At 64.3% G+C, this 57,671-nt stretch carries 46 protein-coding genes (2 of these 46 cut by a window edge); 29 read left to right on the forward strand and 17 right to left on the reverse strand.

From position 1 onward, the window contains the following. The 9 genes from UC32_RS03155 to UC32_RS03195 all read left to right on the forward strand — a co-directional run. A protein-coding gene (locus UC32_RS03155; protein WP_045729747.1) for a hypothetical protein crosses the window boundary here: on the forward strand, positions 1-650 show its 3' portion. The gene continues 52 nt to the left of window position 1, outside the view; only the last 650 of its 702 coding nucleotides appear in the window; its start codon lies off the left edge, out of view; the stop codon is at positions 648-650. 135 nt (positions 651-785) lie between these two features. Continuing rightward, the gene (locus tag UC32_RS03160; RefSeq protein WP_045729748.1) at positions 786-2,009 is read left to right on the forward strand and encodes a cysteine desulfurase family protein; all 1,224 of its coding nucleotides are present in this window, start codon (positions 786-788) and stop codon (positions 2,007-2,009) included. Positions 2,010-2,151: 142 nt separating this feature from the next. Further along, positions 2,152-3,288, forward strand: a complete 1,137-nt coding sequence (gene mnmA, locus UC32_RS03165; RefSeq protein WP_152642534.1) for a tRNA 2-thiouridine(34) synthase MnmA — start codon at positions 2,152-2,154, stop codon at positions 3,286-3,288. 268 nt (positions 3,289-3,556) lie between these two features. After that, complete coding sequence (locus UC32_RS03170; RefSeq protein ID WP_045729749.1) at positions 3,557-5,188, forward strand: ABC transporter substrate-binding protein; 1,632 nt, start codon at positions 3,557-3,559, stop codon at positions 5,186-5,188. Positions 5,189-5,311: 123 nt separating this feature from the next. Continuing rightward, positions 5,312-6,403 (forward strand): ABC transporter permease, encoded by a 1,092-nt coding sequence (locus UC32_RS03175; RefSeq protein WP_045729750.1) that lies wholly within the window; start codon positions 5,312-5,314, stop codon positions 6,401-6,403. 2 nt (positions 6,404-6,405) lie between these two features. Next, on the forward strand, positions 6,406-7,431 hold the full coding sequence (locus UC32_RS03180) for an ABC transporter permease (RefSeq protein ID WP_045729751.1): 1,026 nt from the start codon (positions 6,406-6,408) through the stop codon (positions 7,429-7,431). Next, the gene (locus tag UC32_RS03185; RefSeq protein ID WP_200896299.1) at positions 7,428-9,143 is read left to right on the forward strand and encodes an ABC transporter ATP-binding protein; all 1,716 of its coding nucleotides are present in this window, start codon (positions 7,428-7,430) and stop codon (positions 9,141-9,143) included. The genes UC32_RS03180 and UC32_RS03185 overlap by 4 nt, the downstream gene beginning before the upstream one ends. Positions 9,144-9,235: 92 nt before the next feature. After that, the gene (locus tag UC32_RS03190; protein ID WP_015937628.1) at positions 9,236-9,643 is read left to right on the forward strand and encodes a chorismate mutase; all 408 of its coding nucleotides are present in this window, start codon (positions 9,236-9,238) and stop codon (positions 9,641-9,643) included. Further along, positions 9,640-10,704, forward strand: coding sequence for a uroporphyrinogen decarboxylase/cobalamine-independent methonine synthase family protein (locus UC32_RS03195; protein WP_235423568.1), 1,065 nt, complete (start codon positions 9,640-9,642; stop codon positions 10,702-10,704). The genes UC32_RS03190 and UC32_RS03195 overlap by 4 nt, the downstream gene beginning before the upstream one ends. 15 nt (positions 10,705-10,719) lie before the next feature. Here the strand turns inward: UC32_RS03195 and UC32_RS03200 are convergent, their stop codons facing one another. From UC32_RS03200 to UC32_RS03225, 6 genes are read right to left on the reverse strand one after another with little or no spacing between them, the layout of a single operon-like run. Continuing rightward, positions 10,720-11,451, reverse strand: coding sequence for a DUF4166 domain-containing protein (locus tag UC32_RS03200; protein ID WP_045729753.1), 732 nt, complete (start codon positions 11,449-11,451; stop codon positions 10,720-10,722). Positions 11,452-11,482: 31 nt separating this feature from the next. Continuing rightward, entirely contained in the window at positions 11,483-12,775 is a 1,293-nt protein-coding gene (locus UC32_RS03205) for a DUF58 domain-containing protein (protein WP_045729754.1), read from the reverse strand. After that, positions 12,775-13,770 (reverse strand): AAA family ATPase, encoded by a 996-nt coding sequence (locus tag UC32_RS03210; RefSeq protein WP_045729755.1) that lies wholly within the window; start codon positions 13,768-13,770, stop codon positions 12,775-12,777. Before UC32_RS03210 ends, UC32_RS03205 begins: the two co-directional genes overlap by 1 nt. Beyond that, on the reverse strand, positions 13,767-14,957 hold the full coding sequence (locus tag UC32_RS03215; RefSeq protein ID WP_045729756.1) for a DUF4350 domain-containing protein: 1,191 nt from the start codon (positions 14,955-14,957) through the stop codon (positions 13,767-13,769). Before UC32_RS03215 ends, UC32_RS03210 begins: the two co-directional genes overlap by 4 nt. Then, positions 14,954-15,601, reverse strand: a complete 648-nt coding sequence (locus UC32_RS03220; protein ID WP_045729757.1) for a DUF4129 domain-containing protein — start codon at positions 15,599-15,601, stop codon at positions 14,954-14,956. The genes UC32_RS03215 and UC32_RS03220 overlap by 4 nt, the downstream gene beginning before the upstream one ends. Then, positions 15,591-16,601 (reverse strand): DUF7847 domain-containing protein, encoded by a 1,011-nt coding sequence (locus tag UC32_RS03225; protein ID WP_045729758.1) that lies wholly within the window; start codon positions 16,599-16,601, stop codon positions 15,591-15,593. The genes UC32_RS03220 and UC32_RS03225 overlap by 11 nt, the downstream gene beginning before the upstream one ends. 621 nt (positions 16,602-17,222) lie before the next feature. Here UC32_RS03225 and mtrA point away from each other — a divergent pair. The 7 genes from mtrA (at position 17,223) to secA (ending at position 27,579) form a co-directional block, all read left to right on the forward strand. Beyond that, positions 17,223-17,897, forward strand: coding sequence for an MtrAB system response regulator MtrA (gene mtrA / locus UC32_RS03230; protein ID WP_015937620.1), 675 nt, complete (start codon positions 17,223-17,225; stop codon positions 17,895-17,897). 226 nt (positions 17,898-18,123) lie between these two features. Next, the gene (mtrB, locus tag UC32_RS03235) at positions 18,124-19,884 is read left to right on the forward strand and encodes an MtrAB system histidine kinase MtrB (protein WP_235423569.1); all 1,761 of its coding nucleotides are present in this window, start codon (positions 18,124-18,126) and stop codon (positions 19,882-19,884) included. Next, positions 19,881-21,596 carry an LpqB family beta-propeller domain-containing protein gene (locus UC32_RS03240; protein ID WP_045729759.1) on the forward strand — a complete coding sequence of 572 codons (1,716 nt, stop codon included), beginning with the start codon at positions 19,881-19,883 and terminating at the stop codon, positions 21,594-21,596. Before mtrB ends, UC32_RS03240 begins: the two co-directional genes overlap by 4 nt. 102 nt (positions 21,597-21,698) lie before the next feature. Then, a complete protein-coding gene (locus UC32_RS03245) occupies positions 21,699-22,547 on the forward strand; it encodes a ComF family protein (RefSeq protein ID WP_045729760.1) in 849 nt (282 codons plus the stop codon). A 199-nt stretch (positions 22,548-22,746) separates the two neighbouring features. After that, on the forward strand, positions 22,747-23,472 hold the full coding sequence (hpf, locus tag UC32_RS03250; RefSeq protein WP_015937616.1) for a ribosome hibernation-promoting factor, HPF/YfiA family: 726 nt from the start codon (positions 22,747-22,749) through the stop codon (positions 23,470-23,472). A 32-nt stretch (positions 23,473-23,504) separates the two neighbouring features. Beyond that, entirely contained in the window at positions 23,505-24,746 is a 1,242-nt protein-coding gene (locus UC32_RS03255) for a winged helix-turn-helix domain-containing protein (RefSeq protein ID WP_045729761.1), read from the forward strand. An 82-nt stretch (positions 24,747-24,828) separates the two neighbouring features. Continuing rightward, positions 24,829-27,579, forward strand: a complete 2,751-nt coding sequence (secA, locus tag UC32_RS03260) for a preprotein translocase subunit SecA (RefSeq protein ID WP_045729762.1) — start codon at positions 24,829-24,831, stop codon at positions 27,577-27,579. Between the two features lie 91 nt (positions 27,580-27,670). On the opposite strand, the gene UC32_RS21050 is transcribed toward secA, so the two are convergent. Then, entirely contained in the window at positions 27,671-28,243 is a 573-nt protein-coding gene (locus tag UC32_RS21050; RefSeq protein ID WP_327077612.1) for an Rv3235 family protein, read from the reverse strand. 12 nt (positions 28,244-28,255) lie between these two features. Further along, entirely contained in the window at positions 28,256-29,188 is a 933-nt protein-coding gene (locus UC32_RS03270) for a LysM peptidoglycan-binding domain-containing protein (protein ID WP_045729763.1), read from the reverse strand. 141 nt (positions 29,189-29,329) lie between these two features. Between UC32_RS03270 and UC32_RS03275 the strand changes: the two genes are divergently transcribed. Next, complete coding sequence (locus UC32_RS03275) at positions 29,330-29,899, forward strand: hypothetical protein (RefSeq protein ID WP_045729764.1); 570 nt, start codon at positions 29,330-29,332, stop codon at positions 29,897-29,899. Between the two features lie 48 nt (positions 29,900-29,947). On the opposite strand, the gene UC32_RS03280 is transcribed toward UC32_RS03275, so the two are convergent. Then, positions 29,948-30,163 carry a helix-turn-helix domain-containing protein gene (locus UC32_RS03280; protein WP_045729765.1) on the reverse strand — a complete coding sequence of 72 codons (216 nt, stop codon included), beginning with the start codon at positions 30,161-30,163 and terminating at the stop codon, positions 29,948-29,950. Positions 30,164-30,316: 153 nt separating this feature from the next. On the opposite strand from UC32_RS03280, the gene UC32_RS03285 reads away from it, so the two are divergent. The 4 genes from UC32_RS03285 to UC32_RS03300 are packed head-to-tail and all read left to right on the forward strand — an operon-like array spanning position 30,317 to position 38,674. After that, the gene (locus UC32_RS03285; RefSeq protein ID WP_045729766.1) at positions 30,317-30,958 is read left to right on the forward strand and encodes a hypothetical protein; all 642 of its coding nucleotides are present in this window, start codon (positions 30,317-30,319) and stop codon (positions 30,956-30,958) included. After that, positions 30,955-32,262: an AAA family ATPase gene (locus UC32_RS03290; protein WP_045729767.1), complete on the forward strand. Its 1,308-nt coding sequence runs from the start codon at positions 30,955-30,957 to the stop codon at positions 32,260-32,262. The genes UC32_RS03285 and UC32_RS03290 overlap by 4 nt, the downstream gene beginning before the upstream one ends. A 57-nt stretch (positions 32,263-32,319) precedes the next feature. Beyond that, positions 32,320-37,173 carry an NAD-glutamate dehydrogenase gene (locus UC32_RS03295; protein WP_045729768.1) on the forward strand — a complete coding sequence of 1,618 codons (4,854 nt, stop codon included), beginning with the start codon at positions 32,320-32,322 and terminating at the stop codon, positions 37,171-37,173. A gap of 28 nt (positions 37,174-37,201) precedes the next feature. Beyond that, complete coding sequence (locus UC32_RS03300; RefSeq protein ID WP_045729769.1) at positions 37,202-38,674, forward strand: sensor histidine kinase; 1,473 nt, start codon at positions 37,202-37,204, stop codon at positions 38,672-38,674. 114 nt (positions 38,675-38,788) lie between these two features. Here UC32_RS03300 and UC32_RS03305 read toward each other — a convergent pair whose 3' ends face one another. After that, positions 38,789-39,037, reverse strand: a complete 249-nt coding sequence (locus tag UC32_RS03305; protein ID WP_015937605.1) for a WhiB family transcriptional regulator — start codon at positions 39,035-39,037, stop codon at positions 38,789-38,791. Positions 39,038-39,385: 348 nt separating this feature from the next. Between UC32_RS03305 and UC32_RS03310 the strand changes: the two genes are divergently transcribed. Further along, positions 39,386-39,757 (forward strand): hypothetical protein, encoded by a 372-nt coding sequence (locus UC32_RS03310; RefSeq protein WP_139187616.1) that lies wholly within the window; start codon positions 39,386-39,388, stop codon positions 39,755-39,757. Here the strand turns inward: UC32_RS03310 and UC32_RS03315 are convergent. Then, positions 39,718-43,791: an FtsK/SpoIIIE domain-containing protein gene (locus UC32_RS03315; RefSeq protein WP_045729771.1), complete on the reverse strand. Its 4,074-nt coding sequence runs from the start codon at positions 43,789-43,791 to the stop codon at positions 39,718-39,720. The genes UC32_RS03310 and UC32_RS03315 overlap by 40 nt on opposite strands. A gap of 182 nt (positions 43,792-43,973) precedes the next feature. Here UC32_RS03315 and UC32_RS03320 point away from each other — a divergent pair, with 182 nt between their 5' ends. The 6 genes from UC32_RS03320 (at position 43,974) to UC32_RS03345 (ending at position 51,621) form a co-directional block, all read left to right on the forward strand. Next, on the forward strand, positions 43,974-44,558 hold the full coding sequence (locus UC32_RS03320; RefSeq protein WP_082071882.1) for an acyltransferase: 585 nt from the start codon (positions 43,974-43,976) through the stop codon (positions 44,556-44,558). Positions 44,559-44,679: 121 nt separating this feature from the next. Then, positions 44,680-45,867 (forward strand): UDP-galactopyranose mutase, encoded by a 1,188-nt coding sequence (gene glf / locus UC32_RS03325; RefSeq protein WP_043794670.1) that lies wholly within the window; start codon positions 44,680-44,682, stop codon positions 45,865-45,867. Beyond that, a complete protein-coding gene (locus UC32_RS03330) occupies positions 45,864-47,888 on the forward strand; it encodes a glycosyltransferase (RefSeq protein WP_045729773.1) in 2,025 nt (674 codons plus the stop codon). The genes glf and UC32_RS03330 overlap by 4 nt, the downstream gene beginning before the upstream one ends. Further along, positions 47,885-48,766 (forward strand): ABC transporter permease, encoded by an 882-nt coding sequence (locus tag UC32_RS03335; RefSeq protein ID WP_045729774.1) that lies wholly within the window; start codon positions 47,885-47,887, stop codon positions 48,764-48,766. Before UC32_RS03330 ends, UC32_RS03335 begins: the two co-directional genes overlap by 4 nt. Beyond that, entirely contained in the window at positions 48,767-49,492 is a 726-nt protein-coding gene (locus UC32_RS03340) for an ABC transporter ATP-binding protein (RefSeq protein ID WP_045729775.1), read from the forward strand. Between the two features lie 113 nt (positions 49,493-49,605). Next, on the forward strand, positions 49,606-51,621 hold the full coding sequence (locus UC32_RS03345) for a DUF6541 family protein (protein ID WP_045729776.1): 2,016 nt from the start codon (positions 49,606-49,608) through the stop codon (positions 51,619-51,621). 40 nt (positions 51,622-51,661) lie between these two features. Here the strand turns inward: UC32_RS03345 and UC32_RS03350 are convergent, their stop codons facing one another. The 4 genes from UC32_RS03350 to UC32_RS03365 form a co-directional block, all read right to left on the reverse strand. After that, the gene (locus tag UC32_RS03350; protein ID WP_045729777.1) at positions 51,662-52,873 is read right to left on the reverse strand and encodes a lipopolysaccharide biosynthesis protein; all 1,212 of its coding nucleotides are present in this window, start codon (positions 52,871-52,873) and stop codon (positions 51,662-51,664) included. 142 nt (positions 52,874-53,015) lie between these two features. Continuing rightward, entirely contained in the window at positions 53,016-54,080 is a 1,065-nt protein-coding gene (locus UC32_RS03355; protein ID WP_045729778.1) for a glycosyltransferase, read from the reverse strand. Next, on the reverse strand, positions 54,077-54,820 hold the full coding sequence (locus tag UC32_RS03360; RefSeq protein ID WP_045729779.1) for a glycosyltransferase: 744 nt from the start codon (positions 54,818-54,820) through the stop codon (positions 54,077-54,079). The genes UC32_RS03355 and UC32_RS03360 overlap by 4 nt, the downstream gene beginning before the upstream one ends. After that, the gene (locus UC32_RS03365; RefSeq protein WP_045729780.1) at positions 54,817-55,746 is read right to left on the reverse strand and encodes a glycosyltransferase; all 930 of its coding nucleotides are present in this window, start codon (positions 55,744-55,746) and stop codon (positions 54,817-54,819) included. The genes UC32_RS03360 and UC32_RS03365 overlap by 4 nt, the downstream gene beginning before the upstream one ends. A gap of 240 nt (positions 55,747-55,986) precedes the next feature. Between UC32_RS03365 and UC32_RS03370 the strand changes: the two genes are divergently transcribed. After that, positions 55,987-56,868, forward strand: a complete 882-nt coding sequence (locus UC32_RS03370) for a glycosyltransferase family 2 protein (RefSeq protein ID WP_045729781.1) — start codon at positions 55,987-55,989, stop codon at positions 56,866-56,868. Between the two features lie 57 nt (positions 56,869-56,925). Here UC32_RS03370 and UC32_RS03375 read toward each other — a convergent pair whose 3' ends face one another. Next, complete coding sequence (locus UC32_RS03375) at positions 56,926-57,336, reverse strand: DUF2304 domain-containing protein (RefSeq protein ID WP_045729782.1); 411 nt, start codon at positions 57,334-57,336, stop codon at positions 56,926-56,928. Positions 57,337-57,344: 8 nt separating this feature from the next. Next, positions 57,345-57,671 carry the 3' end of a glycosyltransferase family 2 protein gene (locus UC32_RS03380; protein ID WP_045729783.1) on the reverse strand. The gene runs 405 nt beyond the window's last position, so only the last 327 of its 732 coding nucleotides appear in the window; the start codon falls outside the window, past its right edge — the gene reads right to left on this strand; it ends in the stop codon at positions 57,345-57,347.

Raw genomic sequence — 57,671 nt, forward strand, 5'->3', positions numbered from 1 at the left:
AGGCGCTCGCCGTCGGAGCCGCAGTGGTCGGCACCTTGCTGGTCGGGTGCAGCGTGGATGTCCGCGATCCCTCCGTTCCCGAACCTGTGCAGAGCCCGTCGACGCTTGCCACTCCTACCATCACTCCTGGCCATGATGCTGCAGCCGTGGCTGCGCAGGACCTTCCCTTCAGCGCCGGTGGCATCCTGGCGCGCGGTGTTCCGGTAGGGCTGGCGGACGGCCTGAAAGAAGCCCCGGGGTGGAAGCAGGTCAAGGACAACGTCGCCGGTGAAAGCCAATACCTTAAGGCAGACGGCTGCCTGGTGGCGGCGAAAGTCAGGGGTAACCAGTCGGCGTTGGCCAAGGGCGACGACCGTGAATCCACCGTGGCACTCTTCAAGTACCTGGATCCCACCATCCTGCCGGAGTACCTGAAGACGGAGAAGTTGCGGTGGGGCGGCGATCCTGACGCGCCCGCCCGTACTGTCGAGGTGCTGGCGCTGGAGCCTGCCGTTCCGCAAGGCGGCCGGGCCACGGCAATCCTGGCCCGGCTCTTTGCTACAGCAGGTTCTTCGGTCTACGTCAGTGTGTCCTGCCCTGATGCCGCGTCCTTGGGGTCGGCACGTGGCGACGTCGCGAAGTTCCTGCCGGTCCTGCCGCCATCCAACTAGCTGGTTCGTGGCGCTGCGTCCTGCTGCCGGGACGCTCAGTTCTGCTGTGCCCTGTTGCTCCAGCATCAATGCGGATACACCTGTGGGTACACAACAGCCGGGAGCGGCGACTCCCCCGGGGGATAGACTTGCAGCGTGTCCGCCTATCTCGACCACGCCGCCACCACCCCACTTTCCGCCGAAGCGCTGGCCACCCTAACGCGCGAGTTGGCCCGTACCGGAAACCCGTCGTCGCTGCACGGCTCAGGGCGGCGGGCGCGCCGCACTGTCGAGGATGCCCGGGAAATGGTGGCCGCCGCAGCGGGCGCACACCCCTCCGAAGTCATCTTCACCTCCGGCGGCACTGAGGCCGACAACCTCGCCGTCAAAGGCCTGTTCTGGTCCCGGGGGGCAGAGGATTCCGCGCGGCGGAGAATCCTCTGTTCCGCCGTCGAACACCACGCAGTGCTGGACACCGTGGAATGGCTGGAGCGGCACGAACACGCCGACGTTACGTGGCTGCCGGTAGACAGCAACGGCGTCGTGGACTTGGACGTCCTTGGCGCAGAGCTTGCGCGTGACCCCGGATCCATTGCCCTGGTCACCGTGATGTGGGCCAACAATGAGGTGGGGACCATCCAGCCCGTTTCGCGGATTGTCGAGATGGCCCACGCGGCTGGCGTTCCCGTCCATTCGGATGCCGTCCAGGCCTTTGGCTCGCTGGAGGTGGACTTCAAGGCCTCTGGACTGGACGCCATGTCCGTATCGGCCCACAAGATCGGCGGGCCGGTGGGCGTGGGTGCGCTGCTCTTGGGCCGGGCAGTCAAGCTGACCCCGGTCCAGCACGGAGGGGGCCAGGAGCGCGATGTCCGCTCGGGAACCCTGGATACCGCGTCCATCGCCGCTTTTGCCGCTGCTGCCCAGGGGGCCACATCGGCACTGGCCTCGGAATCCAGCAGGATCGCCGCCCTTCGGGACCGATTGATCGACGGCGTCCGGGAACGGGTGCCCGAAGCGGTCCTTCGCGGTGCGCCCGGCGATGGCCGGCTGCCCGGCAATGCCCACTTCACCTTCCCCGGGTGTGAAGGCGATTCGCTGTTGTTCCTCCTGGACCTGGCCGGGGTGGAGTCCTCAACCGGCTCTGCTTGCACCGCCGGGGTGCCGCGCCCCTCCCACGTACTCCTGGCCATGGGGCTTGATGAGGAAACCGCGCGTGGTGCGCAGCGCTTTACCCTTGGGCACGCGTCCACGGAAGCGGACGTGGAGGCACTGCTGGCAGCTCTCCCGGATGCCTGTGCCCGTGCGCGGCAGGCTGGGATGGCCGGGCATGAATCCTCCATCCAGACGGCCGCAACGGTGGCCCGCCGAGGCATGCGCTGACCTGCCGCCTTTACCGTCCGCGTGCGGACACGGGAGTCGATTTGCCGCCGGCCGTAGAATAGATAGGCGAGGATCGTTTTCCGGCACGAGCCGGCGGTCCGTCCAGGGCCAAGAGCCGAATACCTCCCACCAGAAAGCCAGCATGCGAGTTCTAGCAGCCATGAGCGGCGGCGTTGATTCCGCCGTTGCAGCCGCCCGCGCCGTCGAGGCGGGCCACGACGTCGTCGGCGTCCACCTGGCGCTGTCCCGGATGCCTGGCACACTCCGGACCGGCAGCCGGGGCTGCTGCACCATTGAAGACTCGCGGGACGCATGGCGTGCTTGCGACGTACTCGGCATTCCCTATTACGTGTGGGATTTCTCGGAACGCTTCAAGGAAGATGTGGTCCAGGACTTCATCGACGAATACGCCGCGGGCCGAACGCCCAACCCCTGCATGCGCTGCAACGAACGGATCAAGTTTGCGGCGCTTCTCGAAAAGGCCATCGCCCTGGGCTTCGACGCGGTCTGCACCGGCCACTACGCCAAGGTCATCGAAGACTCCCAGGGGAACCGCGAGCTCCACCGTGCCGCGGACTGGGCCAAGGACCAGAGCTATGTGCTGGGCGTCCTGACCCACGAGCAGCTCAAGCACTCCATGTTCCCCCTTGCAGACACGCCGTCCAAGGCCGAGGTCCGGGCGGAAGCTGAACGCCGGGGTTTGTCGGTGGCCAACAAACCCGACAGCCACGACATCTGCTTCATCCCCGACGGCGACACTGCCGGATGGCTTGCCGAAAAGATCGACATGTCCACCGGGGACATCGTGGACGAAACCGGTGCCAAGGTTGGCGAGCACCCCGGGGCCAACGCCTTCACGGTGGGCCAGCGCCGCGGCTTGAAGCTTGGACGACCGGCCGCCGACGGCAAGCCCCGTTTCGTGCTGGAGATCCGGCCCAAGGAAAACAAAGTGGTCGTCGGCCCTGAAGCGCTGCTGGCCATCGACGAAATCCAGGGCATCAAAGTCTCCTGGGCCGGAATGCCCATCGAGGAAGTGGAAACCGGCGCGGAATTCGACTGCTATGCGCAGGTCAGGGCCCATGGGGACCCCGTGCCGGCGCGTGCCCGGATGTACGCTGATCCCGGCACCGCGGACGCCCCGGCCCGGCTTGTGGTCACGCTGACCGACCCGCTGCGTGGCGTGGCTCCCGGACAGACGGTTGTCCTGTACCAGGGCAGCCGGGTGCTTGGCCAGGCCACCATCGACGCCGCCCGTTCGCTTCAGCGCGCAGCGCTCTAGGACATTTCCCCAGGCCGGGCAGCTGCCCGCCCCCACGACGCCGCCCGGCGCAGTCCGGGTGGCGTCTTTGCCGTGCCTCCCCTTGACCGGCAGTGCGAAGAAAACATCTGTTGCCCTAGGTAAATTTTGTGTCTCAACTCACAGGATTGGCGCTCCTGGGTGCTGACTCTCTGATTGAATCTACCCATCAGCACTGCGCGCCGCTGCCCGGGCTCATGCGCCTTTTCGTGGCCGGCGCGCAGGTACTCATCGGACAGAAAGTTCAGAGATGACCAAGAGCAACAAAGCACTGCACAGCGCCATCGCGCTGGCAGGCATCTCCGCACTCGCACTGACGGCCTGCACGGGCCCGTCGGGCGGAGGCGGAACCTCCACGAACGGCAGCGGAGGCAGCACGATTACCCTCGGGACGACTGACAAAGTGGTCACGCTCGACCCCGCAGGTTCCTATGACGCCGGTTCCTTCCTGGTGATGAACCAGGTCTACCCCTTCCTGCTGAACGCCAAGCCCGGAAGTGCGGACGCTTCGCCCGACATCGCTGAATCAGCGTCCTTCACCGCCCCTACCGAGTACACGGTCAAGCTGAAATCCGGCCTGAAGTTCGCCAACGGCCATGCGCTCACTTCGTCTGATGTGAAGTTCTCCATCGACCGCGTGGTGAAGATCGCGGACCCCAACGGCCCGGCGTCGCTGCTGAGCAACCTGGAATCCGTTGAGGCGACCGACGACACCACCGTCGTGTTCAAGCTCAAGGCCGCAAACGACCAGGTCTTCCCGGGCGTCCTGGCCTCAAACTCGGGACCCATCATCGACGAGGAAGTCTTCCCGGCGGACAAGGTCATGGGTGACGACGACATCGTCAAGGCCAAGCCTTTCGCTGGCCCCTACAGCATCGACAGCTACAAGAAGAACGAGCTCATCAGCCTGAGCGTCAACCCTGACTACCAGGGACTGCTCGGCAAGCCCGCCAACGACGGCGCCAACATCAAGTACTACGCCGATGCGAACAACCTCAAGCTGGATATCCAGCAGGGCAACATCGATGTCGCCGGCCGGTCGCTGACCGCCACGGACGTGGCTGACTTGGAGAAGGATTCCAAGGTCAAGGTCCACAAGGGTCCGGGCGGCGAGCTGCGGTACATCGTCTTCAACTTCGACACCATGCCGTTCGGTGCGAAGACCCCCGAGGCGGACCCCGCAAAGGCCCTGGCCGTGCGCCAGGCCATGGCCAACATCGTGGACCGTGACGCCATCGCCGACCAGGTCTACAAGGGGACGTACCTGCCTGCATACTCCGTGGTCCCGGAAGGATTCCTCGGCGCAAAGCAGCCGCTGAAAGACCTCTACGGAGATGGCGGCAAGCCGAGCCTGGACAAAGCCAAGAAGGTCTTCGCCGACGCCGGAATCAGCGGCCCGGTCACCATCAAGCTCCAGTACAACCCGGACCACTACGGCAGCTCCTCAGGTGACGAATACGCCATGATCAAGGAACAGCTGGAAAAGTCCGGCCTGTTCACCGTGAACCTGCAGTCCACCGAATGGGTCACCTACTCAAAGGACCGGACCGCCGACGCCTACCCGGTGTACCAGCTGGGCTGGTTCCCCGATTACTCCGATCCCGATAACTACCTCACCCCGTTCTTCGTTCCGGGGAACTTCCTGAAGAACCACTACGACAACGCAGACGTTGCCGCCCTGATCCAGAAGCAGCTGACCACGGTGGACAAGGACGAGCGCGTCAAGATCCTGGGCGAAACCCAGGACGCCGTTGCCAAGGATCTTTCCACCCTGCCCTTGCTCCAGGGTGCCCAGGTCCTGGTGGCCGGTGCCGACGTCAAGGGCGTGGATACCACCCTGGACGCTTCGTTCAAGACCCGCCTGGGTGTTATCTCCAAGTAGTCCGGCCAATTCTGCCCACGGCGGGCAATGAGGCGGGGTGCACCAGCATCCCGCCCTGTTGGCCGCCCCCAGCCAATCCTGTGGGGGAGCAATGGCGCGGGCTTTAGCTTTTTAGGTAATCCGATGACCACATTGATTGAAGCGCCGCCGGAAGATTCCGACGGCCTGTTGCCGGCCAAGAAGAAGTCGTCCGGCGGGGGACTTGGCCAGTACATCCTGATCCGTTTCCTCCTGATTTTCCCCACTATCCTCATCCTGGTCACCATGGTGTTCTTCCTCATGCGGATCACAGGAGACCCCATCACCGCCGCAATGGGCGGCAGGCTGCCGCCCGACCAACTGCAGCAGCGGATCACCGCCGCCGGGTACGACCGGCCGATCCTGGTGCAGTACTTCGAATACCTGGGCCAGCTGGTGACCGGCAACTTCGGGACCACGCTGTCCGATAACCGGAAAGTGACCGAAATGCTCGGCACCTACGGGTCCGCCACCCTGGAACTGAGCATCAACGCGCTGATCGTGGCACTTCTCGTCGGCATTCCACTGGGCATGCTGGCGGCACACCGCAGGGACCACGTTCCGGATGCCGTCCTGCGCATTTTCGCAATTCTCTGCTACGCCACGCCCGTATTCTTTGCCGGACTGCTGCTGAAGCTGACGTTCTCCGTCTGGCTGGGCTGGTTGCCGGTGGCTGGACGGGCGAAGACATCAACCGAGCTGGCCCTGACATCGCTCCAGGCTCCCACGGGAATCTATTGGCTTGACGCATTGCGCAGCGGAAACATGGCAGCCCTGGGCGACGTCATGGCCCACGCTGTGCTTCCGGCCGTCGCCCTGGGCCTGCTGACGGCAGGAATTTTCCTCCGCCTCGTGCGAACCAACGTCATTGGCACACTCGGCAAGGACTATGTCGAAGCGGGCCGTTCGCGCGGGGTCAGCGAGTTCAGGCTGGTGACCAAGCACGCGTACAAGCCGGCACTGATTCCGATCATTACCGTGATGGGATTGCAGATCGCCGTGATGCTCGGTGGTGCAGTCCTGACTGAGAAGACGTTCGAATGGAAGGGGCTCGGATTCCAGCTGGCAACGTATCTCACGGCCCGTGACTACGTTGCAGTCCAGGGCATTGTGGTGCTCCTGGCAGTCATCGTCGCCACCACCAACTTCATCGTGGACGTTGTCGCCGCGCTGATCGACCCGCGGGTGAGGTACTGACCATGTCCACAACTGAAGCTCCGGTACCCGTGGCCAATCCGCGGTCCTCTTTCTTCCTGCGGCTCCCGGTGGTGTCACATGTGCGCCAAAGCGTGGGACTGCAGCGCGGGATGCTCATCATGGGCCTCGTCCTGACAGCAGTGTTTCTCCTGACCGCACTGCTGGCCCCCTTTATCGCTCCGTTCGGGTTCGCCCAGCTGTCTGACGGCGACGGAAACTTTCCCGCCCAGCAGCCGCCCGGCGGCAAGCATCCGCTGGGCACCACCGTGGGCGGCTACGACGTCCTTTCCCGCGTGATGTGGGGAACCCAGACGGCACTGCTGGTCATCATCATCGCCGTCGTGCTGTCCATCTTCGCCGGCGTCATCCTAGGCCTCGTCAGCGGCTACATCGGCGGCTGGCTTGACCGGATCCTGGTGGTGGTAGCGGACGCCATCTACGCCTTCCCTTCGCTGCTGCTGGCGATCGTCATGGCCATCGTGATCAGCGGGGGACAGTCCAGCCTCTTCGGTGGCGTCATGGCCGCGGCCATATCCATCACCGTGGTGTTCATCCCGCAGTATTTCCGGGTCATCAGGGCCGAAACCATCAGGCTCAAAGCCGAACCGTTCGTTGAGTCCGCAAAGGTGGTGGGTGCGTCGAACCTGCGCATCATCACCCGCCACATCTACCGGAACGCCACGCGGACACTGCCACTGATCTTCACACTCAATGCGTCCGAGGCGATCCTCACCCTCGCCGCACTGGGTTTCCTGGGCTTCGGCATCGAACCCAGCTCGGCCTCCGAATGGGGCTTTGACCTTAGCAAGGCCCTTGCCGACACCACCTCCGGTATCTGGTGGACGGGAGTCTTCCCGGGCCTGGCCATTGTGTGGGTGGTCCTCGGCCTGACGCTGGTGGGTGAAAGCATCAACGACCTCAACGATCCCCGCCTGCGCGGCCGTAAGCGGGCAAACCGCAAGGCTCCGGCCGCTTCTCCCGCCGCCAACGCGGCCCCGGGACCTGACACAGAATCGAGCAACCCGTGACCGAAAACCTGGATACGCCATCGGGCAACGGAGCCCCGGGAACGAAGACCGTCCTGGGCATCGACCATTTGGAGGTCACCTTCGCCACCGACTCCGGCGATGTGCACGCCGTCAAGGATGTGAGCCTGGAGCTCAAGGCCGGGGAAGTCCTGGCAATCGTGGGGGAGTCGGGTTCGGGCAAGACCGTCACGGCGAAAACCATCCTCGGCCTGCTTCCGGAAACGGCCACCAGTTCCGGCGCCGTCCTTATCAACGGCACCAACATCATCAGCCTCAGCCCGGCCCGCCTCCGCCAGATCCGTGGGCGGGACGTGGCGATGGTGTTCCAGGAACCGTCCACGGCGCTGAATCCTGTCTTCACCGTCGGGTGGCAGATTGCAGAGGGCATCCGTGCCCACTCCGGACAGGGCGGCGGCAAGCGGGTCTCAGCTAAGGAAGCCAAGGAACGGGCCATCGATGCATTACGCAAGGTGGGTATCCCGGATCCTGAACACCGGGTGAACTACTACCCGCACCAGTTCTCCGGCGGGCAGAAGCAGCGGGTGGTCATCGCAGCAGCCCTCGCACTGAACCCCGGACTGATCGTGGCCGATGAACCCACCACCGCCCTCGACGTCACCGTCCAGGCGGAAATCCTGGAACTGCTCCGCGACCTGCGCGGCCAATACGGCACCTCCATCGTCCTGATCACCCACAACATGGGCGTGGTGGCAGACCTGGCAGACAGGGTGGTGGTGATGTACCGGGGCGACATTGTGGAAGAGGCGCCGGCACGGAAGCTGTTCGCCGAACCCCGGCAGGAGTACACCCGCCAGCTCCTGGCCGCGGTGCCGCACCTGGGCCGGAACTCTGCCTCGGAAGGGCTGACTGAACGGCGCCACCAGGGCGGGGAGGTGCTGGTGGAGGCGAAGGACCTCACCATCGAATACCCGGGAAGGCTGGGAACGCCGGCCTTCAAGGCAGTGGACGGCGTCAGCTTCACCCTGTCCAGGGGAGAGGTGTTCGGGCTGGTGGGCGAGTCCGGTTCCGGCAAGACCACCATTGGGCGGGCCATCGCCGGGCTGAACCGGACCACCGGCGGCAGCCTCAAAGTGCTGGGCTACGAAATGCTGGACCTGCGGGAACGGACGTTCAAGCCGCTCCGCAAGGACATTGGCTTCGTCTTCCAGGACCCGGCCGCTTCCTTCAACCCGCAACTGACCATCGGGGAATGCATCGCCGAGCCTATGGTGATCCACACCCGGCCCAGCGAAGCGCAGGCGCGCAAACGCGTCGGCGAGCTGCTCGAATCAGTCCAGCTCCCGGCGTCGTATGCGGGACGCTACCCGCATGAACTCTCCGGCGGGCAGCGGCAGCGGGCGTCCCTGGCGCGCGCGCTGAGCCTGAACCCCCGGCTGCTGATTGCGGACGAGCCGACGTCGGCCCTCGACGTCTCGGTCCAGGCGAAGGTCCTGGAGCTGTTCCGGGACATCCAGGAAGAGTTCGGGTTCGGCTGCCTGTTCATCAGCCACGACCTCGCGGTGGTAGACATCCTTTCCACATGGGTAGGCGTGCTGTACAAGGGAAAGCTGGTGGAACAGGGAATCGGCAGCCAGGTCATGGGAAGCCCGCAACACGACTACACGCGCCGCCTCATCGCGTCGCTTCCCGTTCCCGACCCCGACGAGCAGGCCCGGCGGCGCGAGGAAAGCCGGGCACTGCTGGGCCTTTAGGGGGCGGCCACAGTGTCAAGCGCCGGTGCGGCAAACGCTGCACCGGCGCTTCACAGCCGTTCCAATACTCTGCCTGCCCATAGACTGGATGCATGACGCAGCACAACCTCCATTCTTCCGATTCCGACGATTTCGACCCCGCCGCAAGTTCGTTGGCCGGGCAGGTCGACCAGTCGGTGATGGCTGAACTGCTGTCAATCCGCTCCAGCATCGACAACATCGATGCGACGCTGGTGTACCTGCTGGCCGAGCGGTTCAAGGCGACGCAGAAAGTCGGATTCCTCAAAGCCAACCACCGCCTGCCTGCGGGCGATCCCGGGAGGGAAGCGGCGCAGATCGCGAGGCTGCGGCGGCTCGCGGAGGACGCGCACCTGGATCCTGCGTTCGCCGAGAAGTTCCTCAACTTCATCATTGGCGAAGTGATCCGGCACCACGAAGCCATTGCAGAGGACCACCAGGCGGCGACCGGCCGGCAGGCGCAGGCGCCGACGCGCGCGTGACCGCCCAACACCCTGGCGCTTCCGCTGCGGCGCCGGAGCAGCTTTTGCCCACGGAAGTGACCGCCACGGCACTCGGGCAGTGGCCCGGCGAAGACCCGTATGAAGCAGCACGGATCATCCGCGGCGAACTCGGCAGCCCGCACCTGCCGTTCCTCCCGGAGCTCCCGGCCCGGGGCGTAGGATCCGACGCGCTGGGGCGGACCGCGTCCTTCCTCGAGGAGCTGGCCGTCGATGTGCAGCCCTTCGGCTGGCGCCTGGTGGACCGGCCGGGCAGGGATTACCGCCGCGCAGCCTCGGCGTTGTCGACTGATATCAACATCCTGGCCGATGTGGCAGGCGCAGAAGACAGCCCTGCCCGGGAAATCAAGGTCCAACTGGTTGGCCCGATAAGCCTGGCCGCGGGACTGCACCTGCACAACGGTGAGCGCGCCCTGATCGACTACGGTGCCCGGCGGGACCTCGCGGCGTCCCTGGCTGCAGGCGTGGGAGCCTACCTCGGCAGGGTGGCGGCCGCCGTGCCCGGAGCCCGGCTGGTTGTCCAGCTTGACGAACCGGACATCGCTGCGGTCCTGGCCGGCACCATCCCCACAGCCAGCGGTTACCGTACGCTCCGCGCGGTGCCGGGTTCCGAAGCCCGGGAGTCGTGGCGCCTCGTCATTGATGCATTACGCGCTGCCGGCGCTGCCGAAACTGTTATTGCGGTACCCGAGGTGGAGGCGCCTTTCGAACAGATCCTTGCGGCCGGGGCCGACGGTATCGCCGTGCCGCTGAAGGCCCTGACCACCCGCCAGTGGGAACAGCTGGCGGGCGCCGCTGAAGCGGGAAAGCGGCTCTGGATCGGTGCGCTGGACGTGGCCGGCGCTGCACGGACGAAGACCGCTGACTGCGTTGACGCCGTCTGGCGCCCGTGGCGCCAGCTCGGCCTTTCTCCCGCCGCCATCAGCAGCGTCCGCATTACTCCCTCATCGGGCTTCGAGGCCGTCACCCCGTCGCGGGCACAGGAACTCCTGGGCCAGCTGACCAAGGTGGCCGACGGTCTGAACCAGCAGGCGCTCGGCTAGGTCCGGGTGGGACGCTCAGGTTCGGTTTTCCCACCGGTCCGGCTGTGCGTACCGCGGCAGGAAACTCTGGGCGGAGCTGCCGCCGGTGTAGGGCCGCAGCCGGTAGTCGAAGCTGCCGGCGTACACCAGCACCAGGCCGATCTGCGGCTGGATGACCTTGACTTGGATGCGGTGCCTTCCGGCGGGGCCTTCGGTTGGATCCCACCATTGCTCGGCGTAGGCCTTGGCGTCCAGCGCGGATGGCAGGGGAATGCGCAGAGGACCGAGGAACAGACGGGATGCCTCCGAAACGCCGCGAAGCCTGCCCTCCGGGGTGACACTGAGGTTCAGGTCGGTGACCATCCGCCGATACCGTCCCACATAGTCCACCAGGTGGCTTCTGCCGCGCGGGTCCCTGCCTTCGTTCCGCTGGTTGATGCTGGTGGTGTCCTGGAACATCCGGGTGTGGCCGGTAAAGCGGATCTCCCTCCGTGCCGTGAGGCTGGAACGGCCGAAAGGATCAAGGTGCGCGTGGTTCTCGATCCGGAACGGAACGTCCTCGCCGTACTCCGGAAAGAACGCTTCTTCGCTGCTGGTAAGCCGCATGAGCGGGCGCAGCCAGGCCTGGCGGCAGCCCACGACGTCGAACGTTCCCTCACCCACGCCGTACCGTCCGGAGCCGGGCACCAGCGAAAAGTACTCCTGGAGTTCAGGCTGGAGCCGGTCAAAGTCCGCGCCCAGGGCCTGCTGATAGATCGGTGCATTCATGGTGACCTCCTGCTGGATGGTGGCGCTGGATTCACAATCTACCGGCAGCCTTGAGCCGGATGTACATGTCGGCCAGCCCGGGTGGCAGCTGGTGCGGTTCTGCATCCACAACCTCCACGCCAAAACGGCGGAGTTCAGAGCTGACGGCGGCACGCTGGAGGAGTGCACGTTCGGCGGCGGCCGCCCTGAAGACTCCTGCAGCATCGCTGCGTTCGGCCAGCATGGCGCCCAGTTGGGGGTCGCGCACCGCGGCCACCACAACGACGTGCTGTGCGGCCAGTTGCGCCGCCGCGGGAATGAGGCCCTCCTCCGGCGCTCCGCCGTCGAGGCTGGTCAGCAGCACCACCAGGGAGCGGTGGGCAGTTACCGCCCGTACCTCGGCAGGAACTGCCGCCCAGTCCATCTCGATGAGCTCCGGTTCCAGCGGTGCCATGGCCTGGACAAGCCGGCCCAGCAGGTTGCCTTTGCCCGCAGTGCCCGCCCGCGCCCGTGCCCGGCGGTCGAAAGCAAGGAAGTCCACCCGGTCGCCGCCGCGCTCGGCGAGGACGCCAAGCAGCAGGGCAGCTTCCAAGCCGCTGTCCAACCGGGTCTCGTCGTCGATCCTTGCGGCCGCGGTGCGTGAGGTGTCCAGCACCATCACCACCCGGCGGTCCCGCTCGGGGCGCCAGGTCCGCACTACCACGGCAGAGCGCCGCGCAGTTGCCCGCCAGTCGATGGACCGGACGTCGTCGCCCCGGACGTAGTCGCGCAGGGAGTCAAACTCGGTGCCGGCACCGCGGATCTGGACCGCCGCCTTGCCGTCGAGCTCGCGGAGCTTCTGCAGCTTCGAGGGCAGGTGCCGCCGCGAATTGAACGGGGGGAGCACCCTGATCGATCCGGCAGAGGCTATGGTCCGCTGCCGGGCGGCAAGCCTCATAGGTCCGAAGGACCGGAAGGTGACATGCGGGGATTTCAGGTCCCCGCGCCGGACGGGCCGGAGTACGACGGCGGCACGCCGGCTTTCGCCCGCAGGCACATCCACCGGTTGGACCGGGTTGGCCGCCCCGGCCGAGGGTTGCCAGGCGTCACGGAAGCTTCCGCGCACGCGGCGCCGTCCACCGTTATGGATGGTGAGCTCGGCGGGCACCCGCGCGTTGAGGGCAACATTGACCGGCCCGCTGCGGACCACCTGCAGCAAGCGGGGTGATCCGGCCAGTGCAAGGTCGGCGCCTGCAGCGGCTGCAAGCACTGCAGCAACGGCGAAGAACGAGCTCCACCCCGGCAGCAGCAGGACCGGCACGAGTCCCAGCAGCACCAGCAGGACGAAGCGCCCGGAAATGGCCATCAGCGCGGGACGGGGACCGACGACAGGATGCTGCCCAGCACGTCATCCACCTGCACCCCGTCCATCTGCGCTTCAGGTTGCAGGGCGACGCGGTGCCGCAGGCAGGGGAGGGCGAGCGCTTTGACGTCGTCAGGAGTGACAAACGCCCTCCCGGACAGCCATGCCCAGGCCCGGGACGTGTTCAACAGTGCCGTCGCCCCGCGTGGCGAAACGCCCAACAGGAAGGACGGGGCAGTCCGGGTAGCCCGCACGAGGTCAACGATGTATCCGATAATCTCGGGGGCCACGTCCACGCTGGCCACTGCCTGCCTGGCCCGCTCCAGGTCCCGCGCGTCGGCCACGGCACGCACACCCGCTGCTGCCAGGTCCCGGGGGTCGAAACCCGCGGCGTGGCGCCTGATGACTTCCATCTCGTCGGCGCGCTCCGGCAATGGCATGGTGAGCTTGAGCAGGAACCGGTCCAATTGCGCTTCCGGCAGGGGATAGGTTCCCTCGTACTCCACCGGGTTCTGCGTCGCGGCGACCAGGAAGGGCGACGGCAACTGGCGGGGCTCCCCGTCCACGGAGACCTGGCGTTCTTCCATGGCTTCGAGAAGCGAGGCCTGCGTCTTGGGCGGGGTCCTGTTGATTTCGTCGGCCAGCAGCAGGTTGGTGAAGACCGGCCCCTCCCGGAACGTGAATTCGGACGTGTGGGAATCGTAGACCAGCGACCCGGTCACGTCGCCGGGCATGAGGTCGGGGGTGAACTGGACCCTCTTGGTCTCCAGGTCCAGTGCCGCGGACAGCGCGCGCACCAGCAGGGTCTTGGCGACGCCGGGCACCCCCTCCAGGAGGACATGGCCGTGTGACAGCAGGGCGATCAGCAGGCCGGTGACGGTAGCGTCCTGCCCCACGACGGCTTTGGCCACTTCATGCCGGACATCCAGGAGCGCCTGCCGGGCGGAGTCGTGCTCCATCGGGTCAAGGACCTGCTGGCCGGTGCCATGTTCACTCATCGTCTTCTGACCTCTTTCTCCAGGGTGTGCAGTTCCCGGGCCCAGGCCACCAGGCGGGCCTCGCTGCGGGGATGTTCATTAACAAGGTCGCTGACCGTGGACGCCGGCTTGCCCAACTGCCTCGCTGTGGCATCAACGATGGCCTCCGCGGTGGTTCCGGGACCGAGCCGGAGGGTTGCCGCGAGCCGGGATAACGTGCCCGCACGCAGGTTGTCCCTTGCCTGATCCATGGCCCGGTAGTCGTGGTAGAGCCGGGCCCGGCCCTCGGCAGTCTCCACTGCCTTGACCACCACGGGAAGGGGCTCGAAGACCAGCGGTCCATGCCGTCGGCCGCGCCAGGCGATGGCGGCGAGCGCAACGACCACCAGCCACGGTCCTATGAACCGCACCCAGTCCGGGGCCAATTCGTCGAGGGTCCGCGGCGAGCCGGTGAGGTCCATGTCCTCAAGTGACGGCAGATACCACACGAGGTCAGGCGAACTGCCCAGCAGCCGCAGCCCGAGGGCGGCATTTCCCAACTCGTCCAGCCGTTCGTTTCCCAGGACTGCGGTGCTGCCGAGGACTACCAGCCTGCCGTCAGTGCTGGCCGCAAGTACCCCGGCGGCCGAACCGGACGGCCGGAAACAGGTGGTCCCGCCGTCGTACACGAATCCCGACCCGCCACTGACCTGGCCTGCGGCCCGTGCATCCGGTAGGGAGCAACCGGGTGCCAGCGCGGGCGTGCCGTCCGGCACTACGCCTGCCTGCCGGATGCCACCGTCCAGGGCGCGGAGCGTCTCAAGGCGTGGCGAGACCACCACCACCCGGGCGCTTGAGTCCGCGAGGTCGCGGAGGCGCTGCGCGTCCAAGGCTCCGTTCCGGTCGTACAGCAGGAGGGTGGGGGATGAACTGCTGTCCAGGGCAGCCATGGCTGAGTCGTAGTTGCGGGCGTCGTGGACCTGCACCCCGTGCTCGCCAAGGATTTGGGCGATGGCGCGGGCACCGCCGGGACCTGCGTTGCTCACGGACAGGGGGACGACGTCTCCCTTGGGCGCCAGCTGGGCCCAAATCACCAGGCCAAGCCCGACGGCGACCAGGACGACGAGCGCGGCCAGTCCCCGGTGGCGGCGCAGCCGGACGCGGAAGGAGCGGACGGCAGTCCGCTCCGGGCCCGCTTCCCGGGCAGCCTCCGTGGTGGGTCCGGTCATGGCAGGACCGCCGGCTGATGCCGGTCCAGGGGAAGTTCGGGTTTGGCTGCCGCCAGGGCGTCGTCGAGCCGGACCATGTCCTGGTACTCCGCACCGCCGGCAGGCCTGTTGCCGTAGCGGACCGCGTCGAAGGCAGCTGCTGCCCGGGCCAGCCGCTGCGCCTCAGCACTGAACGGCACTGAGAGCTCGCGTGCGGCCTCATCCGCGGTCCGGCCCGGCTGCGGATCGATGACGGCCCTGTCCTCGGCCGAGCGCACCAGGGCACGGAAACGGTCTACGACGGCGTCGCCCCACTTTCCGGCAGCTGCGGCCTCAGCGGCGCGCTGGCGGTAGTCCGTGGAGGTGAGGGTGTTGTCTGCACCAAAGACATCCTTCTGCTTCCGGGCGGCCGGGTTGAGCCGTGGGCGGGCCAGGACGATGGCCACGGCTACGACCAGGACGATAACGATGCCTATGACCGGGGTGGGAACCGACCCGTCAGGTCCCGACGGCCCGTCCAGGGTACCCAGCCAGTCAAGGAAGCCGCGCCACACGCTTTCCAGCCAGGACGGCTCTGCCTGACGGTACTCAGGCTTCGCCAGCTCCTCCGCAGCCCACCGGCGTGCCTGTTCGGCGTCGGGAAGCACCGGCGGTTCAGCGGACATCCGGCCATGCACTTCCGGACGGCCCTTGGGAGCCGTTGCCCGGTGCGGTGAACGCCGCACCCCGGCCAGGGACGCCCTCGGGGTCAGCACCCGTCTCGAGCAGGCGGAGGAGCGTAAGGTCCAGGCCGTCCTTCCTCATCCGGAGGTCCATGTACAGCAACGACATCACCGACGTCTGGAACGCGTAACCCAACGCGCCCACCAGTGCCCCTAGGACAGCGGTGGCAATCCCCACGGCCACCGCCATCCCCGCGTCCTGACCGGATCCGCCGTGGGGTGAGACGACGGTGCCGAGGAAACTGGTCAGCAGGCTGACCGGGATCATCACTACCTGGCTGATCACGCCCACCAGAAGACTTACCACGAGGGTCATTCCGAAAATTCGCCACCAGTTGCCCCGGGTCAGCTGCCAGGACCGGCGCAGGGCGGCGATCGGACCGACTTCCTCGATGACCACCGCGGCAGGGGCAACCATGACCTTGATGGCGATCCAGGCAAACACCGCGATGAAGGCAGGGACAAGGGGAATCAGGAACAGGGCGCCCGCCGCCCGGTCGGTTCCGGCGATGAGAGCCACAGCCACGCCACCGAAGACCAGGAAAGCAAACAGCACGGCAGCCACCAGCAGCGCAGCGAGGCCAATCAGCGCGCCGGCCCTGGACTTGGCCAGGGCCCACATCTGGCGGAACCCTGTGGGCCTGTTCAGGATCGACCGGGCGACAGGAACCACCATGGCCCCCTGCAGAACGGCGGAGATGACGAGCGTCAAAATGCTGACAACCAGGATGGCGCCTGCGAAGCCGAATCCCATACCGGCCAGATCCGCGGGGCTGGCGCCCTCCACCCAGGCCTCTATGGACCCGGCAGATGTGGCGGACACGGCCGTGACGACGGCGGCCAGTATCGCCGAGAGCGACTGCGCCAGCAGGGCGGCACCCAGCATGGCCTTTGGGTTCCGGCGGATGGCCTGGAAGGAGCCGTCAAGGATCTCGCCGAACATCAGTGGCCGCAGAGGAACGATGCCGGGCTTTGGCGGGGCAACGTAGCGCGGCTGTCCGTATATATTCCCAAATTGGTTCCCGGAGGCCGGTCCATAGGGCGTTCCGTAGGGCTGTTGGGGATAGGCGGCGCCCGCGTAAGCCGGCGGGGGACCGTTCCACGGTGCCTGCTGGCCATAAGGCGGCTGGCCCGGCCCCGGCTGGGCTTGGCCTGGTTGGACTGGGCTGCCGCCCGGCTGCTGGGACCATGGCGCGGGGGGACCCCACGATGGAGTGCCGCCCCAAGTCCCGCCGGCGGCTCCCCGGTTCGGAGCCATCCACCCGTCATCGCTCCGGTCCCGCTGGTACCCGCCGCTGCCGTCCTGGCTTTGGCCGGGCCGCGGTCCCCGGGAACTGTCGGAGGGCTGCTCCGGTTCCTCCCGGCCTGATTCCTGTCCTGACACGCTCTTCCTTCCCCCATTCCGGCGGCACTCTTGTCCCGCGGCCGGGCCCCGACAGCCGTTGGCCGCCGGGAAGGTCCGGCACGGTCCCAGCCTATAGTTCCGGCGTCGGAGGTCCTAGCGTTCCGCCATGCCGAAGCCGCTGAACAGGACAAAGCCCCCCTGATAAGGGAATATATAACTATGAAGGCACGCATTCTGGTGGTTGATGATGATGAAGCGCTGGCCGAAATGATTGGAATTGTCCTTCGCAATGACGGCTTTGAACCCGTCTTCTGTGCGGACGGCGCCCAGGCGCTTGACATCTTCCGGTCATCACGGCCGGACCTGGTCCTGCTGGACCTTATGCTTCCCGGAGTGGATGGCATTGAGGTCTGCCGGCAGGTCCGCGCTGAGTCGGACGTGCCCATTGTCATGCTCACGGCCAAGGCGGACACCTCCGACGTCGTCCGTGGCCTTGAATCCGGCGCCGATGACTACGTGCCAAAACCGTTCAAGCCCGCCGAACTGGTAGCACGTGTTCGGGCCAGGCTTCGCCCGGGAGACCAGAAGGCACCCGAAACCCTGCGGATCGCGGACATCACCATTGACGTTGCCGGGCACACGGTAAGCCGGGGGAGCGAACGGATTTCCCTGACGCCGCTGGAGTTCGACCTCCTGGTGGCCCTTGCCCGCAAGCCGTGGCAGGTATTCACCCGTGAACTGCTGCTTGAACAGGTGTGGGGGTACCGCCACGCGGCGGACACCCGCCTGGTCAACGTCCATGTCCAGCGCCTGCGGTCCAAGATCGAGCAGGACCCGGAAGCTCCGGAAGTTGTATTGACGGTACGTGGTGTCGGCTACAAAGCAGGGGCCTGACCCCGCTTCCTCCGACGGGGAACGCCGGTCCGGCGTCCCCGCCCAGGCGACCCCCGGAGAAGCATCGGATTCGGAACGGCGTGCGGCGGCGCAGCCACATCAACAACAGGCTCAGCAAGAACCGCAGCCGCACCAGGAGCCGCAGCGCCATCAAACAGCGCAGCACCACCAGACGCCGGAGCACACGGACGCCATTAGCCCCGGATTCAGGCAGTTCGCATTCCGTGTGCGGATCTGGCAGCGCCGTGCCGTCATCGTCAGCCTCAGGGTGGCCAGGCTCGTAAAGACCGGTATCTTCCGCTTCCTGCCGGCCCTGCGTTACGTCGGACGCGCCCTGCAAAAGCGTTGGCGCCGTTCCCTGCAGTTCAGGACAGTCCTCACCACCCTGCTTCTGGCCGTCATGTCGTTCGCCGTAGTTGGCGCCTACCTGTCGAACCAGATCGCCAACAACCTTTTCCAGGAACGGCTCACGCAGGCCGAATCGGAAACCCGGTACAACGTCAAGCAGGTCCAGGAGACGTTCGACGGCGCCCAGGTCACCGACCAGTCAAGCGTCATTACCCTGGTCTACGACACCCTGAACGCGGTAGAGGGCCGTGGCTCGGTGATCCAGCGGCGGTATGTCTTCGAAGCCATGCCGGAGCAGACCAAGCCACGGAACCGCTGGGTGGAATCCCGGGCATCGGATCAGCTGACAGTCAGTGTTATTCCCCCTGAGCTCCGCAAGGCGGTCCAGGAATCCGGCAAGGACCAATATTGGGCGTCCACCGTGATCCCCGTGGGCACCGAGGACCGGCCAGGCATCGCCGTCGGTAACAAGGTCACGTTCAATGGCACGGTCTATGAGTTGTACCTGATCTACGACCTCAACACGGCGCAGCAGACGCTGGACGAGATCCAAAGCGTCCTCTGGGCCGGCGGCGCTGTGCTGGTGCTCCTGATTGGTGCTGTGGCCTGGTACGTCACACGCAACGTCGTGAGCCCGGTCAGCCACGCGGCCATGGTGTCGGAGAAACTGGCCGCCGGGCAACTCCAGGAGCGGATGGTGGTCCGCGGCGAGGACGAGGTGGCCAGGCTGGGCGCCTCGTTCAACCACATGGCTGCCAGCCTGCAGGAGCAAATCACCCAGCTGGCCACCCTTTCGCAGATGCAGCAGCGCTTCGTGTCCGATGTTTCCCACGAACTGCGCACTCCCTTGACAACGGTCAGGATGGCGGCCGAAGTACTGTACGACGCCCGTGACGATTTCGACCCCATCAACAAACGGTCTGCCGAGTTGCTCTACAACCAGGTGGAGCGGTTCCAGTCGCTGCTCTCGGACCTGCTGGAGATCTCCCGCTTCGACGCCGGTGTGGCGGTGCTGGACGCCGAACCGGAAGACATCCTCCAGATCATCGCCCACGTCATCGAGGGTGCCTCGCCCGTAGCTGCGGAGTACGGCTCAGAGATCGTCCTGAGTGCCCCCGACGGCGCCATCGTTGTGGACATGGACGCGCGCCGGATCGACAGGATCCTGCGGAACCTGATCCTGAACGCCGTCGAACACGGCGAGGGCCGGCCGGTGACCGTCACAGTGGCAGCCGGTGAAACCGCCGTCGGCATCGCTGTCCGTGACCACGGCATCGGCATGGAACCGGCCGAGGCGGCCCGGGTCTTCGACCGGTTCTGGCGGGCTGACCCTGCCCGCGCCCGGACCACCGGTGGTAGCGGCCTGGGGCTATCCATTGCCGCGGAGGACACCAAGCTCCACAACGGCTGGCTGCAGGCCTGGGGGAGGAAAGGCAGCGGGGCAAACTTCCGGCTTACCCTGCCGCTGCGCCAGGGCGAAGAGATCGGCAACTCGCCGGTCCAGCTCGAACCCGAAGACAACATCACCACGGGAGAACCGGGCAGCGTTCCCCGGGAACCCGACACCAGGAACATCCTGGTCCTGGAAACCGGTGCGGCGCGGTTGGCGCCGCTGCCGACAACGAAGGAGAACCCATGACCGGCCGCGGCCGTCCGGCACAGCTCGGTGCTTTCCTGCTGGCGCTGCTGGTTGTGGTGCTGGCAGGCTGTGCCCGGATACCCATCTCGGGGCCGGTCGGCAAGAGCAGCGAAGGCAGCGCCGGCAACCTGAACGCGCCGGTCTTCCTCCCGGCTGCACCCCAGCCCGGTGCATCACCGGAAACCATCATTGACTACTTCTACCGCGCGGGCAGCGGCTACGAGGACGACTACGCCGTGGCCCGCCAGTACCTCACGCAGGCCTCGTCCGTGTCATGGAAACCGGACCAGCGCGCGTTGGTCTACCGGGATGCGCGGGTGGTGGCCACCGGGACGGAAAACGTCTACAACTACGAACTGGACGTTGCCTACACCGTCGACGCCGACGGCATCACCACCCAGTCCCCGGAAGGCACCGTGGAACGGATTCCCGTCACGGTTACCCAGGTAGACGGGGAATGGCGCATCTCGGCAATACCGGACGGGACCGCTATCGCCGAGGAAACTTTCAAGGTGATTTACGGCGCCTATCCCATCTACTTCTACGACCCCACGTTCACTTATGCCGTCCCCGACGTCCGCTGGTTCATCAGGAATAAAACGGTCAAGGCCATGACGAGCGCGCTGCTGGCGGGGCCGGCCCCCTACCTTCGCGGCGCCGTGGCCAGTGCCTTCCCGTCGGGAATCAAGCTCGCCCGCGAGTCCGTCCCCGTTGTTTCGGGAGCCGCGCAGGTGGACCTGACGGCCAAGGAGCTCACGGAGACATCCCCCGAGGACCGTCTTCGGATGCAGATGCAGCTCACGCTGACGTTCCGCAGCCAGCCCGACGTCGTGAATGTCGAGCTGCGGGCCAACCAGGACCTGGTGAGGGTGGAGGACAACGGCTCAGTCCTCCCACCGGTGCAGGACAAGAGCGCCCCCTCACGCCAGATCGCCGTCAGCGGCAATGAACTGGTGCGGTACGAAAACAACAGGATTTCGCCACTTCCGGACATGCAGCCCGTCTCCGCCCTCGACCCACGGTTCCCCGCAGAGTCCCCGGTGTCCCAGACCGCTGCGTTCCTCAACGAGAGCCGAACAACCCTGTACAGCATCAATCCGGGACAGCCGGCCCGTGCCCTGACTACGCGGAGCACCCTGAGCCGGCCCTCCTTCAGCCTCAACGACTGGGTCTGGTCGGCCGGGCCCGGGGGAAATGGGGCCACGGAAGTGGTGGCCTTCCGGCCCACCGGAGTTGCAGAAGGGGCATCGGTTCCGTCGGTGACACTGGCGCCGGCCTGGCTGGCGGGACGGTCCGTCAAGGAATTCCGGGTTTCCCGGGAAGGCGTCCGGGCGCTGGTCATTTCCGAACAGAACGGCAAGACCCGGGTCCAGGTCGCGGGGATCATCCGCGGCGGCGACGGGACACCCCGTGAACTGACCCAGCCAACCACCCTGGCGACCGACAGCAACCCCGACCAGGGCGCCTGGGTCAACGACTCCACGGTTGTGGTCATGAAGGGCGCGGCGGCGGCCAACGTCACCCCGGAACTACTCTCCCTCACCTCGGGACAGCCCCAGCAGCTCGCCCCCTGGCCGGGCCTGGTGGCGCTGAGCGCAGGCAACGGACCGGAGGAGATCTACGGGCAATCGTCTGAAGGCATCTTCCAGCGGCTTGGTAACGGCTGGTCGCCGCAGATCAAGGGCCCCATCGATCCTTCGTACCCGGGGTAGGGGCCGCACATACAGCCGTCCAATGAGGACGCGGCGCGAGCTGGGTCCACATAGGCACTGTTACTGCTTTCCTTTGCTGACGGCCGGGGTCATCGTTGAGCCGTGGGCATCGAATCAACTCCCGGCAGTGGCCGGGCGGACCCTGACCTCCTCCCGTCCCAACCTGCGGCCAGGCACCGATCAGAACATCAAAGCGCCCTACTGCGGTTTGCTGACCAGGTGGGCGGAGCCGCGGCCGACCTTTTGGCCCTGGCCATCCCTGCTGACTGTGTGGGCTGCGGCGCTGAGGACCACCAGCTCTGCCCGCACTGCTCCCGGCAGCTGCGCCGGCTCACCGCGCAACCCTTCCGTGCCGAAGCTGCCGCACCCGCGCTGACAGGTGTGGACGGGAGGATCCTGCTGCCGGTGGTTGCGGCAGGCGTTTACAGGGAAGAACTCGCGCAGGCTTTGCTGTCCTTCAAGCGCCACGGCCAGCACCGGCTCCGGAAGTGCCTGGGCAGGGCGCTCGCAGATGCGGTGCGGACGGCAACGGGAGACCGCCAGCCGTTTGTCCTGGTTCCGGTTCCCACGAGCTCAGCCGCCTATCTGGCAAGGGGATTCAGCCCTGTGCACCTGCTCCTCGCCGAAGCAGTCCGGCAGCTTCCCGGCGCTGTCATGCGGGACGTCCTCGGTAAGGCCAACCCCGGAGGTATCCTGCCTGCGGGTGGCCAGAAAGGCCTCGGCAGGGGCGACCGGGCAAGGCGCGTCCGGGGCTCCATGACGGTGCGGCGGCGCGCCCGCGGCACGGTGGCCGGGAGCCGCTGCATCATCGTCGACGACGTCCTCACCACCGGTTCCACGCTGTCCGAAGCCGCGCGTGCACTGCACCGCGACGGGGCCAGGGTGGCAGGAGCGGTGGTCCTCGCCGCAACGCGTCCGCCAGTCTCAGGAAGCCCGGACGGCCCATCCTAAGCCAGTAGCGAAACTACAGCGACTTAGAAAAAAATAAACCGGGAAAGGATGAATAACGGATGACGATGAACTAACGTCGGTGGTGGGTACCAAGACAGAATGTACCTTTCGATGGCGGCTCGGAGAGGGGCTCGACTGTCAGGCAGATCGGCCCAGGGAAGCGCCGCCGTCGTGTCACCGAAGTCATTTGGAGGGCACCATGGAGTTTATGATCAGCGGACGAAATCTGACAGTGTCAGACCGGTTCCGCGAATATGCCGGGGAGAAGATCTCAAAGATCGAGTCGTTGGGGGACAAAGTCCAGCGGGTCGATGCCAAGGTTTCCAAAGAGACCAATGCCCGGCAAACAGGCGACCAGTTGACCGTTGAGGTGACAGTCCTGGGCCGCGGACCGGTGATCCGCGCCGAAGCCAGCGCTGCAGACAAGTTCGCCGCCTTCGATCTTGCGTACAACAAGCTGCTTGAACGCCTGCGCCGGGCCAAGGACCGGAAGAAGGTCCATCACGGACGCCACACGCCCAAGGCTGTGAGGGAAGCAACCGCGTCCCTCGAACCGGCCAGTGCGCACGAGCCCCTTTACATGGAGGCCAGCCACCGGAGCGAGGCCAGCGCGTCATCCGCCGACAGGTCTCCCTACGACGTGGACAATGATATTCCGGCGGGCGATTCCCCCGTCCTGATCCGCCGGAAGGTCTTCCCGGCAGCGTCGCTGACACTCGACGACGCAGTGGACAACATGGAACTCGTGGGGCACGACTTCTATCTGTTCGTCGACAAAGCCACCAATACCCCGTCCGTCGTGTACAGGCGGCGCGGCTGGACCTACGGTGTAATCACGCTGGACCACGAGTGCGAACCCGGAGACACCGTGGTGGAAGAAAAGATTCTGGCCTACCGCTCGGATGATGCTGCGGCAACCGCTTAGGGTGCCGGCAGCAATCAACAGAAAGGACTGGCGTGCCGGCTTCGCTGAGCCTTAACCAGGCCCGGCGGATCGCTCTGGCAGCACAGGGGCTCGACAAAGGACGGCCCACCGGACCCGTAACTTTGCGGACGGTGGGCCGCACCTTTGCCCGCTTGCAGCTGGTCCAGATCGATTCCGTGAATGTCCTCGCGCGGAGCCATTTCCTTCCCTTCTATTCGCGCCTCGGGAACTATGACAGGAGCATTCTGCACAGGATGTCCGGGGTCCACCCGCGCCGTATGGTCGAATATTGGGCCCACGAGGCCAGCTACATCCGGCCGGAACACCATGCGGACCTCCTGCTCTGGCAGAAGCGCGCGTGGGTTGGTGCCGGGAGCATGGACCCGGACCAGCGGGCCGCGATATCGGAACTGATCCTGGCAACACTTGCCGGAAGCCGTCCGCTGACTGCATCTGAACTGACCGCCCGGATTGGCCACGTGGAAGAACGGCAAACAGGCAACTGGGGCTGGAACTGGAACGCCGTCAAAAGGGTCCTCGAACACCTTTTTGAAGCGGGGCTCGTCTCCGCAGCTGCACGGACAGAGCAATTCGAGCGGAAATACACGCTCACGGCGAGGATTCTCCCGCAAGCCGGAATGGGCCCGGGGGAGGACTCCACCGAGCCCAAAGACCGGGCCGCGGCGCTGGACCGGCTAACGGACGCTGCCGCCCGCGCTCACGGCATCGGAACTGTCCGGTGTTTCGCCGATTACTTCCGGACACCCGTCAAGGCGACTGCGCAGTCTGTGGAGCGCCTGGTCGACCAGGGTGCCCTGGAACCGGTGAGAGTCACGGGATGGAACCGCGATCTCTACCGCCATGCAGATGCTGTCCTGCCGCGGAGGGCCACAGGCCGTGCCCTGCTCAGCCCCTTTGATTCCCTGGTGTTCGAGCGTCGCCGGCTTGAAGAACTCTTCGGCTTCCACTACCGGATTGAGATTTACACTCCCGAACACAAGCGGCGGCACGGCTATTATGTCCTTCCCTTCCTCCTCCGGGACGGCATCGTAGCCCGAGTGGATCTGAAGGCCGACCGCGCGGGCGGAAAACTGCTGGCCCGGGCCGCCTTCGCCGAGCCGGCCGCCCCGCCGGACACCGCCGTCGAACTTGCCGCGGAACTGCGCCTTATGGCTGAATGGCTGGGGCTTCATTCCGTGGAGGTTTGGCCGTCGGGTGACCTCGCGCCGGACCTTGCGCGGGCCAACGGCACCGCCGACTCCGATCCGCTCTGAGGGAAACTGGCACCGGCAGGTTGTCTCTCCCGTAGACTAAAAACGCCAGAATTCGGCGGCATGAGACTGGGAGCATCTTCACGTGGCATCACTTATCGAAAAACTTCTCCGCACGGGTGACAAGAAAACACTTCGGCAACTGCGGAACTATGCCGACTCCATCAATGCCCTCGAAGACTCGTTCAAGACCTTTACCGATGCCGAGCTCCGTGAGGAAACGGACCGGCTCCGCGAACGCCACCGGGACGGCGAAAAGCTCGACAACCTCCTCCCTGAAGCCTTCGCCGCTGTTCGTGAAGCGTCCTCGCGCACCTTGGGAATGCGGCACTTCGACGTCCAGCTGATGGGTGGCGCCGCCCTCCACCTGGGCAACATTGCTGAAATGAAAACCGGTGAAGGCAAGACCCTGGTAGCAACCGCTCCTGCCTACCTGAATGCCCTCACCGGCAAGGGTGTCCACGTCGTCACCGTGAACGACTACCTCGCCGAATACCAGTCCGACCTCATGGGCCGCGTCTACCGCTTCCTCGGGCTGACCAGCGGATGCATCCTCGCGAACCAGGACCCTGCCGTGCGTCGCGAACAGTACGCAGCGGATATCACCTACGGAACCAACAACGAATTCGGTTTCGACTACCTGCGCGACAACATGGCCTGGGACCGGAACGAACTGGTCCAGCGTGGACACAACTTCGCCATCGTCGATGAAGTTGACTCCATCCTCATTGATGAAGCCCGTACCCCGCTCATCATCTCGGGGCCTGCCCAGGGCGACACGAACCGCTGGTACAGCGAATTTGCCAAGGTCGTTCTGCGGCTGCAGCCCGAAAAGGACTACGAAGTCGATGAGAAGAAGCGCACCGTCGGTGTCCTTGAGGGCGGCATCGAAAAGGTCGAGGATTACCTCGGCATCTCGAACCTGTACGAGTCCGCCAATACGCCGCTGATCGGCTTCCTTAACAATGCCATCAAGGCCAAGGAACTGTTCAAGCGGGACAAAGACTACGTCATCATGGACGGCGAGGTCCTCATCGTTGATGAGCATACCGGCCGTATCCTTGCCGGCCGCCGGTACAACGAAGGCATGCACCAGGCGATCGAGGCCAAGGAGGGTGTCGAGATCAAGGCGGAGAACCAGACCCTGGCCACCGTCACCCTGCAGAACTACTTCCGCATGTACGGCAAGCTCTCCGGCATGACCGGCACCGCTGAGACCGAAGCCGCCGAGTTCATGAGCACCTACAAGCTCGGCGTCGTGGCCATCCCCACCAACCGCGACATGCAGCGCATCGATCAGTCCGACCTCGTGTTCAAGAACGAGACAGTGAAGTTCGACGCCGTCGTCCGCGATATTGCCGAACGCCATGAGAAGGGCCAGCCCGTCCTGGTGGGTACCACCAGCGTCGAGAAGAGCGAATATCTTTCCCGGCTGCTCGCCAAGGACGGCATCCGCCACGAAGTCCTGAATGCCAAGAACCATGCACGGGAGGCCGCGATCGTTGCCCAGGCCGGCCGTAAAGCCGCCGTCACGGTGGCCACCAACATGGCCGGCCGAGGTACCGACATCATGCTGGGCGGCAATGCCGAATTTACGGCGGTCGCCGAACTGGCCAAGCGCGGCCTCGACCCGGAGGAAAACTCCGAGGAGTACGAGTCCGCGTGGCCGGCTGCACTTGAAGCGGCTAAGCAGGCCGTCAAAGATGAGCATGAAGAGGTCCTGAACCTTGGTGGACTGTATGTCCTCGGCACCGAACGCCACGAGTCGCGGCGTATCGACAACCAGCTCCGCGGCCGTTCCGGACGCCAGGGCGACCCGGGCGAGTCCCGGTTCTACCTTTCCCTGACCGACGACCTCATGCGGCTGTTCAACTCCGGCGCCGCTGAACGCCTTATGAACAGCTCCGTTCCCGACGACGTGGCCCTGGAATCCAAACTCGTATCCCGCGCCATCGCCTCGGCCCAGGGCCAGGTGGAGGGGCGCAACGCTGAGCAGCGGAAGAACGTCCTGAAGTATGACGACGTCCTGAACCGCCAGCGTGAAGCGATCTACAGCGACCGTCGCCGCATCCTCGAGGGGGATGACCTGCATGAAAAGGTGCAGTTCTTTGTCGAGGACACCATCATGGCCCTCATCGACGACGCCACCGCCGAAGGCAACGGCGACGACTGGGACTTCCACCAGCTGTGGACTAATCTCAAGACGCTGTACCCGGTGAGCGTGAGCGCGGACGACATCATTGAAGAAGCCGGTGGAAAGTCCCGGCTGACGGTGGAGTTCCTGAAGGAAGAGCTGCTTTCGGATGCCCGGCTTGTCTACCAGGCACGGGAGGAAAGCATCGGCTCCGAGAGCATGCGCGAACTGGAACGCCGCGTCGTGCTGTCAGTCATCGGACGCAAATGGCAGGAACACCTCTACGAGATGGATTACCTCAAGGAGGGCATCGGGCTGCGTGCCATGGCCCAGCGCGATCCCCTGGTAGAGTACCAGCGCGAGGGTTTCACACTGTTCCAAAGCATGATGGAAGCCATCCGGGAGGAAAGCGTCGGGTTCTTGTTCAACCTGGAAGTCGAAGTGACTCCGGCCCAGGACGTGGTGGTGGAGGACGCCTCCGGCGGACACACCGAGCACGTTGAACCGCAGGTCCGGGCTGCCGGTCTGGAAGCGCCCGAAAAGCCTGCTCAGTTGCAGTACACGGCACCCAGCGAAGGCGGTGGCACCCAGACCCGGGTGGAAACCCGCTCCACGGGACGCTCAGGCAACCCCGCCAAGGCGGCGGAGCAGGATGCGGCAAGGGAAGCCGCCAAGCGTCCTGCCAAAAAGAAGCGGCGCTAAGGCAGCATCCGAGGGACGACGGCTTCTAAGGCAAAGGGCAGGGCCAGCGGGACAAAGCATCCCGGGCCCTGCCCTTTCTTGGTCCGGGTGGTCAGCCGATAACGAGTTCAGTGACCCGCCACACCTGCTTGCTGCGCTCCAGGCGGATTGCCACGGCCCGTGCACGTACGTCATCGACCACCACGGCACTTGCTTCATAGGTGCCTTCCGCCACTTCGCAGATCCTTACTGACCGGACAACGGAATTCCGGTGCAGGCGGCCCAGCGCAGGATTTCCGGTCCTGGTGATCTCCCGCCGAATCAGTGCGGCGCGGTGCTGGAGGGCAGCGAGGCATCGGGGGTCAAGCCTGCGTGCCAGTTGGTGGACGGGCCGGATCCCGGCCAGCACTTCCATGGCAGCCTGCACTGTTCCCCGCGTGAGGGCCCGGACTTCAGCTTCCTCATCCGCGGCCCGGAGACGTACTGGCTCTCCGGGCCGCGGGGTCGATCGGCCCTGTTCCAGAGCCCGCAACTGTCCCTGTCGCAGCGACGCCTGGCTGGCTGTGCCAGGGGTGAAGCCTTTTTCAGCATTGCTTTCTGTTCTTCGCCGGAGGACGCGGATCGGCGTTACTGCTGGCATTGCTTTCCCCTTTTGGTGCGTGCGGCGCCGGCACTCGACCGGCATGGTTGCGGATGCTTAGGACGGTGAGGGTGGCTGCAGGACTTGGCCCGGGAGCAGGACATCCGGGTTCTGGCCGATGACAGCCTTGTTGGCTTCGTACCAGCGCGGCCACTCCTGGGCGACGTCAATATCGGAAGCGTTGCTGCCCAACTGGCTCCGCACAATGTCCCACAGGGTGTCGCCGGCGAGAACTGCCACGGTTCCTGTTGTATGACCTGAATCCCCGCCCATTGTGGCTTCTTGGCGCGTGGCAGGCGGAGCCAGCACCGCTGGGTCCACCAACGGGGTGGTCCGGGGCTGCCATCGGGGCTGCAGCTGGGAGAAGCTCGCGGCGCCGGAGCTTGCGTCCACAGTCGTTGGGGCAGTTTCGGGCGTTGCTTGCGTAAGTTCTTCCGGTGCCGTCGATGTCGGCATCAGGCCGGGCGTCAGGGCCTGTTCCGGATAGCCTGCACCCGGGGCCGTAGCCGGCGTGGAGGGGTCCCCCATGGCGCCGCCTGTGGAAGCGGCCGGCGATTGAGGTGTTGCCTTCAGAGCTGAGGCGTATTCCTGCGTGGGCGCCCACTGCGGACCCGGATCGAGGGTTTCGGCGTTGGCCGCTGCACCCGACACGAGTTGCAGTGAGACCGCCGCGACCACCAAACGCCTCATAAATGCGGGCGAAAGCCTGCGCGTCAGCGAAGCTGCACGGTCGTTGCCTCGTCGCTCCAAGAGCACGCCCACTGCGGCGGCCAGGAGGGACAGAAACCACCAGGTAATCAGTATCGAGCCCGAAATTAGTGCTACGGCTCCCAGAATGTCCTCGGCGGACGTGCTTTGGTGCCTGGCCGATGCCTCCTGCCACTGCAGGACAAGACCAAACCCAGTGGAGACGAGCACAGCTCCCAGGACCAACAAAGCCATGGCCGTGAGGGCGTCGGTCCTGATTCCGTGGGAGTCGCACTTCAACATTGATTCATCCTTTTGATGCAGTTTGATGCACTTTAATGTCGGTTGAACCAGTTTGCTCCCCACGGCGGCTATATGTCCATACGGTGGAGAGAGAAAGTTGGAGGAATTGACGGCCTGCCCGGTCGGACTTACTGTGGCCGAATGCGCTGGGATGCACTGTTCAACGACCTGGAAAGCCAACTGGCGGAATCGGACCGGCTTTCAATGGAAGCTGAGATTGGCGAGAGGACCCGGGCTGAACTGGCGGCTATCGAATTGTCCGACCGGCTTCGCGGAGCACTGGGGTGCACCCTCGGGGTCCACCTCCTGGGCGGAGAATCGTTCCATGGCCGCCTTGCCCATGCGGGTGCCGAGGCGCTGGTTATCGACGATGACCGGTACCAGGTCCTCATTCCCTACCGGGCGGTTGCCCGCTACGTGGGCACGGGAAGATTTGCCCGAACCGAACCGTCAGCCGTGCGGCGCGCCCTTGGCTTGGCGCATTCGCTCCGGGCCCTCGCCAGGGACAGGGCTGAGCTCACCATCAGTCTCGGTGGCAGTACGGGCGTCACACGGCTGGACGGCGTGATCGACCGCGTGGGCAAGGACTATGTGGACGTAGCGATGATAACTCCCGGTGAAGCCCGGAGGAGCCGGCATGTGGGAGAAGTATCAACCGTGCCGTTCGCCGCGCTTGCGGCCATCAGGTCAAGGAAGCAGGGGGAGTTGTAGCCAGCACCCGGACCGGGCGCGGCCACCGGTGACGAACCGCGTGCCCGCTCAGACCGACTTCGACTTGGACTCCTGAATCATCCGGCTCGCTTCTGCGTAGCGTTCCTCGATGTACTGTTCGAGCATCTTTTCTTCCACGCGCCATTGCCCGCGGCCACCGACCTGGATTGCCTTCAATTCTCCGCTCCGTACAAGTGCATACGCGGCTGGAGAGTTGATCTGGAGCTGCTCGGCTACATCCGCGAGCGTGAGGAACCTGGGCATGCCTCCATTTTGCCATCCGAACGGGGCCCGCGCCTGCGTTATCCACAGTTCCGCCATATTTGGGACTTTGACTTTTGTTCCGGCCTCCGTCCCGCAACAATGAGGTGTCCGGCCACGGAACGGCCCGCCGGCATGTCTAGGGGGAGAAACGGCATGGTTCCAGAAACATCAGCCGCATCAGCACGCCTGAAGCGCCCGTCGTGGAAAGATCCGCGCCTGCTGGTGGGGATCCTCCTGGTGTTGGCATCAGTGGCGGGAGTTGTATTCCTGGTGGGAAGTGCAGACCAAACCACGGAGGTTTACGCGGCCCGTGACGGGATAGCGGTGGGCGAAGCGCTGACGGAGCAGAACGTGGTCCGCGCCAAGGTGCGGCTCGGCGATGCGGAGCAGCATTACATCACCGCCGAATCAGGGTTACCCCAGGGCACGGTTGCCGTGCAACGCATCGGAAAAGACCAACTGGTCCCCCGTGCCAGCCTCGGGGAAGTGGACGACATCGACCGCAAGCCAGTGGCCATCACGGTGGACGGAACCCTGCCTGCGCAGGTTATCGCGGGTGCCCGCGTGGATGTCTGGGTTGCCCAGCCGGACGCCAAGAACGGATTCAGTGAACCCAAGCTCCTGCTGCCGGGTGCCGAAATTGCCGAGGTAACAGCAGGTTCAACAACACTCGGATCTGCCAAAAACACAGTGCTGATGGTGCTGGTGGAGGACAGCCGCATGCCGGCCATCCTTGGCGCCCAGGCCAACGACGCCCGGATCTCCGTGGTGTGGAACCCCGGTGGCGCCAAATGAGCATACCTGTGGTCACTGTAGGGCAAAGCCGGGAGGACCTGGTGGGCGGGCTCGAACGCTTGCACGGGCCTGTCACGGTGGTGAGGAGATGCGCCGAACTGCCCGAACTGCTGGCAGCGTGCCAAAGCGGGCTGGCCAGGGCGGCCGTCGTGGCGGACGGGTCCGAAGGCCTCACGGCTTCGCTGGTAGACCGGCTGGGGGCCGTTGGCGTGGCCATTATCGCCCTTACCGACAGTGCCGAAGAAGCAGTGCGGCTCCGCAAGATCGGTGTAGCGTCCGCCCTGAAAGGCGTGCAGTCCGCGGAGCTTTCGGACCGGATCGCCGACGCCGTGGAGCAGCTGACAGGGGCGCCGGGCCGTACGGTTGCTACGAGCTCCCTTGCGGACACTGGGGCAGCCCTGCATCCCATGACTGCGGAGCCTGACCCCGAAGCAGGCCGCCCCGGGGAAGGGCGAGTTATCGCAGTATGGGGACCAGCCGGCTCGCCCGGCCGGACCACCCTTGCCGCCAACATGGCAGCTGAACTGGCGGCCGACGGCGAGCAGGTCCTCCTCATCGACGCTGACAGCTACGGGGCGAGCGTCGCCGCTGTACTGGGCCTGCTCGACGAATCGGCTGCATTGGCCCAGGCCTGCCGGCTTGCGGACCAGGGCGCACTGGATGCAGACGCCCTCCGCAGGCTCGCCGCCCCCGTTGCAACCACGGCTGGAACCTTCAAGGTACTGACCGGCATTACGCGGGCAGATCGATGGACGGAGCTCAGGGCGCCGGCCCTGGCGATCGTCCTGGAACGGTCGCGGCAGATAGCCGACGTTGTGGTGGTGGACACCGGTTTCTGCCTTGAAGCGGATGAAGAATTGAGCTTTGACACCATGGCGCCACGGCGAAACGGCGCAACGCTGTGTGCGTTGGAGCTTGCCGATACCGTCTTCGCTGTCGGGGCTGCTGATCCCGTGGGCGTGCCGCGCTTGGTCAAGGGTCTTGTTGAACTGGAGAACGCTGTCCCTCAAGCCGTTCCCACGGTGGTGATGAACAAAGTGCGGTCATCCTCCGTTGGCAGGGGCCCCGAACGGCAACTGCGGGATGCCTGGGAGCGTTACGGTCCGGCATCCAAGCTGCAGGCGTTCCTGCCGTACGACATCGCTGCCGCGGATGCCGCCCTGCTCGCCGGATCGCTGCTGCTTGAATCGTCGCCGGATTCACCCCTTCGCCGCTCAATCCGGGAACTCGTTTGTGCACCCGTCCAGCAAATGTCAAAATCCTCTGTATTTTCTTCCACAGCAGGCCGCAGGGCAAAGGACTAGGCTCGCCATAAGAGCTGCAAGGGTGCAGCGCATATCGTGTGATGGAGGCGTTTGTTGATGTCGTCTGGATCCAGCGTGGAGGATCAGGCCCTTTCCGTTGAAGGCTTTGAAGGCTTCATGGGTGACTACTACCAGCATCTCGCCGAGGAGGACGCGCGCAGCTATCCGCGGGAACTGTTGGCGCAGCGGGCGGACCATCACCGCGAGGTTGCCTCGGAGCGGCTTCCGGGGCAGGCAAAGGTGGCCATTGCCGATGAGGAAGACAGCAGCGTCGTGTTCGTTGTTACGGACGACATGCCTTTCCTGGTTGATTCAGTCAACGCTGAACTGGTCCGCCAGCATGCGGCCATCAAGCTCGTCATCCACCCCATGTTCGTCGCCATGCGCAACAGGGAATCCGGGCACCTGGTCAAGGTCAACAGGGTTCCGTCGCACATCGGGATTTCCAGCGGTGACACTGCTGCAATGCCGAGCCTGTCCCACCTGATTGCCACCGGCGAAAATGCCTCCCATATGGAATCCTGGATCGCCGTCGAGATCAGCCGCATCTCCGACGAAGCCAAAGCATCGCTGCTTGAAGGATTGCAGCGAGTGCTTAAGGACGTGCGTGCCGCCGTCGAAGACTGGCCGAAGATGCGCCAAAAGGCCCTTCAGATTGCAGAAAGCCTTGACCAGGTAGCCAACCCTGCCCAGATTGCAGAACTGCGTCAGGCGCAGGACCTCCTGCGCTGGCTCGACGACGGCAACTTCACCTTCCTTGGATACCGGGAGTACGTCCTGATTAACGTGGACGGGGAGGACGTCCTGGAATTGCGGGAGGACAGCGGCCTTGGCCTGCTCCGGGCCGCGGCAGATTCCCCCCACATCCAGCACCTGACCGATACTGGACGCAAAAAGGCGCGGGAAAAGCGCGCCCTTGTCATCACGAAGGCCAACTCCCGTTCCACCGTCCACCGGTCCGCCTACCTGGACTACATCGGCGTCAAGAGTTTCGACGCCGCCGGCAACGTCAATGGTGAACGGCGCTTCATCGGGCTGTTTGCCACCAGCGCGTATACTGGCTCGGTGCGTGACGTCCCCATCGTCCGCGAAAAGGTCGACGCCGTCCTCCGCAATGCGGGTTTCCCGCCGGACTCGCACTCCGGAAAGGACCTGCTCGGCATCCTGGAGACCTACCCCCGTGACGAGCTGTTCCAAATCGAAGTCCCCGACCTCGCCGCCACGGCGGTCGGAATCCAGAAACTCCAGGAGCGCCGCCGGACCCGGCTCTTCCTCCGGCCTGACATCTACGGCCGCTTCATGTCGGCTGTCGTCTACCTGCCCAGGGACCGCTACACCACTAATGTCAGGCTTCGGATCGAGCAGGAACTCCGCGAGACCTTTCAAGCCGTTTCCATCGACTATGAAGCCAGAATGACCGAATCGGCTTTGGCCCGGCTCTTCTTCAGGATCCGCCTGCCGAAGGATGCAGACGTCAGTCATGTAGACAGCGGAGAGCTCGAAAAGCGGCTGGTCCGGGCGGCGAGGTCCTGGAGCGAGGGCATCGCCGAGGTGCTTCGCGACGGCGGGGACGCGGCGGAGGCCAAGGAGCTCGCGGCAATCTGGGCTGAAGCGTTCCCGGCGAGTTACCGGGTGGACTACGAAGTGGAAGATGCCCTTGACGACATCGCACGCTTCGAGAAGTACGGAGCAGCGGCCGAGCGTACCGAAGGGGCACGGCAGGAACGCCCTGGCGTCCACGTCTACCTCCCCGAGGGGGCCGGCGCCACGCTTGAGGAAGATGCGCGGGTCAAGCTGTACATGCTCGAGCCCAAGAGCCTGAGCCAGATCCTTCCCTTCTTCCACAACCTGGGGCTCGAGGTGCTTGATGAACGGCCCTTCGAAATCGAAACCGCGGACCGCCGCGATTTCTTCCTCTACGACCTCGGGCTGAAGTACCCGGCCGGCGTTGACCCCGTGGCAACCGGAGGTTTCCTGGCGGACTCCTTCAGCGCCGCTGTGACAGGTGCGGCAGAGTCCGACGCTTTCGACCGGCTGGTCCTTCGGGAGGGACTGCACTGGCGCCAGATCACCGTCCTGCGCGCCTACGCCCGCTACATGCGCCAGATGGGCAACACCAATTCGTTCGGGTTCATGGCAGATACCCTCCTCGCCAACCCCGATGTGACCAGGGGACTCAGTGCCCTTTTCGCTGCCCGGTTCGACCCGTCCCTGGACGACGAGGCACGCCAGGCAGCACAGGAATCCGTACGCGAAGAGCTGTCAGCGTCCATCGAAAAAGTTGCGACGCTTGACGCGGACCGCGTCCTGCGGACGTTCGTGAACCTCATCGAGGCCACTCTTCGGACGAACTTTTACCAGGACAAGCGGCACCTGAGCTTCAAGCTCGATCCGGCGCGGATCGACGGCTTGCCCTTCCCGCGTCCCATGTTCGAGATCTGGGTCTACTCTCCGCGCGTCGAGGGAGTTCACCTGCGATTCGGCAAGGTTGCCCGCGGCGGCTTGCGCTGGTCGGACCGCCGGGAGGACTTCCGCACCGAGGTGCTCGGCCTGGTGAAGGCCCAGACGGTAAAGAACGCCGTCATCGTTCCAACCGGGGCCAAGGGCGGCTTCTTTGCAAAGCAGTTGCCGGATCCGTCCGTCGACAGGGCGGCATGGATGGCCGAAGGCGTCGAAAGCTACAAGACCTTCATTCGGGGCCTGCTGGACCTCACTGACAATCTCGTTACTGAAGGCGCGGACGAAAAGTTGGTGCCGCCGTCGGACGTTGTCAGGCATGACGACGACGACTCCTACCTGGTGGTCGCAGCGGACAAGGGAACCGCGACGTTCTCGGACATTGCCAACGGCCTGGCCGCTGAGTACGGATTCTGGTTGGGAGACGCTTTCGCTTCGGGCGGCTCCGTCGGCTACGACCACAAGGCGATGGGCATTACCGCCCGCGGTGCGTGGGAATCCGTGAAAAGGCACTTCAGCGAGCTGGACCTGGATACCCAGACCCAACCGTTCACCGTGGTGGGCGTGGGCGATATGTCCGGCGACGTGTTTGGCAACGGCATGCTGCTGTCCCGGCACATCCGGCTGCTCGCTGCCTTCGATCACCGGCATATCTTCCTGGATCCCACGCCGGATGAGGAGCAGTCGTTCACCGAACGCCGGCGCCTGTTCGAACTGCCCCGGTCGTCATGGGACGACTACGACAAGTCCCTCATCAGCGAAGGCGGCGGTGTCTTCGCCCGTCAGGCCAAGTCCATTCCGGTGTCGCCCCAGGTTCGCGACGCCCTTGGACTGCCCGCCCACACGACGGAGCTCAGCCCGCCCGAACTCCTCAGGGCCATCCTGCTGGCGCCCGCAGACCTTCTCTACAACGGCGGAATCGGCACGTACGTGAAGGCCAGCAGCGAGTCCAACGCTTCGGTGGGGGACAAGGCCAATGACTCGATCAGGGTTGATGGCAGGGACCTCCGCGTCAAGGTGGTCGGCGAAGGCGGCAACCTGGGCATGACACAGCGCGGACGAATCGAGGCCGCACTTCAGGGTGTCATCCTGAACACCGATGCCATCGACAACTCCGCAGGCGTGGACTGCTCCGACCACGAAGTCAACATTAAGATCTTCGTTGACCGGATGGTTGCTGCTGGAAAGCTGGACGCGTCCGAACGTGCCGAATTCCTTGCTTCGATGACCGACGAAGTGGCACGCCTCGTCCTGGAAGACAACATTGACCAGAACATCCTGCTGTTGAACGACCGCACACGGGTTGCGGAGTGGAGCCCCAGCTACGAACGCCTCATGGACTGGCTGGAAATATCGGCGGACCTGAAGCGCGACCTCGAGGCCCTGCCCACGACGGACACCCTGCGCGAACGGCTCCAGCAGGGCCAGGGCTTGACGTCGCCTGAGCTCTCCGTCCTCGCCGCTTACGCGAAGATCGAACTGGCGACGGCCCTGCGGGAAAGCGACCTCGCGGACGATCCGTGGTTCCGGCAAACCCTCCGCGATTACTTCCCGACGCAGTTGCGTGAACGTTTCGACGCTGAACTCGACTCCCATCCGCTGCGCCGTGAAATCATCGCCACGGTGGTGGCCAACGACATGATCAACATGGGCGGCATCACTTTTGCTTTCCGCGTCATGGAAGAAACGTCTGCCAGCGAAGTGGCCGTCGCCAAGGCCTTCGTCGCGCTGCGGGAGATCTACGAGCTGGACGTGATGGTCCGGGAGCTCAACGGCCTGCCCGCGTCGTTCCCCACGGAGCACTGGAGCACGGTGCACCTGGACATCCGCAGGTTGCTTGACCGCGCGGTGCGGTGGCTCCTCACGCAGGGAACCGTCTCCCAGCCCATCGATGAAGTAGTGGCTGAGTTCAAGCCACTCATGGATCCCCTGCGTGCCCGCGTGCTCGACTACCTGCGCGGCGATGACCGGGAACGGGTGGGAAGCTGGCTCGAGAACGCAAGGGAGTGGGAACTTCCGGATAGCCTTGCCCTGCGCTGGGCTGAATTGTTTGAAAGCTTCGTGCTGCTCGACATCGCCAAGATCGCCCGCTTGCGGAAAGAACCGGTCGAGGACATCGCCGCCGCGTATTACACGGTGTTCAACCGTTTCCACGCTGATTCCCTCCTTGAGCGGATCAGCAGCCTTCCCCGGCAGGACCGCTGGCAGGCACTGGCAAGGGCCGCACTTCGCGATGACCTGTATTCCACGGTGTCGGACATCACGACGGCGGTGCTGGACGCCACGGCCGCGGGCGACTCGCCGGAGGCGCGGCTCACAGAGTGGGAGGCGCGGAACGCCGAACAGCTGGGCCGTGCGAAGAGCATGTTTGATGAGGTCAACGCACTCGAAACCGACGATATGGCGTCGCTGTCGGTAGCATTGAGGCTCTTGAGGTCTATCGTCCGGCGCTGATCAATCAGGCGTCGCAACTGGAGGTGCAGTGGCAATCTTTACCGACCCCATCAGGGAACACGCCGATTTCGGCCCGGGTGATGCTGAATGGCTTCACCTGCTGGTGGGGGACTGGCAGATGGTTGCGGACCTGGCCTTCGCCGACCTCGCACTGTGGTTCCCGCATCCCGAGTACGGGTACGTGGCACTGGCGCACGTGCGGCCGTCCACGACGCACACCGTGTTCCATGGGGACTTCGTCGGCGAAGGCATCCGGTCCGACCTTCGCCCCTTGGTGGACAAGGCCTGGAACAGCAGGGCCATCGAGCGCTCCAGCGAGACCAACTGGAGCAGCGACATGGCCCTGCGTGTCGAGGCTGTTCCCATGGTGCGGAACGGTCGGACCCTGGCCGTTGTCACTACGCACATGGACCTGTCCAGCTCCCGGATGCCGTCCCGCCTTGAGCTGACGTACCGTCAGTGCGCCTACGACCTGTTGAGGATGGGGACGCTCGGGCTATGGCCCGACTTCGCCTCACCCACTGGATCCCGCCGGGGCGCCCCGCGGGTAGGGGACGGGTTGATAAGGCTTGATGCCGACGGTGTGGTTCAGTACGCCAGCCCCAACGGTGTTTCAGCCTTCCGGCGGCTGGGTGATGGTGAATCGCTGGAGGGTCGCTCCCTGGCCGAGGTGACTGCCAGCCTCCTTAAGGACCGGCGGATGGTCGATGAAACGTTGCCCCTGGTGGTCACCGGCCGGATGCCGTGGCGCAGTGAAATCGAGTCCCGCGGCGTCAGCCTCTCCCTTCGGGCAATCCCCCTTCGCGACGAACAGCAACGTTTCGGTGCTTTGGTGCTGTGCCGCGATGTGTCAGAGCTCAGGCGGCGGGAAATGGAACTGGTCACCAAGGACGCCACCATCCGCGAGATCCACCACCGGGTGAAAAACAACCTGCAAACCGTTGCTGCCCTGCTCCGGATGCAGTCGCGCCGGATGGTCAGCGAGGAAGCCAAACAGGGACTGGAACAGGCAATGCGACGGGTTGCGACGATCGCCCTGGTGCACGAGACCCTGTCCCAAGGCCTGACCCAGAGCGTGGATTTCGATGAGCTGATCGGACGGCAGTTCAGGCTGTCCGCGGAGGTCGCTTCGCCGTCCCAGCAGGTGAAGACAGAACGTTCGGGCACCTTCGGCGAGCTTCCCAGCGACCTGGCCACCCCCCTCGCGCTGGTGATCAACGAATTGGTTACCAATGCCGTGGAACATGGCCTTGAGGGGCGGGCCGGGACGGTGTGGCTCATAGCCGACCGTGCGGAGGGCGAGGACGGCGACGGCGAAGAGCTCACCGTGACCATCGCCGACGACGGCGTGGGGCTACCGGATACTCCGCACGTCGAGGGTCTTGGGCTCCAGATCGTGCGGACCCTGGTAACCAGCGAGCTTGGCGGTACCATCCAGTGGCTGCCCCGCGAGGGCGGCGGCACAGCGGTCCGCATCCGCCTGAGCCTCGTGGGCCGGTAACGGGAGGCCGCTGGCATTGAATGGAAAGAGCCCCGGCGGCAACCTGATCGGTCGCCGCCGGGGCTCTTTCTGCGTGGCGGAAATTTTCCGCTGTACGTCGTGAAGGTTTGCCGATTATGAAGCGCGGCGTGCCCGGGCTGCCCGGCGCTTGAGGGCGCGGCGCTCATCTTCGCTCATGCCGCCCCAAACGCCGGCGTCCTGGCCGGATTCAAGTGCCCACTGGAGGCAGGTGTCGACTACCGGGCACCGGCGGCAGACACTCTTGGCTTCCTCGATCTGCAGGAGGGCCGGTCCGGTGTTCCCTACAGGAAAGAAGAGTTCCGGATCCTTCTCGAGGCACGCTGCGCGGTTACGCCAATCCATGCTGATTAGTTGCTCCATTTCTGGGAATCGCCCTTTGTGAAATTATTCACTAGTAGCTACAAAGGAAAAGGGCCCGGCAGGGCCCCCTTGGTCATCTTCATCAAGCCTGTCATGTTAACGCTGTGTAAACAAGGGGTAATAACGCTTGATATCCCGGGAATGCTGAGCGATACATCACACTGCTGGCGCTGGCCCTCACCAGTCTCCGACTATGTCGGGTAGGGTGCCAGTGTGTCAAGACCCCCTTCCAACCCAGCAGATTCATCGCCTCCACCCGGCGGAAACCACCCTGGCCAGGATGGTGCCACCGCATCGGGGAAGGTAAGGCCGCCCCGCGCTGCTGTCCTTATCGCCGTGGTGGTTGCGGCCGAGGCGACGGCACTCCTGGCGGCAGCTGCATGGTACGCATTCGAGCTGGTATCGGGGAGTCCGGTCCTGTCGTTCTGGGGTGCTGTGTTTACCCTCGGGCTTCTGCTCGCCTTTTCGGCGTGGCTGTACGCGGTCGGCCATTTCCTGTACCGAGGGTTCCGGTGGACCCGCGCAGCCGCACTGGTTGCCCAACTGTTTGTTCTGACGATCGGTTTCCCCACCCTGACCAGCGGACTGGTCCTTGCCGGACTTGCAATGGTTGTCCCCGCGGTTACAGCCCTTGTGCTCCTTTTCCATGGCAGCGTGATCGCCTACGCCTCCCGGACCGGTGGAGCGCCGCCGGCCTTATAGCCCGCACTGCCGCCCCCGCTGCTGCCGGCCCCGGCCCCGGGCGGCGCCCAGGCAACCTGGAGGGCGGACGACCCTCCTCCGGAAATCAGCACTGCCCTGCCCGGCGGAGCAGCGGGCTCCGCTTCGAAGCGAACGCCGAAGAGGTCCCCGTCCGCCATTGAGCGCGGCGCGAGCAGCATGCCGGCGCCGTGAGCCCTGGACGCCATGACAAGGGGGAGACGCTGCAGCAGCAGGGGATTGTAGTTTGCCGTCAACAGGACTGTGTGGCCCCGTGACTGAAGTTCCGCCAAGGCGGTCAGTGCGTCAGCAGACAGGTGGTCGGCATCGTCGGCGATGAGGAGCCGGCGCCCCGCCGCGGTCCGGGACGCGGGGTCCAGCAGCAGCGATGTCCAAAACCTGTCCGGCTCCGCAGTGTCCGGCGGATGTACCCAGCGGGCTTGCGGGTTCAGGATCCGCAGCGCCCGCAGGCTGTTGGTTTTACCTCCGCCGGGGCGGCCCAGGATCGTGAAAACGCCGCCGGCGGGTACGTGCAGGCGGACCGGGGAGAGCTCATCCCCACCCACTCCAATCAACAGACCGGGTGGGGCGGAACCGGTGCTGGCCACGTTTGAAGCCGGGTTGCCCGCAGACTCCTGGACGTCCGTAACTGAGACGAGCGAAGGCAACGACTCAATCCGGAAGGGCAGTGTTCCCGGCTTGGCGCTTAGCTCCATGCCTGTGTTCCGTTCCCACTGGTCCGCGGTGGCGAGGTCGTAGATCTGGCAGACCGCAGGTTCGCTTCCGGCGACTTGTCCAAAGGCCACGGCCCGCCCTTTCACAGATGCGGTGGAAGGCATCCGGGGCCAAGCGAGCCTGCTGTCCTCGTTCGAGGCTGCGGGAAAGAACAGCCGGTTGGGCAGCGACCCGCCAAACCGGGCGGTGGCCAGTTCCCGTTCACCGGATATGGCGACAGTTATCCCGGCGCGCTGACCGTCCCGGACCAGATCCTGTACCAGGTCCTCCGCCCACGCAAGCGGTCCGGATCTGAACGCAGACACCCAGGATCCCCACCCGGAGATGACGAGCACCAAGGGAGTGGCCCCTTGATCAGGGCGGCTGAGTCGGCGGCTAAGCTCGCCGGCCAGCCGCTCCAGTACCCGGACCGCGCGGCGGAGATCGTGAATTCCGGCATGGGCACCCGTCCTTTGATGGCGGGCGGCATGCTGCAGCCCGCCAGGGGCATCGAGGAAGTAGCAGTGTGACTCACGCGGGTGTGCCAGCAGGCGACGGATCGCCAGGTCCAAAGCTTCAACGGCGCCCGAGGTGGAAGAGCCAACGAGTGCCAGATGCCCGTGCCGGGCCGGTTCCCAGATCAGGGGAAGGACGCATTGGGCATGGGGCAGGTCCAAGGCGCCCAGCTCAATGGACCAATCCGGCTGCAATCCGCTTGCCGGCCGGGTGCGTTCCCGGGCCGGTGCCGCCACGGGTTCGCGGAGGTCTTGCGGAAGGGGAGGAGCTACTGGGCGCCGGGGGACGGAACCGCCCCGTGCTGCCCAAAGCGTGCGGACCAGTTCAATATATGGGCGTGCGGCCTGCGCCGGGGTCTGCGTTTGTCGGACCGGTGCAGCCCCTTCGCCTGCCCCCAGGAAATCGAAGGTGCGCTGAATATGAAGTGCACCGTTCCGGGTTTCCCTGCCGGAGAGGTTCAGTGTCGCCGCCTGGAATTCCTGGGCAGGCTCAGTTCCGCGTGCAAGGAACGCGCGCCCCGGGCGGTCCACTCCGATGGCTGCCGCAGCCTTGGTGCCGATGATGTCGTGGGATTCCATGTCGGACTGCACCCGCAGCGCAATGCTTGAGGTCACGTTGGCCCTGATATCGGCTGTCAATGCTCCCTGCGGCCGCTGCGTGGCCATCACCAGATGGATGCCGAGGGACCTTCCGATGGCGGCGATGCGCATCAGCTCCCGCAGGACCTCCGGGGCGTCATCCACGAGCATCCTGAACTCATCGATGATGATGACCAAATGGGGGAGTACGGGTCCAGCCGTATCCGGCGTGGACCGGTAGGACGCCAGATCCGGCACGTTGGCCTCGGCCAGTGCCTCTTCGCGGAGCCGGATTTCGGCCCGCAGTGAAGCAAGCGTCCGGTCCAGCTCGCTGGCGGACAAGTCCGTCAGCAGCCCAACACAGTGCACGAGGTCGGCTAAGGGCCCCAACCCGGAGCCGCCCTTAAAGTCAACGAAAAGGAAGTTCACCAGTTCTGGCGGGTGGCTTAGTGCCAGCGCAACAACGAGGGTGCGCAGCAGCTCCGACTTTCCCGACCCGGTGGTCCCTGCCACCAGGAGATGGGGCCCGTCGCCGTCAAGGTCCCAGGACCTGACGCCTCCGGCGCTAAGTCCCAACGGAACTGCCAGCCCCGTAGCCTGATCTGCCGTCAGCCACCGCGCAGCTGTTGCGGCCGCCGCTAGAGGCATGACATCCTCCAGGGCGCACGTATCCGGGACGCAGTCTTCACGCGCCCTGCTATCTCCTCCGGCTGCAAGTTTCCGGCAGAACGCGTCAAAGACCTTTGCGGGAGCCAGGTCGGGCACGAATTTCATGTGGGCTTCCGGGCAGGCGAGGGACGATTCCGGCTCGGACAGTTCCACGTCGGCGTTACTGGCTGGCTCTCCCGGGGTGGTGAATCTAAGGACCTGCCATCCGAGCTGGACTCCGGTTGCGGCAAGGGTGTTGTCCGTTTCCCGGCAGCCGGACGGGCCCGCCAGAATGAGGACTCCGTGCGGGCCGTCCCCCGAAAGATTCTCCGACAAATGACGCCGGCACGTCTCTTCTGTTGCCGTCAGGACGACGCGGGGAAGGAACCGAGCAACGAGTGGAAGGACTTCGGGCCGGCCGTGGATGATCACTCTGGTTCCATTGCCCCGGGGATAACCGGCCAGTTGCATGACCAGCGCCCTGATCATGGCGTCCAACGCCGGGCGTGCTCCGCGAAATACCGTCTCCGGCCGGGACGGGGTGAGGAGGAGCGGCAGCGCACCTGCGGAGCGCTGGCCCCGGACTGCGCCGGCGGGCTGGACGCTGATATTCGCGGGCTGGATGCCCAGTCCGAGTCGAAGCCAGATCCTGCCTTCCCCGGCGCCCTTCCCGGGGGATTCAAGGCGCTGCGCACTCAGGGCGAGTGTGGCCAGGGACGGCCCGGCCCGCCGTCGTCGTTCCTTGTCCTCCCGGACAGCCGCGGCGACTGCTGCGGCGGTTTCCCGCCGCTGCTTACGTCCGGTAAAAAGGGGGATCAGCACGGAGACTGCTGAGGCGCCGGCAAACGCCAGGAACATCCACATGCCCGTGAAGACGGCCAAGCCGACCCCGATGGCCAGGGGGAGCGTTGCGGTCAGCACGAGGACAGCGCGGTTTCCGTGATCGGTGCCGGCGGTAACGGTTATGGGGTCCGCAACACCAGCGCCGGCATCTGCCAGTGACCCTGGCGGGCAGTCTGTGAAGACCAAGGACATGACCGACGATCCGCACCGGATGTCGGATGCTGTGGACACGGCCGCATTCCGGATTCTCCGGCCATCCACCCAGGTTCCGTTGGAGCTGTCCAGGTCTTCGATGAAGATGCCTGTGTCCGTGACGGTGAGTTTCGCGTGCTTGCGCGACATTTCGGCGTCGTCAATGGAGATTCGTGCGCCGCTCCTGCCAATCGTGAAGGTGCCGCGGGCAAGGGCAACCACGGTGCCTGCCCCGGAGCCGCTGTGGACAGCCAGTGCCAGCCCAGCCTCCGCCTCGTCGGCAATCCGGGACAGCCGCTTCCGGAGCGGTGGCCTGGCAACGCCGGCATCGACGAGCACGGCGCCCGCGACAAGGGGAGCGGTGCCAACGCTGAGGGAGTCCAGTCGGATGCCATGGACAGTAACCTCCCCTGTGTGGAACTGGCGCGCCAGATGGTGGTGGATTTCCGTCCCGGCGGTCCCGGCTGGAGCTTCGATGGTCAGCTCCAGTGGCGGGTCACCGGAACCAGGGCCGGCAGCCCGTACCAACGTGCAGTGCAGTGTCATGTGGTGGATTCCTTTGAACGATTGGTTCCAAGCTAGGGGCTGGGCACCGAAGGGGCAGGCCCTTACCGGGGCTATGTGGAAAACTTCGATCTGTTCTGCGGAGGTACTGCCATGCGGATCCTTCGCTGGGCTAGGATCGCTGCACACGGACCCCGCCGGTCCTGCGGCCACGAAGGAGACCTGTGAACACCATTGCTGCCAGTGCCGATGTTTCCCCCGATTCCGTCATCGGGTCCGGTTCCAAAGTGTGGCACCTGGCCCAGGTCCGGGAGTCGGCGCGGCTGGGGAGTAACTGTGTGATTGGACGCGGGGCCTATATCGGTCCGGGAGTGGTTCTGGGGGACAACTGCAAAGTGCAGAACTACGCCCTTGTCTATGAGCCTGCCGTCCTTGCCCCGGGCGTCTTCATCGGACCGGCGGTTGTACTCACCAATGATGTCTTCCCCCGGGCGGTCACGCCCGACGGCAGCCTCAAGACGGAGGAGGACTGGGACAAAGTTGGGGTAACTGTCCGCGAAGGCGCCGCCATTGGAGCGCGGGCCGTATGCATTGCGCCCGTAACGATCGGGGCTTGGGCCACCATTGCTGCGGGTGCGGTCGTCACCAAGGATGTGGCGGACTTCGCCCTGGTAGCCGGGGTGCCTGCCCGCCGGGTGGGATGGGTCGGCCGGGCCGGACACCCGTTGCAGCAGGAGGGGACCCTTTGGGTCTGTCCGCAGACCGGGGCCAAATATGTGGAAACGGACGGGGAGCTCCACGAGGCCTAGACCGCATCCCTGGCAGGGCGGGTAAGGGAGGCGATTCGACTGGCGCCGCGGTCACTCGGGTAGGCTAGAGCAGCAGACAATGCTCAACATTGCGCTGCCCGCATTCGAACCAGGAGATTTTGTGACCGCTGACCTCGTCATCGTAGGGTCCGGCTTTTTTGGCCTGACAATCGCAGAACAGGCCGCCACTGAGCTCGGCTTGAAGGTCGTTGTCCTCGACCGTCGCCACCACATCGGCGGAAACGCCTACAGCGAAAAGGAAGAGCAGACAGGCATCGAGGTGCACCGCTACGGTGCCCACCTGTTCCACACCTCAAACGAACGCGTGTGGGAGTACGTCAACCGGTTCACCAGCTTCACCAACTACGTGCACAAGGTCTATGGCGTCCATAAGGGCGAGGTCTACTCCCTTCCCATCAACCTCGCCACCATCAACCAGTTCTTCCGGGCCAACCTCACACCCGGCCAGGCCAAGGACTTGATCCAGGAGCAGGCCGGAGAGCTTGCAGGCACCGACCCGCAGAACCTCAACGACAAGGGAATCCAGCTGATCGGGCGTCCCCTGTACGAGGCCTTCATCAAGCACTACACCGGCAAGCAGTGGCAGACGGACCCGAAGGACCTTCCCGCCGGAATCATCTCGCGGCTCCCGGTTCGCTACAACTACGACAACCGGTACTTCAACGACAAGTACGAGGGCCTGCCCACCAACGGCTACACGGCCTGGATCGAAAAGATGGCGGAGCACCCGAACATCGAGGTCCGCCTGAACACGGACTTCTTCGACGAGTCGCACGAGTACAGCAAGAACAAGGTCGTCGGCAATATTCCGGTCGTGTACACGGGCCCCGTTGACCGCTACTTCGATTACGCCGAAGGTGACCTGTCCTGGCGCACGATTGATTTCGAAGAGGAAGTGCTCGACGTCGGGGACTTCCAGGGTACGTCCGTGGTCAACTACAACGACGAAGACGTTGCCTACACCCGCGTTATCGAACCCCGGCACTTCCACCCCGAGCGGGAGTACCAGACGGAAAAGACCGTCATCATGCGCGAGTTCTCGCGCTTTGCCGAGAAGGGCGACGAGCCCTATTACCCGATCAACACATCGGCGGACCGCGACCGGCTGCTCAAGTATCGCGATCTCGCAGCCGGTGAAAAGGACGTCCTGTTCGGTGGCCGCCTGGGCACCTATAAGTACCTCGATATGCACATGGCCATCGGTTCTGCCCTGACCATGTTCGACAACAAGATCCGCCCTCACTTCGAGGCGGGAGCCGACATCGAAAGCGGAGGAGTCGACGCATGAGCGTCCCCACCGATACCAAGAACCAGAATAAGGCCGAGGGCGGCGCCGCGGAACCAGGCCAGCAGTGGCAAACCCTGCAGCGCGTGATCCTTCCCAGCGCCAGCCAGATGGATACTGTTCCGCTCTATATGGACATGGGAACCGCCACGGGAATCCAGCTGCCGACGGCCGGCGACAGGGACGGGAAGACCCCCAAGGCCCGAACCATCAGCAGCCCTACCAAGGAAGCGCACGTGGAGGATTTCCTCTCACGCCACTCGACGTCCGTGCGGTCGGGCGAACGCGTTTCCTTCGGCAGTTACTTCAATGCCTTCCCCGCCAGCTACTGGCGGCGCTGGACCACCGTGGACAAGGTCCGGCTGCAGGTCCGTACTCAGGGCGCCGGCTCTGTCATCGTGTACAAGTCGAACGCCCGCGGATCGCTGCAACGGGTGGACACGCGCCGGGTTGAGGGTACCGCCGAGAACTTCTTCGAACTGTCGCTGGCACCCTTCGGTGACGGCGGCTGGTATTGGTTCGACCTGTTGGCCGGAACTGAGCCACTGGTGATGCTCGATGCGGAATGGCAGGGACCTGCCGTTGAGACCAGCCCAGGCTCCGTCACCCTGCAGATCACCACCCTGAACAAGACCGACTTCTGCCTCAACAACCTCCGGCTCCTGGCCGAAAGCAAAGAGGCCCTCGACCACGTACAGGAAATCCTGATTGTGGACCAGGGGACCCAGAAACTCGCCGATGCTGATGGGTTCGACGACATCAAAAAGATGCTCAAAGGCAAGTTGCGCATCATCAACCAGTCCAACCTCGGAGGGTCGGGCGGATTCGCCCGTGGCATGTTCGAGGCCGTCGAGAACGGCAGCGACTACGCACTGCTCATGGACGACGACGTCGTCGTGGAGCCGGAAAGCATCATCCGGCTGCTGACCTTCGCTGATCGCTGCAAGACTCCCACGCTGGTGGGCGGTCACATGTTCGACCTCTACAACCGGACCGTGCTGCATACCTTTGGAGAGGTGGTCAACCCCTACCGGTTCCAGCCGTCGCTGCCCAGCGACGAAATGATCCTGGGTCACGACTTCCAGTCCTCCAACCTTCGTCAGACGTCCTGGCTGCACCGCCGCTGCGACGTTGACTACAACGGGTGGTGGATGTGCCTGATTCCCACACAGGTAATCCGGGAAATCGGGCTCTCCCTTCCTTTGTTCATCAAATGGGACGATTCGGAGTACGGGCTGCGCGCGAAGGCCCATGGCTACTCCACGGTGTCCCTCCCGGGATCGGCCGTATGGCACGTTTCCTGGATCGACAAGGACGACCTCGTTGGTTGGCAGGCGTACTTCCACGCCCGGAACCGCGTGGTGGCTGCGCTGCTCCACAGTCCGTACGAGTTCGGCGGGCGCGTCATCAAGGAATCGCAGTATGCCGATGTCAAACACCTCGTTTCCATGCAGTACGCCACCGCGCAGGGCCGCCAGTGGGCACTCGAGGATGTCCTGAAGGGCCCCGAAGCCCTGCCTGAACTTCTCCCGGCCAAGCTGCCCCAGATCCGCGAAATGATGTCCGCGCACCCCGACGCCGTCTTCAAACCCAATCCTGAGGACTTCCCTGCGGCAAAGATGGACAAGCCGCCGCGCCGAGGACACGGGCCGGCACAGCCGTCCAAGATTTCCTTGCTTCCCTGGGCAGCAAAAACCGTGGTCCGCCAGCTGGCGAGCCCGGTGAAGGAAACCAGCACCGAACGTCCGCAAACGACCATTGCGCACCAGGACAACCGGTGGTGGCGTATGGCGCAGTACGACAGTGCAGTGGTCTCCAACGCCGAGGGGACCGGTGCGTCCTGGTACAAGCGCGACCCCAAGCAACTGAGGAAGATGCTGGCTGAGAGTGCCCGCCTGCACTCCGCGCTGCTCAAGGAATGGCCCGCGCTCAGCAGGAAGTACAAGGCAGCTGTCGCGGACCTGACCTCGATGGAGTCGTGGAGGAAGACGTTCGAGCAACACACCCAGAACGAAATCAAGTGAGTGCATCATCTCCGGCTGAACTGACAAGTCCAGGGCTTGGGGGTGGACTCCGGGACATCCGGCAGTCAGGATTCCTGCTGAAGCTCTTGGTCCGCAAAGAACTCAAGGTCCGCTACCGCGGGTCCGTGCTCGGGCTGCTGTGGTCCTACGTAAAACCCGGCGTTCAGTTCGTCGTCTTCTATGTGGCCCTTGGTGTATTCCTGGGGCTGGAGCGCAGCGCCAGGAACCCAGAGGGTCTTCCCAACTACGCCGTCTACCTTTTCTCGGGGATCGTACTGATCAACTTTTTCTCCGAAGCGCTGGGAAACGCGTCCCGTTCAATTGTGAACAACGGGAACCTGATCAAGAAGATCTACCTGCCCCGTGAGCTCTTTCCGGTTGCCTCTGTGTGGGTCTCCGCGGTTCACTTTTTCCCGCAGCTGGTGGTGCTGGTGGCCGGCTGCCTGCTGGCAGGATGGCATCCGAGCTTATTCCAGCTGCTGGCAGCTGTGGCGGGTTTCGTGATCGTGGGCCTGCTGGCTACCGGCCTTGGATTGCTTTTCGGATCTGCAAATGTGTACTTCCGGGATTCGGAGAACCTGGTGGACATGCTCCTGATGGTTGCCACCTGGGCTTCGCCTGTGATGTATGCGTGGTCGATGGTGGAAGCGAAACTCGGTTCGACGTGGTTTGCCATCTACCAGGCCAACCCCATCACCATTGGTGTGGAACTATTCCATTACGCGTTTTGGTTCCCCACGACGGATGGCACCACCGCCATGCCACCCAATCTCTTCACCCTATGGACACCGCTGGGCCTGGTTATCGCCCTGGCCATTGTCATTTTGGGTCAGTTCACCTTCCGGCGGCTCGAGGGCCGCTTCGCTCAGGAGCTGTGAGTGGTCAACGCAATCGAAGTTTCAGACATCAGCAAGCAGTTCGTCCTCCGGCACACGCGCTCCATCAAAGAGGCCGTCGTTTGGTTGGTCAAGGGCCGGAAAGGCGACCTGTCCGAGAAGTTCCATGCTCTGAAGAACGTCTCCGTCGACGTCAAGACGGGGGAGACCGTGGCGCTGCTGGGCCTTAATGGTTCCGGCAAATCGACGTTGCTAAAGCACATCTCCGGCGTGATGCTCCCGGATTCCGGAACCGTCAGGACCAGGGGGCGGGTGGCGGGCCTCATCGAAGTCGGCGCCGGCTTCCACCCCGATCTGTCCGGCCGGGACAACGTCTTCCTCAACGGGGCCATCCTGGGAATGACTGAGCAACAGGTCAAGGACCGATTCGACGATATTGTCGAATTCTCCGAGATCGGGCAATTCATTGATACCGAGGTCAAGTTCTACTCGTCGGGAATGTATTTGCGGCTCGCATTTTCCGTTGCCGTCCACACTGATCCCGAAGTGTTCCTGATCGATGAGATCCTGGCCGTGGGCGACGAGCCTTTCCAGCGAAAGTGCATCGACAAGATCCAGGAACTCGCCCGCGACGGAAAGACGCTTGTGGTGGTGAGCCACGACCTGGACCTGGTCTCCCGCATTTGCGACCGCGGAATCCTCCTGGAGCACGGTAACGTGAAATTCGACGGACCAATCCACGAGGCAGTTTCGATTCTGCGCGCCTGACAGTCAGCTGCGCGAGGACGTCCGCTTCCGAGCGGATGCTGGTCCCTCATCGTTAACGTTTGTGGCACGGCGTGCCGCCCTGGCCGCTGTGCCACTGAATTTTCGGAGGATTCTTGTCCTGGTTTGATACAGTCCCACAGTTTGTCCTGGCAGCGGCTCTGCTGTTTGTTCCGGGACTGGCCGTGGGTGCCGCAGCCAGGTTGAGGGGATTCCGCATCTTCGCCCTGGCACCGGGACTCAGCGTGTCGGTAGTGGCCGTTGCCGCGATCGTTGCTCCGTTCGCCGGAATCCGGTGGTCACTGCTGCCCGTCCTGGGCATCACTGCCATTTTGGCCGGGCTCGCCTTTGCCGCGTCGGCTGTTTTGGCTAAGAAGAGCCCGGAGGTTCAGGCCCGTGACAGCGGCAATCCGCGTTGGGTCCTGATTTCAATCGGGTTGGCGGTTGTCATCGCCGCCTTCTTGGTTTCCCGCCGGCTTGTTGAAGCCATTGGCCACCCGGAGTCCTTTTCACAGACATTCGACAATGTCTTTCATCTCAACGCTATCCGGTACATCCTCGATACCGGCTCAGGCTCATCCCTGACGCTTAACGAGATGACCGGTGCGGCGTCGTACCCTGCAGCTTGGCATGACCTTGTCTCATTGCTGGCCAGCGTTGGCGGCGGTGGAATACCGGTATCGGTCAATGTCATCAACATTGTCGTCGCCGCCGTTGTCTGGCCCCTGGGCTGCATGTACCTCGGACGCACCATCTGGGGCAACCGCCCCGCAGTCGTCCTGTCCGCCGGTGTCCTGTCCGCCGGATTCGGAGCCTTTCCCATTTCGCTGCTCGATTTTGGGGTGCTCTACCCGAATTTCCTTGCCGTCGCCCTCCTGCCCCTGGTACTGGCTGTCTCGCTTGAAGTCCTCGGATTATCCGCAGTGCCGGTTCATTCGAGGATTATTGGAGCACTCGTTCTCCTCGCAGTACTGCCGGGCGTCGCCCTCGCCCACCCCAGCGCCGCCATGGCCTGGATTGCCCTGCTGGCTCCGCCTGCTGTTTTCGTCTATACGCGCCTTCTGGTGCGAACATGGACTACAGCGCGCGGACGAACCCGATGGGCAGCGACCGCGGCCCTGGCGGCGCTGGGCGTGATCGCCGTCGTCGTTGTTCGCATTCTCTGGGACCTCGTCCGGCCACCAGCGGAGGCCGCCTTCTGGCCACCTGTTGAGAGTAGTGGCCAGGCCATCGGCGAAGTTATCGCCAGCTCTGCGATTGGCCGTCCCGTAGCCTGGGCAGTCATGGCCCTGACCCTCGTTGGCATCTTCGTAGTGGTGAGGTCCGGCCGGCAGCTGTGGTGGTTGGGAACCTATGCTGTGGCGGCATTCCTGTTCGTCGTGGTGAGTTCGTTCCCCGCTGACGATTTCCGGACGTACTGGACGGGAATCTGGTACAACGATCCTCCCCGGCTCGCTGCCCTCTTGCCGCTGGTTACGATTCCCCTTGCGACCCGCGGTGCCGTTTGTGTTTGGGAACTGCTGCTCAAGGGAGCCACCCGCGGCGTGGGTATTGTGCAGCGGAAGCCTGCAGCGGAACCGGGCAAGCCCTTCGAAAAGGCTGCCCGCGTACCGCAGGCAACCTACATGGTGGTTGCCGGCCTCATCGCCGTTCTGGCACTCGGTGGGCTAACGCAGCGTGGAAGCGTGCGCCAGGCGCAGGACTCGATGGCCGGTTCATACCGGCTGTCTGCTGACTCACCCCTAATCTCCAGCGATGAGCTGGAGCTGATTGACCGCCTTTCGGAGGAAGTGCCTGAGGACGCCGTGATGGTGGGGAACCCTTGGAACGGCAGTTCCCTGGCTTATGCCCTGGCAGACCGAAAGCTCATCCAGCTGCACATCCTTAGTGCCGTTCCTGACGGAACGGGAGCGCTCCTTAACGGGCCTACCCCGTCGAAAGACGATCCTGCAGTGTGCCCTGCGGTTCAGAAACTGAACATCGACTACATCCTTGACTTCGGCCACCGCGAAGTGCACGGCCGGGACAGCGGTTACAAGGGGCTGGACAGCCTCATTGCCGCAGGAATGGCCACCCTTGAAGATTCGGAAGGCGACGCTAAGCTCTACAAGCTGCAGCTTTGCGGAAATTGATTCCGCCCTGCACGTAGGCGTCGAGGAGACCCGTCCTGAGTCAGGCCTTCTGCCACAGCCGCAGGCCGGGAATCAGCAGGCCCAGGAACAGGATTGCCTCGCTGAGCGCCATGGACAGCGCGATGCCATCCACCCATCCGCGGGTCGCGGCCACAAACATCAAGGTCACTCCGACGACGGCTGAGATGAGGGTCCAGACCAGAATCAGGCGCTGGCGGCCCTGCGGCAGCAGGAGATTCCGGATGAAGGGCGTGCTGGCAGAGATGAACAGGAATGACAGCCCGTAAAACGCGCAGGTAGCCATACTTGCGCTCTTGTCAGCCCCGAAGATGAGCGTCGTTGCCAGTGGACCCAGCAGGGTAAGGAAAGCGGCCCCGGCGAGTCCCAGGACAAAATGGGAGACGATGGCGGCTGCGTGGCGCTTTCTGGGGCTTGCTTCCTGCAGTTCCAGGGTCCAGCCCTGGAAAGTATTACCCAATGCCATCACCGAGAAGAGCCCAAAGCGGTAGACGGTGTCAGCGGAGCTGAAGCCGGCCATGACGGTGTTGGGCACAAAGGCCTGACCGATCGGCAAAGGTGTTGCAGCGTAAGTGGTTCCGGAAAGGCTGATCGCTGCCGGCCCGAACTGTCCGCGCAGATGCTGGAAGGTGCCGCGCCAGGACGCAAACGTCTTGCCCCTTTCAGGAACCGCTATCCTGTGGAAAACCATGAGGCTCGCAATGACGGCCACAATCAGGATCGCCGCATAAAGCCAGATCTGCGACGTCATCAGGATGACCGGGACAGCGATAACGGTGGCTACCACCCGGGGCATAGTGTCAAAAAGGGCAAGAAGTGTCGGCTTGCCGGCGCCAATGCAGAACCATGCCGGTGACATTCCGGCCACGGTAGTGGTCATGGACATCGCCGCCGCGTCCAGGCGATGCTCGGGCGCAGCCAGGCTCCAGGCCAAGACAAAGACAAAGGGCACGACGGCGGCAGACAAGACCAGCCTTGTCCGGATACTTTCACGGTAGACCTCAGCCCGGTGCTGCGGCGCGGGGTTCTGGGCAATTTCTACGGGCCCGAGGGTATTCCATCCCCAGGCGATAACTGCACCGCCAAAGGCGCCCGCTGACTGACCTGCCGCAACGCTGGACCAACCGCCGGCACCGGCTACGTGGGCCACGATCGGTATAAGAAGGAAAGGTGTGACAATCGACAGCAGCGGCAGCCCGGTGAAACCGGCAAGCCTCAGCAAAACAGCCTTCATGCGTTCAGTGTGTCCTTCTGTCTAATGGTGGCCGGCAGTCCGCCGGGGGCATCCTCCTGTCCCGCAGAGAGGTCCGTTCCCGGGAACAATCGGTCATGGTGTACCCAGGGGTTCCGGGCGTGGCGGAAGCGCAGGGACCAGGTCAGGACCGGTGCACCGAGTCCCGGCCGTTGGGTGGGAAGTTCGGCAGGACGATGCCCAAGCTGATTTCCAAGGCCCGTATGGGGGACACGTTGCCGCGGCGGACTCCTCCCACGAGGGACCGGACGAGCTGCCACCTGTATGGCCGTGCGTAGAGCTCCAATGCCTGGCGCAACTCCTGTCCGACGGGGAGCCCTGACTGTTCTGCGCGATCCAGCAGGGTCCTGGCCATGAGCGTCCGCCAGCCAAGCCCTGTCTTATGGATGATGCTGCTGATGCTCCGCGGGGAAGTGCTTCCCTCATAACGTCGGACGAACCGAAGAGTGTTGCGGACCGAGGTGGGCAGGCTTTGCCGGGATTCGCCCACCACGTTTCCGCCGTGTTGGATATAGTCCTGGAGCACCAGGTTCTCGATGTTCATTCCGCCTCGGACCAATGAACAAAGCCCAATCCAGTGATCGTGATACTGCGAGGGCGCGGCCATCGAGGGGAACGGCAACGCCAGGTCCAGTACGTCGCGCCGGAAGATGCAGAGAGAACCGGTGACCTGGTTGTTGGCGAGAAGATCGGCAGGGCCGACGTTCCTTCTGTCGGTCAGGGTTCCGCTGGAGGGATCCTGGTTGGCTGCGGAAATGTGTGGAGGCACTACCCGTGCCTGGCTGGTGACAAGTGCGGCTTGTCCGAGGCGGGGGAGGAGCGTTGCCAACTTCTCGGGATACCAGAAGTCGTCCTGGTCGCTCAATGCCACCCACTGGGCCTCCGCCGGTACCGCGTTGAGTGCGCGTTCGAAATTGTGGTGGAAGCCCAGGCGGTCGTCGAATCCGAGAACCTGGAACCGGCTGTCATCGCCGCAGGCCCGGCGCACCATGTCGGCAACTCGCTGGTAGTCGCCATCGACGGAGATGAGGCAGACGAAGTCCTTGTGTGTCTGCGCCTGGATGGAACGCAACTGGCGGGCAAACAGGGGTTCGTCCGGTTGGTACGCCGCCAACGCCACGGCGCCAAAAGAGGAGGCAGGGGCGCCCGCAGCGGACCCGTCCCCGGGACTGCCCGGCAGCGTTGTCATTGCGTGTCCGCCTTCCGGCCCAGTGCCACAAAGAAGGCGCGCAAGAGCATCACCCTGGCGCGCAGGATCACCGCAACCGGACGACGTGACTTAGGCGTCGTGTTGTCGTCGTGCAGGCGGCGGGCCACGGTGGGCGCCGCAACGTGCACCATGCTTCGATTCCGGTTGCCCACGATGGCAATCCACTGGTCGTGGGTTTCGGTGAGGAACTTCGGGAAGGGGAGGATCATGTTCTTCGCCCGGGAAGTGAAGGCCATAGTGCACCCGTAGTAGGGGCGGATGCCTATCCACGTAGTGACCAGGTTCGCTACCCACCGGCTGCTGTCAGACTCCTTGAGTTGAACCTTGTGGTATTTGTTGGCCGGGCCGCCAAACACGGTGAAATTGCTGGCGGCGAAGTCCTTCGTCTGCAGGGCATCCACCAACCTGTCCACGCGTCCGGGAAGCCAGATGTCGTCCTGGTCCGACAGCATAATGTACTCGCCCCTGCTGGCGGAGACTGCTTTCTCGAAACTCGCAACGTAGCCCTTGTTTTCCGCGCTCGGCAGGAGAACTATGCGCGGATCCTCAAGGCGACGGACGACGTCGAGCGTGGAGTCCTTGGACGCATCATCGACGATGATGAGCTCATCCTCCGAAGACAGCTGCGACAGGATGGATTCAATCTGTTCTGCAACGTACTCCTGGCCGTTGTACGTTGCCATGCACACGGATACCCGCACACCGCCGGCCCCGCTCATGCGCTGAGCTTCCGCTGGAACGAGGGATCGATCTTGCCGAGCCTTCCGAGCCAGCCATCCACGAAGCCGCGGGCAAATGCCCGGTATTGCCCTTTTCGATTGGCGCCGTACAGCATCCGGAAGACGTCACTTTCCAGTTGGAAGCGGAGCCTGCGGAGCAGCCAGATCGGGAACCTGGCGCCGTACTGCCGCCAGAGATGGATGTTGTTCCGGGTCATGTAGTACACCCGGAAAGGGGCATGTGAGTGCACGTGGCGCTTTCGGCCCAGAACACTGACATGCCATCCGAAAAGCATCATTGGCTGTGCCTGGCCGAGGGCATGCGTCATATTGCATCCCTTGCCCACGAGGGTGGCCAGGCCGTGGGACCTGACACGAAGGTTGAATTCAGAATCGACACAGTCAATGAACAACCTGCCGTCGAGCATTCCGGCTGTCTTGAACGTGGATACCGGGATGACGGCGCCAGATTGCAGGGGGTCGAAGGCTTCGGGAAACCGTGCCCTCCTGGCCAGCAGCGGAACGTTGAGGCCGTTGTGCGACTGGGCACTGACCAGGCCGACGTCGATCCCGTTGGCAGTTGCCTCCGCGTACGTTGCCAACGCGGCCGCGATGTAGCCATCATCGAGCGCGGAGTCCTGGTCAAGCGTGACAAGGAAATCCGGAGACCACGCTTTGAGCGCTTCATCGATTCCTGCATTCAGTGCTGCGGCAATTCCCACATTCTCGGGCATGCGAAGCACCGTGCATCCCAGCGCTTCCAGACCGTTCAGCACGCTGCTCATGTGCTGGGGGTCGGAACCGTCGTCGACAACAACTGTGTGAGCGACTTGCTGGTTGAGCTTTTCGACCCTCTCGGGAAGGTCCTGGGGAGGGTGGAAGGCTGAGATAACAGCCACCACACGCGGGTCACTCTGGTGCGTCACGTCTTATAGTTCCTTCTCGCTTACCCAAATAGACCGTTCCAATGCGTCAGGGAACTGTCAGACAGCAGGCTTCAGTCTATCGTCGGGGCGGACGGGCCTCCATTTGCCCGGATCGCCGGCCCGGACAGTCGGGCTGGAAGCCGCCTCTACAGGCCGACGCGGTAGCATTGACCGGGGTGCTCATCTCCGGGCAAACAGATCCAACCCTGTGAATCTTCAAGAAAAGGACCTACCTGGCATATGGCCATTGATGTATTGCTTCCGTACTACGGCGACGTCGACCTGATGAAACTCGCGGCGCAAAGCGTCATGAGCCAGCAGTTCGAGGATTGGCGCCTCATCGTGGTCGACGACGGTTACCCCAGCCCGGAACCCCAGCGTTGGTTCGAATCCATGTCGGATCCCCGCGTCAGCTACCAAAAGAACGAAGAGAACCTCGGCGCCAACGGCAATTACCGCAAGGCGCTGGAACTGGCCGAAGCTCCCATCGTTGTGGTCATGGGTGCTGACGACATCATGCTGCCGAACTACCTCGACGTTGTGTCCAAGGCGTTCGAAGCCTACCCCGAAGCCAGTGTTGTCCAGCCCGGTGTCCAGGTCATCGATGAGCAGGGTCGTGCGTGCTCGCCGCTGGTGGACATCGTCAAAAAGGTATACGCACCCTCCACCAAGGCCACAGTCCTCCTCCAGGGCGAAAAGATGGCCACCAGCCTTGTCAGGGCCGACTGGGCATACTTCCCGTCCCTGGCGTGGCGCACGGATGTAATCCGCCGGATCGGCTTCACGGAGGGTTTGCACGTGGTTCAGGACCTTGCGCTGCTGCTGGATATTGCAGCCGAGGGGGGCTCCATGGTGGTCGACCCGACGCTGGCGTTCCTCTACCGGCGGCACTCCGCTTCCGACTCGTCCGTCAAGGCACTTGACGGGCGCCGGTTCGATGAGGAGCGCGCATACTTTGAAGGACAGGCACGGCGTTTCCGTGAACTGGGCTGGAACGGAACGGCGCGCGCTGCGGCCTTCCACACGACGTCCCGGTTGAACGCAGCCACACTGGTAGCCCGCTCACTGATGATCGGTAAAACCGATTCGCTGCCCAGGCTTTTGAAGCACGTGGTCTCCTAACCGACTGCATAAAAAAGGTGGCTGCCCCCAAGTCCAGGGGGCAGCCACCTTTTTCCGTTAGGGCGTTGGTTCCGGAGGCACCGTTCCAGGGTGCGTGCCGTTGCCGGCGGCCGTGCCATCCTGCGTCAGGCTCTCCTCCAACTGCAGGACTTTGAGGCGCAGGATCCCCACCTCCTCCGCAAGGACGCGGACTTCGTCTTCCGCCTGTGACTGTTCGAAGGAGAGGTGCAGGCAAACGGACACCAGCAGCACAATCGCCATGGCGAACAGAAGGTTTGAAGGCACCTTCACGCCGAGAACTCCGCTTGACCAGAAGAGCAGCTGCGGGAAGGCCACCAGCACCAGGACCCCTATCCCGATGATGATCCAGATGACGGCGTACTTTTCGCGCAGGTGACGGCGTCGCAGCATTTCGAAAATGATCAGCAGAATGACCAGCACAAAGATGAAGCCAACGAGCGTGGCCATGGAAACTCCTAGTTGGACGACGGTTCGTTCTTCTTGCGCGTCAACGCAAAGAGGAGGGCAAAGGCTGACCGGCCCAGGTAGATGGCCGCCTTGACGGGGTCGTGGCTTGGGGTGCCGCCCTGCCGTTCGCGCATCGAGACGCCTACTTGGCGCACGGTACATCCCGACCGGATGGCTACGACCAGGGAATCGATGGTGTCGCCCAGGTATTCGGCCGGGTAGTGGTCGACGTACTGGCGAATGGCTTTAGCATTGGCAGCCCGGAACCCGGATGTCACGTCCGTGAGCCGGGCGCCTGCAATCCGTGAGATGGTCCAGGCCAGGACGTTCATGGC

Origin of the sequence: Pseudarthrobacter chlorophenolicus (genome assembly GCF_000962805.1) — a bacterium.
Taxonomy (GTDB): domain Bacteria; phylum Actinomycetota; class Actinomycetes; order Actinomycetales; family Micrococcaceae; genus Arthrobacter; species Arthrobacter chlorophenolicus_A.

What these genes read in the sequence shown, in the direction of transcription:
- mnmA (WP_152642534.1), top strand. Translation starts at nt 2,152, where the DNA reads ATGCGAGTTCTAGCAGCCATGAGCGGCGGCGTTGATTCCGCCGTTGCA.
- UC32_RS03170 (WP_045729749.1), top strand. Translation starts at nt 3,557, where the DNA reads ATGACCAAGAGCAACAAAGCACTGCACAGCGCCATCGCGCTGGCAGGC.
- UC32_RS03175 (WP_045729750.1), top strand. Translation starts at nt 5,312, where the DNA reads ATGACCACATTGATTGAAGCGCCGCCGGAAGATTCCGACGGCCTGTTG.
- UC32_RS03180 (WP_045729751.1), top strand. Translation starts at nt 6,406, where the DNA reads ATGTCCACAACTGAAGCTCCGGTACCCGTGGCCAATCCGCGGTCCTCT.
- UC32_RS03190 (WP_015937628.1), top strand. Translation starts at nt 9,236, where the DNA reads ATGACGCAGCACAACCTCCATTCTTCCGATTCCGACGATTTCGACCCC.
- UC32_RS03200 (WP_045729753.1), bottom strand. Translation starts at nt 11,451, where the DNA reads ATGAATGCACCGATCTATCAGCAGGCCCTGGGCGCGGACTTTGACCGG.
- UC32_RS03205 (WP_045729754.1), bottom strand. Translation starts at nt 12,775, where the DNA reads ATGGCCATTTCCGGGCGCTTCGTCCTGCTGGTGCTGCTGGGACTCGTG.
- UC32_RS03210 (WP_045729755.1), bottom strand. Translation starts at nt 13,770, where the DNA reads ATGAGTGAACATGGCACCGGCCAGCAGGTCCTTGACCCGATGGAGCAC.
- UC32_RS03215 (WP_045729756.1), bottom strand. Translation starts at nt 14,957, where the DNA reads ATGACCGGACCCACCACGGAGGCTGCCCGGGAAGCGGGCCCGGAGCGG.
- UC32_RS03220 (WP_045729757.1), bottom strand. Translation starts at nt 15,601, where the DNA reads ATGTCCGCTGAACCGCCGGTGCTTCCCGACGCCGAACAGGCACGCCGG.
- UC32_RS03225 (WP_045729758.1), bottom strand. Translation starts at nt 16,601, where the DNA reads ATGTTCGGCGAGATCCTTGACGGCTCCTTCCAGGCCATCCGCCGGAAC.
- mtrA (WP_015937620.1), top strand. Translation starts at nt 17,223, where the DNA reads ATGAAGGCACGCATTCTGGTGGTTGATGATGATGAAGCGCTGGCCGAA.
- UC32_RS03240 (WP_045729759.1), top strand. Translation starts at nt 19,881, where the DNA reads ATGACCGGCCGCGGCCGTCCGGCACAGCTCGGTGCTTTCCTGCTGGCG.
- hpf (WP_015937616.1), top strand. Translation starts at nt 22,747, where the DNA reads ATGGAGTTTATGATCAGCGGACGAAATCTGACAGTGTCAGACCGGTTC.
- UC32_RS21050 (WP_327077612.1), bottom strand. Translation starts at nt 28,243, where the DNA reads ATGCCGGTCGAGTGCCGGCGCCGCACGCACCAAAAGGGGAAAGCAATG.
- UC32_RS03270 (WP_045729763.1), bottom strand. Translation starts at nt 29,188, where the DNA reads ATGTTGAAGTGCGACTCCCACGGAATCAGGACCGACGCCCTCACGGCC.
- UC32_RS03275 (WP_045729764.1), top strand. Translation starts at nt 29,330, where the DNA reads ATGCGCTGGGATGCACTGTTCAACGACCTGGAAAGCCAACTGGCGGAA.
- UC32_RS03280 (WP_045729765.1), bottom strand. Translation starts at nt 30,163, where the DNA reads ATGCCCAGGTTCCTCACGCTCGCGGATGTAGCCGAGCAGCTCCAGATC.
- UC32_RS03285 (WP_045729766.1), top strand. Translation starts at nt 30,317, where the DNA reads ATGGTTCCAGAAACATCAGCCGCATCAGCACGCCTGAAGCGCCCGTCG.
- UC32_RS03290 (WP_045729767.1), top strand. Translation starts at nt 30,955, where the DNA reads ATGAGCATACCTGTGGTCACTGTAGGGCAAAGCCGGGAGGACCTGGTG.
- UC32_RS03295 (WP_045729768.1), top strand. Translation starts at nt 32,320, where the DNA reads ATGTCGTCTGGATCCAGCGTGGAGGATCAGGCCCTTTCCGTTGAAGGC.
- UC32_RS03305 (WP_015937605.1), bottom strand. Translation starts at nt 39,037, where the DNA reads ATGGATTGGCGTAACCGCGCAGCGTGCCTCGAGAAGGATCCGGAACTC.
- UC32_RS03315 (WP_045729771.1), bottom strand. Translation starts at nt 43,791, where the DNA reads ATGACACTGCACTGCACGTTGGTACGGGCTGCCGGCCCTGGTTCCGGT.
- UC32_RS03330 (WP_045729773.1), top strand. Translation starts at nt 45,864, where the DNA reads ATGAGCGTCCCCACCGATACCAAGAACCAGAATAAGGCCGAGGGCGGC.
- UC32_RS03350 (WP_045729777.1), bottom strand. Translation starts at nt 52,873, where the DNA reads ATGAAGGCTGTTTTGCTGAGGCTTGCCGGTTTCACCGGGCTGCCGCTG.
- UC32_RS03355 (WP_045729778.1), bottom strand. Translation starts at nt 54,080, where the DNA reads ATGACAACGCTGCCGGGCAGTCCCGGGGACGGGTCCGCTGCGGGCGCC.
- UC32_RS03360 (WP_045729779.1), bottom strand. Translation starts at nt 54,820, where the DNA reads ATGAGCGGGGCCGGCGGTGTGCGGGTATCCGTGTGCATGGCAACGTAC.
- UC32_RS03370 (WP_045729781.1), top strand. Translation starts at nt 55,987, where the DNA reads ATGGCCATTGATGTATTGCTTCCGTACTACGGCGACGTCGACCTGATG.
- UC32_RS03375 (WP_045729782.1), bottom strand. Translation starts at nt 57,336, where the DNA reads ATGGCCACGCTCGTTGGCTTCATCTTTGTGCTGGTCATTCTGCTGATC.